We start from the raw sequence: 57,671 nt of genomic DNA on the forward strand, positions 1-57,671 counted from the left end.
TGCTTTTGCCGTTACGCACCACCCCGTCAGTAGCTGAACAGGAGGGACAGCTGATAGAAACAGAAGCCACTGGAGCACCTCAAAAACACCATCATACACTAAATCAGTAAGTTGGCAGCATCACCGGCCACGAGATCTTTCGGACGAGTATCCTAAATGGAATTCATTTCGTTCATTCAACGAGGCTAATAAATTTTGGGCTTCAGTATTTTTGCCATCCTTGATTAGTTTCAATACCTTCTCAAAAAAACTTTGCAGATGAGATGTCAGCTCTTGTCCCCAATTCGAATCCAGCGATTTAATAGCACCGGGATCTAGAAATACTGGTATATCAGTATCTAGAGGTATATCAACAAAATCCAAATAAGCCTGAGAACGATTCAGTTTGAAATATTCCGAAAAGCGCATAAAGACTCCTAAAATCCGAGTGATTTTTCCAAAAAATCATAATGCTAAAAAGAATCAGTTACAAATCAATGAAGTGGAGCATAGCAAAAACTGAAAGTTTTTATATTGAACGATTATGATCTTCACTCATCATCTCAAGTAAAGTTCAATGTGGCAAGCATGTATCGGAGAAAGACGATTGGTATTGATAGTCTCACTTACTACAAGAAATCATATTATTCTCGCCAATAAATAAGTTAAAAATCATATCATCAATTAAAATTTCGTTATTACCAAAATCGCACTACACCGCACCCGCCTGCGGTTTTCATATCACTAAAATTTTTCAGTTGTGATTTTTTACAAACGATATCGCCAGCCCGCGCCCGTTCTGGGGATGCTCTGCGAGACAGGAACTGAAAAGAATGAAAAAAAATTCAGCTTTTTTCAGTTTTACTATCCGTCGTGTCTGTGGTCTGAATACGCAACACTATGATATTAAATGGATAATTTATTTTAGGTGTGTGATTTTATGAAGGCTCGTGAAACACGAAAAACATAACCATATGAAAAATAATAACTTTATATCCTTATTAACTGAAATCCTGTGTTCAGGTTTCGGGAACGGATCGGCCATTCCCGACGCATACTTTACCCATTTTTTTGCGCAGCCAGCAGCAACTTTAAAGCCTTTTCCCGCTCCTCGGGTGGAATGGCATCAATTAGCTCTTTAACCCTCCCCTGCCCGTTCAGCGCGCTTGGACTAACGGAATGGGAGAAAGCAACATTCATCACAAACGAGTGACCGCACTCCACATTAGAGCAATAGCAATACACATCGTACAGTTGTGGGTGTTTCCTGTTTGTTTTACCTATCCGCGCTACTGCCTGACATGTGGGGCAGTACATTCTCATCATCTTCATCGTTCTGTGCCCTATACTGTTGCCCGCCAGAGGAAGGGATTTGGAACCCTACCTCTTGTTCTGAACGTGTAACACAGGTAACACGTGTAACATTATTGATTTAAAAGGGTTTAATCTGTTACCAGTTAGCAAAATCAAGAGGTAACGCGTGGTAACACACCATTTTTTGTTACCTCTGTTACCAGTCAGTATTTTTGACTGGTAACACTGAAGAGCCGTATCAGTAGCGGGTGTTACCTCTGTTACCTGTGTTACCTCATAAAAATAAGACTCACGCGATAATTACTCAGGTTCGGCGCTTCCCAGTACCTGTGTATTGAACTGGTACACACGTTTAAGCCCTATTTCTGGCAGGCGAATGCTGTTTTGCGTCCGGCCATCTTCACCGGGTTTCAACCAGCCCGCGTCCACACACAACCTGGCCACCTTACGCGAATCAAATCCCTTACAGATCTCCTTCCAGCCTGACGGAAGAACGTAGAACGTCACAACCGGCTCTGTCAGGTTGTCTCCTTTATCGACTTTTCTGAATCCCATCATTGAAACAGGCCGGTTCCTGTCGTCATTCCAGTCAGCAAACCGACTGAACTGATTACGCGTCATGAAGTCCCGTACCTGTTCAAGTGCCGCTTTATCTTCCTGATTAGCTGTATGGCCCCGGTCAGCCATCCATGCAGCTAGGCAACTTTGAGCGGCACGAAAGGCCTCTCCCTCCGGCCATCCTGTGATGCCCGCTTTTGTGGCCAGCTCCCCGGCCATCGCAACCAGAGCAAAACGGGTAACAGCCCGGCCAACCTGATTCCCGGCATTTTCCGGCGTCAGCCTTCGGGTGTACTCTTTCAATAAGGCTTTCGCCTGGCTGGTCAGTTCCGGCAGATCAGCGGTCAGGCAATGCAGCCAGTCGCGGAATGGTGCACCATGATAATGCGCTACGTGCTGCTCAAGATGCTCCGCCAGGGTTTTCCCGCTACTGAAGCCATGAAGTTCTTCAAACACGCCATATTTGCCCGAATCACTTGGGATCTGGATCATTCTGACCTCAACCCCGGCATACGTACGTTCCCCGGCGCTTGCCGCATGTTCCACCAGTGACAGTTCCCCTGTGGACAGAAACAACAGATTCCAGCGGTTGGTTTCCCTTACCGAACCATCTGTTCTGGCTCTGGCTTTGCCCTGCCCGTTAGCCAGCATATAAGCGATATTCCCCGCCTCCCTGCCGTCAACCTCCCGGATTTCATCCAGCATCAGCGTGGCATCATTGCGGCGGCTCGCCGTCCCTTCTAATGCATTCCCCGTCGCCCGCCACGTATGCCAGAAATCTGTTCCACCACATACCGATGCAGCCACTTTCATCGTCGTGGTTTTACCGTCTGTTGATTCCCCTTTGAGGTGATAACCTCCACCGCCGATACCAACCAGTTTCAGAAGGGGGGCAGCAAATGCCAGACTCACCGCAAAGGCAAGACGGGCATTATTTATGCAGTAACGACCTATATTTTCACGCCAGTCCTCTGATGTGCCGCTGACACGAAAATCACGCCCCTGCACGCTCGATGTTTGTAAGATGACTGACTGGGCCTCGCGCCCTATCACTTCATCCTGGAGAACGTAAACCCCGCCGTGCCAGCCCGTTTTATTCACACAGGTTACTTTTCTGTCCGGTTTACACAGCGAGATATATTCCATCAGGAATGCTCTGGCCATGCCGTTAATGTTGATGTAAGAAAGCCCGTTAACCAGCAGAACGCGGCGCAGCTCTTCCCCGCTGCCCCCCAGCATCTCCATCGGCATTGCCCATTTACGGCTGTTTCCGTTGGTATCTTCCCATTCCAGCAAACGCCCGTAATTACTCCCATCAGCATCACTGGTGATTGCCGTCACCCGCAACGGACTGGAAATTTTGATATTACGTATCTCCGTATCACCATCAGACTTATTAACCAGCTTGTCGTACCACAAATATTCTTTTGTCAGCCGGAACCCTTCTGGTAAACGGGTCTGCCCTTTGCCATGCAGCGTCATTTCTTCACGAAAGGCATCTCTCGCCCGTTCTTTCCCCACTTCCTGCCGATAATCATCCCAGTCAGCCTTATGGCGTACCGGAGGGAGCGTTACCCAGCCATCCACCGCTTTGGCGGCTTTCTCTGCCTGAATACGCCCGGTGTTTTCTTTCCCGTCAGCCAGATCATTATCTCCGGCCAGAATGATCCGGGTTTCCGGCCAGCGTTTTCGGATCTGCTCCGTCACCTTCAGTAAATTGGTGGCAGCTACAGCCGCCACGATCCATCCTTCAGTCAGCAGACTGACGGTGAGCGCCGTGGCAAAACCCTCAGTGATAATCACCTGTTCAGGTGTTTCAGCGGGTATATCGGTCAGGGCAATGAATGCGCCAGACAGGTGGCTACCTGGCAGCAGACTTTTATCCCCGTCAGGATTGATAAGCTGACCACCGGTAATATTCCCGGAGATATCCGTCAACGGCAGCAGTAATGAACCGGAGGAAAATGTTATTCCGGCCAGATTCAAAGGCTGTGACAGCAAGGGAAGTGAATACCCGTGTAAGCCCTTGTTTGTCAGATAGACCGGCTCACCATTGCAGGACTGCTGTCTGAGTCTGGTATATCGCTCCGCACCCGCTTCTTTTCCTGCGGCCTTTTTCCTGGCTGGCAAAGCGGGCTTCTCCTGTATTTCTGGTAATGCAAGCGCCTCAGATACCATCCCGGCGGCTTCTTTTATCTTTCTTCCTGTCACCAGACGAACCAGATCAAGACCATCGCCATGACCGCACTGATTACAAAACCACGTCCCACGCCCCGCTTTATCGTCCAGCCGAAAGCGATCTTTGCCACCACAGGCAGGGCAAGCCCCATGATGTCCTGCGGACGGTACTTTGATACCTAATGCTGACAGGATATAAGGCCAGCGCCCAATCGCAGCCCCGGAAATCGTGGATACAGACTGTGTTTTCACAGCAGCACCTCCTGACCTTCCGGCTTCACAAATTCAAAACCTTCGGGTAGTTCGCCATCAGGTGCACCGAAAATAATATCCCGGTAAACTTCACGCATCTCTGTGACACCAAAAACTGACAGGCGAATATTTTCTGACATAAAGCCTGGTTTAAGCATTTTTTCCAGTTTCTCTGCGGCCAGTATGCAACCAGCATCAGCCCCAAACTCATTCACCCACGGCATTTCAATATGATAAATAATATTGCTCACCACTTTTTCGTGGGTGAGTTCTATTCGTTCGCCATCTTCAATATAAACAGGTTCATTATGAACACGCGCCATTAAGGAAATGAATGCATCAGCAATGTAGTACCGTAAGACTGCTGTTCGTAAAGCATGCGCCTTTAAATTTTGATTATTATTCATCGCGCATCTCTCCCTTAATTGTGCTGGTTTCCTTAACAACGCCATCCAGTTGTTCGGCAATACAGGCCACTAAAGCCGCAGCGCCTTCCGCTGAAACCGTTCTCGCTCCATTAACTGTGGGAACGGACAGGACCTCTGCAAGAAACTCACTGGCCAGTGCCGCCCGTAACAGACGACTCTCACCCAGTTCGCTCAATATGCAGCCTTGCTTAAAATTCATGGATTTCATGCAACCACCTCCCCGGCACTTTTCACAGGGATACGGGCAGCAAAGCTCAGGATAAATTCAGTGGCAAGTTTAAGGCGTGCAGCATGCTCGCAGTCTGCGATTACACGCACAGGACGTGGACGGGCATCACGGTCTGTACGGCGAACAGCCAGAAAGACAAAGGTAAATTCAGGGTGAGATAAAGCAGGGACTGTAGCCATAATGGCAACCTCCTTCAGATAGCGGGTAACGCTACCACCGGAGTTCCTACGCTCATGGGTGGTAGCCCAGACGGGGGTAGGAATACCGGCTCTGAAGGATACCGGCCAGCCCGAAAGCTGCCCCGCCTGGACTACCATAATACTGATGATGTGGCGTAAAAAATAAAAAAATACAATCAGCCACCACACCATAAATTTTAGGTGAGTCAAAGCTGCGACACAAAAAAACACGCCTGGCGCGTGTAGTATCGCCTTCAGATAACACGGGTTCCTACGCCCGGCTGCCGATTTTGCGGCAACCTTTAAACTATATCCCGTGCATTCCTGGTGAGGCAAGAAATTTATAACCGAAAACTGATCATTGCCTGGATTAATTAACGCTGGCATGCTTAAGCCTCTGCTTAAAAATAGTTCTTCATTTTTTCCTGATGCTGTAAACGAGACCCGCCTCTGAGCGGGTCTTTCTGTCGCTAAGTCAATCCGCAAACGTCAGAGCGCTCTCATCGACAGCCGCGTACAGTTCTGGTTCACCGAGTGCATAGCCTTCATTGCGCAGGTAGGAATGTACGTATTCACTGTTTTCATCATCAAACTCAGCACGAAACCAGCGTGTTATCGCCTGGGTGTAAATATGCAGATTATCCAGCGTCGTTACTGCCAGACGCTTACCCGGCATAAACGGGGGAATAAACGCAAAGCGGCCAGCAACAGAACTTGTAGCCATCTGTGCAGCATTCACATCAGCCGGGCGGTCTGCGGCATTAAATAACTTCAGGCGTTGATGTGCTGCCAGCTCTGCCCCAACCAGTACAACCAGAAGGGGATCTTCACGAAACTGCTCAGCAATAAGCTCAGTAATCAGATGGTTGGCCAGAGAATCAATATTTTTCCAGGTGCCAGTCTCTCCCAGAGTGACAGGCTCAGAGATGATTTGCTTCCCGTTTCCGTAGGCTTTCGCCAGTGCATGCCAGCCAATATTGACATCCTCGCCTTTTTTATTGATTTCCGGGTTTGTAGTATTTGCAATCGACACACCATTGAAACCGACCCGCAGCATGTCCAGCGCATATGCCTGAGCAAAAAAGCTCTCAACCGTTTTCTCAAACTCATCCGGCACACCGGTATGGTAAATATGAGACATATCGGAATAGCTGATCCGGGCGCAGGTATCCGTCTCTGTCAGAAAGAACTCCGTACCATTGATTGCCATTTTTTTGTGGAAACGGCCACCATCCACACGTCTGGTATGCAGTTCACTGGCACCAATATTGACGGCATTACCTGACACGGCGTTAACATCACGTAGGGTGATATTTTTAATAAGCCACCCGGATTCCAGAATTGAGGTACGCAGTATATTTTCAGTGGTTTCGCTTAATGCAAAGCGTCTGTTTGATTCCTCCTGATAGTTAGTGCCAGTGACGAATTTATTATGATAACGACGTGCTGCGTCCGGCCTTTCAGTTTTGAAGGCATACATAGTTTTTCACCTTTAATAGTATTTAAGAAAAGATTTTATTTTTGTACTCAATAACCCGATTGTGTTTCATTACATGCTCAACGTAATCCCGATCACTTACGACTGAACGTAATACATGATTATCTGCTCGATAGTACTCCCTGTAAGCCATAGTTCTTGCCATTCCACCGTTATTTAATACATAACGATCAGTTGGAACGCTACAACGGCTAATAATTTCATTAACAGAATCAGACAAGGATTTGAGTGCATCTGTAATAAATTTAATATCACGAACAACGTCACCGTCATTAAACACAGAAATAAAATCAGCAGGGATCTGGCCGGATTGAGGAAATATGCTCAGTAAACGCTTCTCAACTCCCTTACCTATGTAGTTAACTTCATCGGCCAGTATGCCCGGTAAAAGCTTGATTGTGCTCAGTCGGTTATGTTGCTCATTCAGCCGGGAAACAGCCAGATGGTAACACCGTTCAGCATCCGCTCGTTCAGCATGCCCCGTTTTATTCGTTTTGGCTTCAGCAATGCTACTGACGACGTTTTTTGAGAATGTGCTTTTCCATGCAACTTCCGCATTTGTCACTTCACGCTGCCGGAAAGATAACTCTTCCTCTTCCTGACGACACAACTGGGCATAACGGCTTAGGAGCAGGTTGATCTCATTCGCCACAGCTTCCGTATCAGGTACTGTTAACCCCGTAAGTGAATACAGCTTTTCACCTTTAGCGCGCAGCTTATTCAATGAAAATATTTCAATAATTCGCACAATACATGCAGTGTCGCTATGAGTTTCTTTAAACGGACTTACTTTATAGTTTCCTAATACGGAAACATATTCATTCTTAATTGGAAGGGATATGTATTGACTCCCCACCGGTTGTAGACGGTAATTCATATAAACACCTCATAAATGCTTCTAATATTAATGTTTTTACTCTGAAGAATGACTATCACGCCAAGCATAGTAGTCACCAGCACGCCATCGGGACATACGACCTAACTTGATTGGTTTAGGAAAACGTCCCAGAGAAATCAGTTTATAAATCCATTTATCAGTAAAAAGACAATCAGATGTAATGAATTTCATATCAATGAGCGAGTCAGCAGAAGGACGATTATCAGTAAACCCCATAATGAGTTCCTCTCTATGTATCAATCTATATCAATGAAGAGGATTAAAACATCGTTCAAAAATATAAAAAAGGCGAGTAAGAAAAATATCCTTACTCGCCAAAATTGTTAATTTTTTGTAAATGATGGTTTCTTGAATATAGATGATATTAGTTTGCTAATAATTGGGTGTGATAGCGGAGGCTCTTTTTTATCAGGCCAAAATTCCTCAGCCCGACTAAAGATAAGGTCAGCAAGGGCTGCTGCATTTTCCTTTCGGTATGCCATATCCTCTTTGTAAAGATATAATGCTACACTTAGAATCTCATTTCTCTTGGTAGCATGTCTTTCTTGCTGTGCAATTGATAACGATTTATACTTATCATTAGAAACATCATCATTTAATATTAGATGCAATTTCTTTACATCTTCCCGCTCCAGATACGCATCTCCCTCATATCCAAACCCATCATCATTTTTCCAGTCAATTTGAATAAATTTGACCATTTCAGAATAGGTGGTACCAGCTGGAGATAACAATGATGGATACTCCGGGAACTGCCCCTCATAAAAAACGAAATCACTTTTAACTTTTGGTGGCATTTGGAAATAGCCTTTTGTACTCGCCAGCACTAGTTTTTTATCTTTTTTAACTTCATTAATCTTAATCAAACTAAACTCAGATATATAACTAAAACCATCTTTGTCTTTTTTCAAAGAGTTTATATTCTGAATAAAAGAGTCCACATCTCTTACTTTATGCTTTGAAAAAGACCATCGCCCACACATTCTTAGCGACAATGGAATGTCTTTTTCATCCGCAATATAAATAACATCTTGCTCATCGCAGCCCAATATTTTAGCGGTCTCACTAATGCTATAATGAGTTCGATGAAGCTTGAGAGTATTATTTGCCATTACTCAAGACTCCGTTCCACCAATAAAATCACTGTACCATTGCATCATTTCCCGACGCCCCTCAAGATACTGAGCATGATTGTATATCCCCCGAATAGCATTTTTATCCAAATGTGCAAGCTGGGTTTCAATCCATGCACTATTGAAGCCTTTTTCATGCAAAATAGTGCTCATTGTGTGTCTGAAGCCATGGCCAGTTACACGGCCAGCATATCCAATACGCTTAAAGACCTGATTAATGCTGGCCTCACTCATGCACTTACTTGGATCGTTACGCCCAGGAAACATCAAAGGATAGTCTCCAGTCAGTTCTTTTAAGGTTTCAAGATGGACTAATGCTTGATTTGAAAGCGGCACAATATGAGCACGTCGCATTTTCATACGTTCTTTGGGAATCTCCCACACCGCATTATCAAAATCCACCTCACGCCACTCACCTGCTCTTAGCTCTCCTGTTCTTAGACCCGTCAGGATAAGTAAATGTGCCCCCAGCAATACAATTGGGCTTCCTGAATAAGCGTTAAGGGCAGTAAAGAACTCCGGCAGCTCGTTGGCTTTGAGGAATGGATAGTGGACTGCTTCATGTCCTTGCATCGCACTGGCAAGATCCGGTGCAGGATTGTAGATTGCTCTACCCGTTACGATGGCATAGCGGAAAACTTCACCGCATCGCTGACGGACTTTCTTCGCTTTCTCCATAGCGCCTCGTGCTTCTATCAACCTCAGTACTTCAAGTAGTTCTAGGGGCTGAATATCGGCTATAGGTCTGTGTCCAATATGCGGGAAAACGTCTTTCTCAAACGCCTCAATGATGTCTGAAGCATAGCCCTCAGACCATTTGGGAGATTTCATTTTGTGCCACTCTAACGCCACTTCTCTGAATGGGTTAAGTGTCTCGATCGCTGCGTTTAAAGCCTTCTTCTTTGCTTTTTTCACTTCGCCAGGATCTTCACCTGCTGCGAGTAGTTTCTTTGCGTCTTCGCGTTTTTGTCTGGCATCTGCGAGGGTGACTGTTGGGTAGACACCAAAGGACAAGCGCTTCTCTTTACCAGCAAAACGGTACTTCATACGCCAGTAACGCGAGCCATTAGGTTCAACCTGAAGGTACAGGCCACCTCCATCAGATAGCTTATAGCTCTTCTCTTTTCCTTTAGCGGCTTCAACCTTGCGGGCATTCAGCATCATTGGGGGCACATTTCCTAGACCGAACAGAACATGCCCCCGATTGTGCCCCCAATTGTATGTTGATTTCAAGAGATAGGGGTTGACGTCAAATGACAAAAAATCGCGTAATATCTATGTTTTTAAAGGGTTTTGTTGATTTGAGATGACTTGGAAATACTAAGGGATGGTGCCGATAATAGGAGTCGAACCTACGACCTTCGATTCCAATGACGTGTTTCACAAGCCATTGATTCTTCGAACCGAATGCGCTGCTCCTGAAAGGCAAAACTAACACAACTGATCACAGTTGCCCCTGAATATTAGATCGGGGGAAAGATGAAATACAAGCCTAATGCGTATCTTGTTAAAGAAAACTCTTCGGTGTACTCCGTCAAGGTCACCATTCCACCTTATATGCGCTTCCTTTTTGGGAATCGAACAGCATTCATGCGTACAACTGGCACGGCAGATATCAGGGAAGCCCGGATCATCCGTGACAAAGTCATGCACGAATTTTTTGCCATCAGAGACATGCTCAAGCCCAAACCACAACGTAACAGTGTTGATCGCGTCCTGGTGGAACTGCGTTCTATCAACCAACATGTAAGCCAGAATGATGGGATAGACTTCGCCACGGCTCGTATGTGTCCCTCCCTTGTCCAACTGCGGGATGAATTTATTGTCCAACACAGTGACAGGCGCAAGCTGTCTACCCTGAGCAAGTACATTAAGGCGGTGGAAGTCTTCACGGCTCACTTTCGGCGTAAGGATTTTCAGTTGCAGGAAATCAACAGGACTATGGTCACCGATTGGTTAGACAGCGCCAAGCAGGAGAAAGCCAGCCAAACACTGGCTAATTATCTTGGTTGCCTGTCCCAACTGGTGGCACAAGCCCAAAACCGCTATCACGATGCACCTAAAGCCAATGTATTCACGGGCCACAAACTGGACGTGCGCCATGATCGGGAAAGCTACGAGCCGTTTACTGGTGATGAACTGGCTAAGGTGCTCGCGCTGCTGGATGATGAAATGAAAGCAGTTGCAACCGTCGCGATGTTTACAGGTTTAAGGCTGAACGAAATTTGTTCATTGCGAATCAGCAATATCAAAACCGTCGAGGGGGTTTGGTGCTTCGAAATAACGGAGGGAAAGACACGCAATGCGGCGCGGTTGGTTCCAATTCATAGCAAGCTAGTCGCTCTCGTCAAACAGCTTATCCAGCACAATCACAACGGCTTTTTATTCTACCATGCCAGCATTACGGAACGGGCAGACGGCAAGCGTTCAACGTGGCACACGCAGCGATTTACACGGGCTAAACGTAAGGCATTAGGTGAGAAAGGTACAGAGCGGAAGGTGTTTCATAGTCTGCGAGGAATGTTCATCAGCCAGCTTGATCGGGAAGGTGTACCAGAGGATAGGATCGCTTTGATTGTGGGCCATGAGAGGGGGAAAACGGAGAGTTTCAGGACGTACAGCAAGAGCGCGGGGATGAAAGAGCTATCGGAGTACGTGGAGCTAGTCAGTTACGTAATGTAAACAATGTGAAGATTGTCACTGACAACACGAAATTTAGGAAAACGCTGAATCTAAGCCACAATCATAAAAAGCCGGGTGGTTTCTCCATCCGGCTTAATAAATAGAAATCTCTGGTAAACGTCAATGTCGTTCTTTTTTCCTCGCAGCGACAGCCTGCTTGCAATATCGTTCATATTGTAAACAAAACCATGCTTTCTGTTCTCCCGACATGTTGCCAGTTATAGCTTTGATGTCTATTGGGAAGCCCTCTGAGTACATACGTGCAAAGCTCCTCGCCAGAAAATCAAAATTGCTCAGCGCATTTAGATTCGGTTCGTTCATCAGCATATCCCCCTTAACATTGAATCACTGTCACTTGGTTACATGCTTTCTATTCATAATATTAGGCTTCTTTCATTTCAAATAATTATATTATTCGTGCGCATCTCACGATCATTTCGTGATATCAGTCACATAGTTATCATTCTGCTTTAGATCTTTGCTATTAAGGGCGAGATTTTGGATTAGCGTCGATATTATCTACAAAAAAAACCGGACGGAAGCCGCCCGGTTAGTTAATCATTTTCTTTTGTTTCTCGTTGAGATAGTACCGGGTAGCGCTGTCGAATCCGTAGTTTGCAATCCGATCCAACAGGCTTGACCTGCTACACCCAAGCCGACGCGCCAGCGCTGACATGTTGATGATTGCGTCATCATTCGTACCGTCTAAAATCCACTGCATCAGCGGCAGATTGCCAGCGCCGATCAAAGCTAATTTCATATGTATCTCCTTTGGAGATTTGCCACAGGCAAACCCGGTAACGGGTATCCGTGTATCTCCTCTTCTTTGCCTCGCCCCTGTTGGGCTATTTTTCACGGTGGGGCAGAATGGTCAGCCCCAAAATCCGCTGTCTTACACTGCGTCGTTCGTCAGTTTGGTCACAAAGTCTGGACGGTACACCACAGGCAAAATTGAGCTTTCCGCGAATAGCTCAACGTTCTTAAACTTGTCCTGCACACTCCAGATACGGAAATCAACCGGATCAGCAAAGGCCAGATCAAGATTTCGGCTGGTTGCTGTTGCTACATAACCGAAAGGTAATGCGATTTCAGAAGATAGCGGCTTGCTGAAGCGCGGAACCAGGAAGGATTCATCCGGGCCAATTCCATAAAGTGCCTGATCAGTGACTTCCACTACGCGAACATTCTCGATGATGAATGTTGAGAATGCCGGAAGCACTTCTTTGTTAAACAGCACATCGCGATCAAGCACACCAAACTGAACATTCTGACGGATATCAGGGTGATATTTGATGCCACGAAAAACGTTGCTACCAGCGAACAGAATAAAACCATCAAGCTGACCAGCCAGACCACCCATCCGCACTTTAGCAGCGGTCACAGCGTCATCCAGGCTGCGAAGCGGGTCACCAGAGCTAACGTTGGTTTTGATAGTTCCGGTCGCCTGTTGGTAACCAAATTCATCTTCCCACGAAATAATCGGTTGCTGGGTGTAAGTTGCTTCAACAGTATTTCGGAAAAGTGCGTCAGCGAAAATCTTTTCCTTGGTACGCATGTACTTATCATGCATTGCGAGAGCAGAGGCTGTCACAGCGTCCATCACAGACATTTGCAGGTTTGAACCTGGTTTTCGGTAAGGTTGCACGTCAGCAGCAGTAATACGGTCCTGATAAGCATAAAGCGGCGCTTCAATCAGGTGATTGCTGGCACTACGCTTGGGAATAGCTGACCACTCGGAACCATAACGATTGACAGAACTTGCCACCTTCTGGGCAACTTCATCAATGATATCAAGGCTCACCTTTGGACTCATGGAAGTCTGTCGGTCACTGAAAACGTTAAGCGTTGAGAGCAGTGTATTCTTTGCTTCCACGTTTACAAAAGTGTTGGTGTAATCAGCAAAACTGAAATTGGTTGATAATCCCATTTGTTTTTCTCCTTATTATTCTGCGTCCGGTGCGCTGGTACGGATTGCGCCCGTTTTGGTCAGTGCTGCAACAGCATTCGCGCCAGCAGTCGCACCCATAACAGCAATGATGGTGTCCTGTTTGATGTACACACCACGATCAGCAACGATGACATGAGCATCATCTGCCGCCCTGTGGTGGATCAGAACCAGCAGGCAATCATCCCCAGAGACATATGCAGCCCCAGCACTGGTAATGCAGCTACCCGGCTGAACTTCTACTGCCAAATCAACTGTAATTGTCTTGCGGTCAAAGTTTGGATCGACTGCATACGCGATCACCGAATTGTAAGAACGTTCTGTTGTTCCCATTTTCATATAATTAACTCCCGTTAAATTTCACATAGCTATGTAAACAAAAGGCCAGCGCCTGCTTGAGCCGTAAACGGCGACAGGGCCAGCCTTTCGAATAGGGTTTTAGCACCCGCTAATTGCGGGCAGGAATGAGGAGGTGGCAACGCTCCAAAGATGGGCAAGGAGACCCAAAAACACTGCCACCTGATGTTGTTTAGTGTCCAACGTGACAGCCCGACGAGGAGGACGGGACTTTGGCAAACCCCGATCCGGGATCGGAGAAATCTGGATGCTGATACTTCTTGCTTTTCTGAATACAACCAGCGGCTGGCTAAAACCTTCCCGTGAGAGTCGATCATCCGGCGGTGAATCATGGATTCATCACATAGTGACCAGAGGTTGCGGATTATTGGCTGTATTTAGAAAAGGGCCGCGTGGTGAACTCAGCCACTTTGATATAACAAGGAGAGGGAAAACAATTGTCAGCAGTAATTTCCCTTATAAACTATTTTATCATGAACAATTTACTTTTGCAACAAAGACTTGGCGATATTGACGGAAAATCAGATGGTTACCGTTAAATCTGATAACGTTACTGAGGGACCCCGAGAATAAGGTTCGTATTGTAGACTTCATTCTCTCGGATTTTTGCATCAATAAGACCTTTCACAGCCCCGTCATTGATATTAATGTCAACATCCTGATGCAGGCTGAGGTCTGCTGTCCCTGTAACACTGACAGGGATCGGTCCTCGTGTTGCAGTATCCGCAATTGTGGGGATTGAGAATGTTGGTTTAAGCAATGGTTGCGGTTGCTGGCCCTGATAGTTCAGACCAGGAACATTCAACGCTAACCCGTCCCAGGCAGTACCTGTGCCAATATTGTTAGGCGAAGAGCTGTCAAGCCACGGGTAAATCTGCTTAAGGGTCTGGCCTATGGTGCGAGGGTCGAAACCCAGATTATCTTTTACCCACTCGGCGGCTGCATTGCCTCCCTCGTCTACTGTGGTGTTGTAAACAGCATCCGGTAACGTAGCCCCTTTGCGTAACTCAGCACCAATGCTGCTGGCCCAGGCTAAGATATTGGTGGTCAACTCACCTAACGACTGCCCAAGATGGTCAGCGATAGGGATAAGGCCCGTCATGCTCTGTCGTAGGGTGTCCGTGTTGGTAGCATATTGTCCCAGCCCCTCAACGAATGAGGCGCTGAAGTGGTCAGCGAGGCTGGTTTGCACTCGGTTGTACTCAGCACCTAATGCCGCCAGCTTATCCAGGTTGGCCTGCTGTGCATCAGACAGGGTCCAGCCCTCAGAGGCCAGTTGCCGCATGCGGTCAATAACCCCCCACCCTTCATCATCAAACACCCCGAGGAAAACGGAACCATCATTCACGGCTTCGGCCAGGTGACGAACCGCGTTATCAGTCCATTTGAAAGTCTTCTGCAACTGTTTCAGGTACAGTATGAATTCAGGAAAGTTCATGGTCTGAATCTCGCCAATCACTTTCTGGGCTACCTTCTGGTTCCCGTTAGCGGATTTCAGCACGTTATTAATGATATCGGCAAATTCACCACCGCCAGAGAAAGTTACTTCGCCAGTCTTCTTGTTGCGTTTGAAAGAACCAGTATTCAGCAATTCTCCGGCTTTTTCTGTCGTATCCTTGTTCAGATCAGCCAGTTTATCAGCGCTTAGCGAATAACCCGCCCTGCTCATAGCTAAATCCTGGATAGCTGCGAACTCTAATTGCCCCAGACCATATTGCTCTAGTTTTTTACTATCACGAGAGCGCTCAAGGCTTCCCTGAAGCGTCTGACCAACACGGGCAACCCCCATGCTGCCGATCAGTGTTGCTCCACCTATTGCACCTCCGGCAACAATCCCACCACCAATACCGCGCCCTGTCAGCCTCTCAGTACGAACACGACCAGCACGAACACCTGCGGCTTTCTGTTCACGGGTGATACGCTGTTGCAGTCGAGCCTGCTTGCGTAATTCTGAGGTTATACGGGCCATTTCGAAGCGGGTCTCTTCTACCGTGTAGCGCTCTTCTTTCTGGGCTTTTAGAGCTTCTTTTGCAGCACTGATCGCCTTATACCGTGTTGCTATATCAGCCCCGTTTACATTAGCCAGGGTTAAGGCCGATTTGCGAAGAGCATTGTAATAAACGACCTCCCGCTTTAATGCCGCTTCGCGTTTCTCTTCAACAGCAATAAGGCGTTTCGCGGCTACAATATCCTCGGAGATCCGTTTATGGCCCCGGTTCATGGCTGCTGTCTGTGCTGTTGCTAATCCCGGCTCTGGTGCTGTGCCTCCCATATTGGGGTTGTACATTACCGCACGACTGGCTGCTGCTGCCCGAATCCTCTCACTGATACGGCTCAGACGGAGGTCCTGACGTGCACGGGCCTCATCCTGAGTCAGCGCCTGTGCTGCATTCTTCGCAGACAATGCCGCCATTTTTTTATTGTGGGCCAGTTCCTGATTGACAATTTTTGCCTGCACTTGTGCCTGTTTTTGTTGCTCTGCAACCAGACGCTGTTGCTGCTTTATTCTTGTTGTATGGGCTTTAGCCGCTGCTAAAGCAGCCTTGCCTTCACTCTGGGCAGTGCGTTTCTTCGCCGCCTCCAGCGCTTTAGCGGGCTTCTCCTGGGCTGCTTTCAGGCTCTTAATGGCCTTGAGTGCCTTACCGTAGGATGTTTTATCTACGGACCATTCCACCATGTTGATGGTTTTCGTCACTATAATGTTAGCCATTCTTGCCTCCTTTGGAGGTTTGACGCTTGGTCAAAACACTTTGTGCCATTAAACCCCCTGCGGTTTGATAATATGCCCATAACGTTCCCGATCATCAGCGACCAGTCTTCGACAAGCGACCTTTGCTCTTTCGAGCGCATCAGGATCGATATCATGAGGTTTGAAAACTCCAGCATCAGCACCCAACATCTTGATAATTTTTGTTTTGTTGCTTTTTTTATCAGTCGTTTTATTAACTGATGAGTCTGTAGGAGCTTTGAGGCATTCCAACCCGTTAGCGGGTTTGCCTTCGGCAAATCGCCCTCGAAGATATTCGGGATGTTTCCTCAGAAATCCAGAGGTGACGCTTGCGAGGTTTTCCCGCGCCTTCTGTAGGGTGTACTCTTCCGGTGTCATACCGTGCATCGCTGCAAACAGAGCATTTTTAATGCTGTCCAGTGTCATTGGTGGTATCTCCAAAGCAAATTATGGAACAAGCCAATCCCGGACAACAGACAATGGGCGACCATTGCCAACACGGGGATCAGCGATAAGTATTCAAGATAGCGGCCTAATGCATCGCAGAGCGATTAACGGCAACCGTTAACCCACTGGTGTGGTGTCAGTGCAGGCGGGGCGCTTTCTGCTTGCGGTGTGCGTGACGGCTGAGAGTTTTTCTGTACTCAATAACCAACGGATCAGCTTCCTCCGGGAAACGAGCCATAATCTCAGCGAGTGGGATACCTTCATTAGACAGGTAGCGCACAACTGTAAACAGCGGCAATTGCAGATCAGCGCAGATGTTTTCGAGCATCGCGCTGGATTCGAAATACTGACGTACAGTGACCCCGGTTACGTGCTGGCTGGTATGTTTCACTCTTCGGAAACGTGGATTCCAGGTCTTAGCTAATTCAGCAACAAAATCAGGATCGAGTCTGAGGATTAGGGCAACTCTGCCAGAAGTCATGCCGTGCACAAGAAGAGTCTTTGCGGTTTTAAGGATCGATTCATCCCTGCGTCGATTTTTGAAAAGACGCTTTAGTTTATCGCTTTTCACGGTTTGAAAGCCGTGATCTGTCTGGCTGTCACCAGCTACTTGCTCACACAATTCAATCCTCCATCATCAAAAAGGAATTGATTCCATTGAGAAATCTTCCTCTGAATAATCAGACACAGGTTCAGATTTTGAAAATCCAGATCGCTGTTCAGCTACAGGTGCAGCAGGTTTCACCACGCCAGACTCCAACACATCAGGCTTTTGTTCATTCTTACCGCTTTTAACTTTCTGATTTTTTGCGATGGTAACAACAGCCTCACCTTGCTGTGATTTTCCCGCATTAAGTTCAGTCAAAATGACGTCAGGATCTTTTACGGTATAGTCAGTGTAAGAAATTTCTTTGCTTCCAGGTTTGCGGAATAAGGTTGCAGTAATCCACCCCATTTTCACCAAAAGTTTGACCTTCTTCTGAACGGTTGAAAGGCCCATGCAACAGCAATCCGCAATGTACTGTTGGGGAGGACGGATCTCCCCTGTCGTCTTCTTCCACCCAAGCAGATGACTGTAGACAGCCATGATCTCAGGGCTGTTTTGTACACCATTAAAGCGCTTGATACGGGCGACAGGTATCGACCAGTAAGAAAAAGTGTCGATGGTAATCGGTTTGTCTTCATTCGGCTGCGGTAAAGATTCGTAGAGCTTAGTTTTTACTGTCTCGGTCATTGTTCTCTCCCTGTGGGTTCGTCTGTTTTTCGTTACGTTTCTGAATGTGTTTCGCTAGGTTCTGGCACATGTTGCGGATCATCCTAGGAACAGGCATCCCCAAACGATCCGATTCTTCACGTAGAATTGCGTATGTTTCATCGTCTAGTGACAGTTTCATCTCAAAATTCCCTCCGAATGCATAAAAGTCATCGCTCCTGCTATCGCGGATGGCGATCAGGAGTAAGAAGCCGTGTTTGCGGCGATTTCGTTTGGTGGCGTTGCTGCCAACGGGGTAATGCAGAGAATGATTATTCGGTTGTGGTCAGTTCTGGAATGGGTTTTCCGGTAATGCCTTCGAGTTCGCCGCCAGACTCAATGATCTTAAGCAGGAGGATCTGCTTATTCATGAGCCCGATACCATGAGAGGCGTAATAGACACGCCAGGCAGACAGCACAGGTTCGATGATCTCCATTAGATCCCTTCCCTTTGCTAACTCTGCTGAGTAAGGCTTCAGGATATCCCGGATGATTTTTGCATTCTTAGCCTGCTGGCGCAGACTTTTGATGATATTCATAGCTTCACGAGTTGCCGGGTATAGTTTGTCTGCTTTCTTGGAGCCGCCAACGCGGGTTCTGAAACTGCGAAGATTTACTAACGAAGTGATTTTGTTGTCGATTGCAGAAACAATCTCTGAGGCGGTAGCGTTCGAAAAGTCGAACAGGACTGGTTTTGTCATCTAATCTCCTATGTTGTTTTAATGTTTCCTTTTCTCAAGGTATGAATATATTATGTCATAAATCACACTTTTGTCAAGCTTTTTGTTGCATCACAGATAAAAGTGTGCTAGCAACATTTTGACTGGGCCGCATAATTCCATAAAGCAACATACAATGTCATTAGCAATTCGTGCTTAATTTAATTATATATATTGCATTCTTATTTTAGGTAGGAAATAATTCAAAGTTACACAAATAGCCTATGACGCGTTCTAAGCGATTCCAAGCCGTAGGCAGTACCTATGGGTTACCTCTACCGTTTAAATGCCGTGTAGCGTGTCTGATGCGCTCTGTGAGCCTCCTGTTATCTAGTCTTGATTGTCCGTTGTCAATCAACGGTCACAACAATCAAGATGAATCGGGGATTCACCGCATAGCGGCTTTGTGAAGTCTGAGGGGGGGAGTTACGTCGCGTTTAAAGCTCCTCTGCGCCGTGCTCGATCCACATTTGACTGACGCGCTAGCGCTTGTCTCCCACACATGCTGGCGGAGCCTTTGGGTTACCCGAATCCATGATTGGGATATCCACACACAGAGACAGACCAAAGGTCTGTTGATGGGTGGGGTTATCACAGAATGGGTAATGAGGGTTATAAGGTGTGACTGTTCACAGGCATAGCTTATTACCACACACAGATCTGAAGTGGCATAGCCACAGATGTATCATGCAGGCTTGCCTGCTAATTCTTTAAACACACTAGTGAACACCAGTTCACCCGGCCTTTGACCTTAAATTCCTTTAAGATCTTATAGGTGTTTTTATTAATGTTTTTATGATGCTCTTATACTACGTCTCTCAGAAGACACCCCCCCCTCCAGTAGAAGACACCCCCCCTCCAGTAGAAGACCCCCCCCCTCTGACAGAAGACACCTTGACATGTTCGACCACTCAGCCCTGCACCAACCAAACCATAAAAAAGCCTTTTTACTAAGATCTTTTAAAGATCTAGATCTTAGGTTTTAATTATCTTTATTGTATTATTCTTTATTATATCGTTGGACACCCATGTCCAGGGTGTGTGGTCATCAGTGTCCAGGGTTGGTCAATCTTTAATCACATCGTCCTTTGGTATATACAGGCTGGTTTACCACCAAGGAATAATGAAAATAAATCCCCGGAAATAGGCCGTTAATCAACCGAATTTCGTCATTAATCTGACCTTGCATCATGGCTCCGCCTGTCGGATGTGGTGACAGTTATGGTATCGGATACATAACAGAGCCAGTAATGGCACGGCCTCGTCAAATCTGTCACTCAGGGTGTGGCTAAACACAATCACCGATCCACCCTTCCATACCGAAAAAATAAAGTTTCTTCGTAGAAACAACTGAAAACCCTCCATTTATAGGCATGGAGAGTCCTCAGCGAGGCGCTGTGCTATCAGTGAGTCAGTCACGATTGTGTGGAGATAACGCCGCTACAGGCTTCTGGTATCGCCTATGGCGATTAGCAACAAGGTTGCTAACCCGACAACGGGTAATGGTAGAGCATACGGGGCTATTGGCGGGACTGCTTGCGCTAATGTGGGAAAAGGTACGAACGGCGACGGCCTAGCCGGGAGAAAATCGCCCGTTGGTGGATGATGTTGTGGACTGGTGACGGATATGAGAACTCACCTATAACTTACACAATATGAAAGTGTAATATAGCAACCCATTGATTCTTATAGATTGCATTGTGGATGAACGTCAAAGAAGTGTCTAAACGCTGTCTTATGCATCCTTTATGCACGTTCTATGCATCTGTGGTGTGTGTGCAAAGAGTTACCTTGCGATATTTTGAAATAATGGTTCATTTTTATTGACACACTCTCAGCCACGCCTAGCACATCAGCCCATACGCTGAGATATTTTCCGACACTGGAACCTGAAGAGTAACCCCAACTTTCATTTCTTTCCGGGCGGGGGAGCGGGTTAAATCACATATAAAAAATCCTTTACAATGATCACTTTATGATCAATATTTACCTTGTAACTTACATAACGAGATAACAGCGAGGGACGAAATGAAGAGAGTCGAGCCAGTCAGGGACAAAGAGAAGATCGCAGAAGTTGAGTCTCTGCTACGTAAACACAATACAAGCCCGATTTACGGTGATTTGTGGGTATTCCTGAACCAGACAGCGGCGCGAGTTGGTGATGCCCTCAGGTTACGTTATGCCGATTTTAACCACATAGAGGGGAATGTGTTAAACCTGAAGGAGCAGAAGACAGGGAAAATCCGCTCGATCATGCTGACTGCCAAAGCGCTTGAACTGGTAGCACAACGTCGTGCTGACAATCCCGGTCATGAATATCTATTTGAAGTGGACAGCAACCGGGCTAAAGGAAAACCGATCAGCCGTGTGACGGTCTCAGCCAAGTTTAAAGAGGCCGGGGATATGCTCAACCTTCACATTGCCGCCCACAGCCCCCGCAAGAACTTAGGCTACCACGCTCTAAAACGTGGGGTAAGTCTGCCAACACTCACTAAGCTGTACGGGCATAGCTCACAGGCTGTTACGCTGGCATACTGCGGGATTATGGAAAAAGATATCGAAGACGTATTCCAGACTATCGACTACTGATGACCGTTTACGATTTTGCTTTGCAAATCGCAACGCGACTACTGAGGATACTACTTTGAAGAAGTTTTTACTTTGTGCTTTGGCCCAGCTGCCAACCCTGACAAACGCCGGACAGATCACTCTGGTATTGGGTGACGAACAGGAGACTGACAACGCGAAGATCTGCGTATACAGCAACGCTAATTACACCGAAACCGTAACGATCAGACTGTCCGAACAGTGCAAATACACTAGGACATTTGAGGAGGACTAACGATTGACTAAGGAAGAAGAGCCGATCACCACTTTCATGTGGTGTGGCACAGTGGTGAAAGTGTACAGGCAAACGGTGAAGTTTGCAGGGACGACGATACAACGGCATTTATTGCCGTCCAATCTTAGAAGAGCAGTTGACCAACAAGTAACGTGTGATCTACGTAATCAGGTGGCAGGGGCCGCCAACCACCAAGAAGCCAGCCCCCACCGTATTCAACAAACCCAACGGAGAGTTAGAGATGCCGAATCAGCACATTATGGCGTTAGCGCTCGCGCTGTGCAACGCAAGCAACGGTAGAACAGTCCGAATCCCTGCTATGACAGGCAGCCAGCTACATTTGCTTATGATGTGGTTACAGGCTTTGAAATAATCGAGGGGGCGCAATGCCCCTTTCTTTATTTCCCTAACGCCATTTGGCTGGTGATTAGTTGGCTTCGCAAGTCCCGTAGTATTGAGACGCTAAAATGCCATCAGGATAAACCATACTCCTGCTATGCACCGACTCGCCGTTAGCCATCACGGTTGTAACCGTAACATTACCTACAGGTGTAGTTTCTATGAAAGAGTTTCCACTTACCCCATTGGGGACAGGTGTCACCTCCACAGAGCTAACATTCCCAGTCATGTAGACTTTGTTTGTCTTAGTGTCGATGATAAACGAGAAGACCATAGGGTTCTTTGCTTCATGAAGCCCCTCGTGATCACTGTATTTCGGGTAAACACATTTGAGAGATTGAGTCTCTGCCTGAACTTCAAAAACAGCAGCCCCCAGAATAGACAAAGCCAAACACTGGCAAACCAGACGATTGATCGCCATTCATAACCTCACGAACATCATTAATTTAGTCCTGCCAAAATACTCTGTGCACCGATTTTAGACAATAGAAGCCATAAAGCCCCGTTAGTGGTAAGGAGGCAAGCGGAGCCGTTAGGCGACTACATCAATGTTCAGAAGGATCACACCTTATCAGGGTGCTCGTGTACCGTTAGGAGCGTGAGCGAAGCGCTGGCAGAGCCGGATCTGTAGCTACCGGGGCATTACCACTATTCACCTGTTTACGCAGCCGTAAGGCCGCACATCGGGCTTAAATGCGTGTGATCAATCTGTTTCGGGAGGATTTAGAGACGTTGGCAGCGTCATCAGCTTCGAGTTGATAGCGGTTCGTGTGGACTGTTCGCGCCTTGTACCTGTTCGAGCTTTACAACTACAGGCCGCTACGTGCTAACATCCCTGAATAGCCACTGTTAACCATAGCGGCAACTGTTGGTCATAGAATCCCTTAAAAAAAGATCGTAGCTTGAGAGCTAAATACTCTGCAAGTTGTTGTTTTTAATGGGATTTGTTGTGTTGGTGCCGATAATAGGAGTCGAACCTACGACCTTCGCATTACGAATGCGCTGCTCTACCAACTGAGCTATATCGGCCCTGATAAGGACATGCCCACGAATGTGAACACGGGGTAGAAGGTTAAAACTAACCGGGCGATGCGTCAATGGCCTTGCGAATCAAACGCCTATTTTTGCATCATCCGGATTCAATTACGCACGAATCGTGTCGTCACAGGCGTCCTTGTACGCGGCAAGGAAATTCTATAACCAGCGGCGAACACGCTGCTCATAGCGTATCCATTCCGGCCCGAAATGTTTTCGCAGTTGTTCCTCTTCAAAATCAATATGTAATCTGGCAACCACCAGCATAAACAGCAGTGCAGCCAATATTCCAATCAGGCTACCAACGTAAAGAGCAAAAGCTAACTGAAGTCCACTCATTCCAAGATAGATTGGATTGCGGCTCCAGGCATAACATCCGCCAGTAACAAGCGTGGTCGATTTCTCTGCATGCAGTGGGTTTAGCGTCGTACGTTTCTTCCGCATCTGCCACGCGGTATGCAGTATCATCGCCAGACTGACGCTAGCCAACAATGCACTTATTACGATAGTCACCGCGCCAAATGTGAAACGCGGGATCGCCGTCAACGCATCCGCGATGAGGAATAATAACAGGATGAGTGGTGGTGGAAGCCAGACTCTTAATTTTGTCAGGAAATGACGCATGGCTGCGGGCAAACCTCAGTACCTGTTTGATTAACGCTGATATCACTATAAATACCCCGTTTAAGATACATAAACAAATGGTGCGTACTTCACTGTAGGACTTTTTACTTAACCAGACAGAAAGGCAGCGATGCAAAGACGCCCATACCAGAGGCGTCTGCCCCTGGTGTTCAGGAAAAAATCATGCTGCAGGCCATGTCAGCTCAGAGCACATACTCGTTTAAAGGTTTTACCCTTCATATGTAAAAACCGTGTCAAAAATGAATTACGTAGATAAAGGTGAATCCGACGCTGATTCAAACAAATCTACAGACTGCTGGTAATACCGGATAAAATCATTAAATGTCACTGGCGGTAGAAACTGATACCCCTGCAGATAGTCAACATTATTTTTTCCCAGCCATTGTTGCTGATAGTCATTTTCAACGCCCTCAGCCACCGTACGTAACCCCATAAGTCCTGAAAGGTGAGTAATTGACTCGAGCATAGGGATATATTGATCAGCCTCTTTAATTTCCTTAATGAAGCTTTTATCAATTTTGATTACATCAAGGTCTAACTCATTGAGATAGCAGAGATTAGCGTATCCAGTACCAAAATCATCCAAAGCGAACAAAACACCTTTATTTCGTAACGAACGAATAAGTTCTTTGATTGCAGGAGTGATCGTGAACGTCTGGTTCTCTGTTATCTCTATCATCAATTTTATCGGCAGACCTTGCGTTATCTCCATAAAATTAAGGCATTCCCAATAGAATACGGGATTATTTAAACCTGACGGACTGACATTAAAAGAAACGAACAGAGTTTTATTAATGCTTGCGCCTCCAGAGACCAGATTGCGCGCAACAGCGGTCATTAAATAGCTAGTTAACTCATTGATTAAGCCACTTTTTTCAGCCAATGGAATAAACTCTCGCTGAGAAATAGCATAGTTATGTCCCTGTGGCCAACGAGCCAAGACCTCAACACCACAAACATCGCCCCTGATATTCACGATGGGTTGAAAATAAGGAATGATCTCCTCATTCCTTATTGCCATACTCAGTCTACTAGTATCCGAAACATCATATGCGTCAGTGTAAACTGTATCCCCATTCACATTATTATTGATTATAGAACCTTCATTTAATAAATTATTTCGGGTTAAAAAGATAACAGTTTCATTAAAATTGGAAAAGCCGAGGCGAGCAGTAATTTTATCCCGATATCGATACACTGACTTAATTGTTAGAGAATTAGCAATACAGAAATCATGCAGTTTTTCTTTTGTGAATGATGAATACAGCATTTCTTCTTCAAATTCAGTCAAGTTAAAAGTAAACATCGGTGAATATTTATTGACCTCCACAACTTTGTTAGGTGCCAATAAACTCTCTTTTAATTGAGCGATCAGCTGCTCCGACAATTCCCCCCCATTGATAAAGGAATATTCTTCATATCCCCGATTAACAGACAGGGTTTCGCACATCCGCAGAACAATACAGTGTATGTTGATGAACTGTGTACTGTTTCTCTGAAGCCATTTTTTGACCAATAATAATGGCAACCGGTTATCGATCACCAGCAAGCAGGACGGATATTGCGACATAACTGACTGCGTGCCAGAAATAAATGTCCGTGCATCGATCAATACCAGATTTGGAAACCATGCTTTTATTCCTGAAAAAAGGAAAGTATCATAACTGAGCAGAAAAATTTTTTTCGTATTCATAGTTATCACCAACTTAAATTTATGGCATAGCAGGTCCCTCGCTCTATTCACGAGAGAATATACAACACCTTCGACCTCCAATAATCATAAGGCGATTCGTGATATAACTTTATCCATATGCCATATCACGTAAATTCAGAATTTATAATCACAGTTATCCATATGAGTATTCTCATCACACCGTAAGTTCCATTTAAAAATTGAAAAAGAAAAAACACCATTTCTTAATCAGTACAAATCCCTTTACTCACTTTCACTTCATTACAAAACAAAAAGCTATAAATACAAAATTTACAAAACATATAACTACAATGACCAACAGAATAACATATTATCGTAGTTTATGCTGACCGACAAACTAAGAGAGGATGTCGTAGATCTTGTATTAATAAACATTTCCGGCAATTTGCACGACATATTGTTTCATCGACTCTAAACTTATTGCTACATTTTCCATAGCGAGTGACAGTATAGGTTCAATATATAATCAGTGCATATTGGTTCAGCCCCCCCTAATGATCAAGATTTAAGCAACCCTGACCAACGGGTAGGTATTTCTGCAACGCTACGATAAATTTCCGGTTTTTTGTTTTCAACTCACTACTATGCCAGGTTTCCCCCGGTAACACATAACGCATGGTGGCTTCATCATCAGTTGAGTGACACCCCTGGTGTACGATAATTTTGAAAAAAGTATTCCCTGTGTTTTTCAACGTCCCGTTTATCTCATCAATGGTGTAGGCCAGGTTCATTTTCCTCGGACGAACGACCAATATGGTATCCATAGCGATAACCGGGAGAGCTTGTCCGCCTTTCCCTTGATTACGCTCGGTAAACAGCGTTATCGGCATTTCACGAAACAGTATTCGGTAATAGCGTTCTTTATCATCCTGCGGGCCACGATAGAAAATCTTAAAAAACTCACTTGCCTGCGGTGCCAGTGAAAAACGGAGCGGAGTAAACAAAAGTTCGCCTTCGGCAATAGCACTTCTGTTTTCACCTCCCGGTCCCGGTTTATCTATTTTAACTGCGCTAATACTGTACACGTTCTGTTTCTGGCTATCGTTATAGATTCGTTTACTGATAAATGATTTATCCGATGGCATCTCATAAATAGTCGACTCCAGGTAGACGGCCTGTGCGGAGAACACCGCCAGCCCGGAAAGCAAGGCCAATATCCATCTTAGCGCCAAACGACAGTGGCTCATGGTGTCACTCCCACCCAGTTCGCCGTCACTTTTATCTCTCCGCTGGCACTGACAACACCTTCCCAATCCGCACCGGAAACGGTCAACATCGAACGCGAATCATTCATTGGGAAAAGCAATTTTAAATCAGTCGCAAAGTAGCTTCCATCATCTGTATTATTTGCGTCCCAGGGCGTCTGTTGCCATTGTGCATCTCTCATGCTGATTGCCGCTTCACTACAGCTATTTCGTTTCTGTACCACGCCACCCGACTGACTGTTGTACTGAAGGAAGGCGGGAATGGGGACAGATAACCCACCTTGCGTAGAGGTGAACAGGCAATAAGGCACATTGTTTATCGTCGTACTTTCCCCAATAACTTGTGCGGTAATGCTATCAGCCTGACGAGGCCCCGAGACCGTCACGGTGTAATCCATCTCAATCGGAGCGGTCTCGCCAATTGTGCCGCTGCCGCTTGCCGAGGTGCTGTTATCCGATGAGATAATACTGATCCCATATTCCTTAGGAACAATATTGAGCTGTAGCGAAGGAGTAAACTGGTAATACCCCGACTCTGGCGTCACGCTATTTGTAAAAGCAAATGTAAATGGTTGGCTGTTGGTGATACTGACGCCACGATCCACCATATTTTTCAGGAATGTTTTCGACAGAAAAACATAGACATACTCACCACTATTACTAAAAACATTATAATAAACCGACGTCGAGCTAAAGTTAGTCCAGGTTTGACCATCACCAGAATATTTTATTGTGGCAGCCGCAGGCGTAAAACCGAGCAAACCGCTATCCGCGTACATACGAATACGTAGTGAAGCCGTCAGATTGCTGGTTTGATTTAAATTATATGAAATCATCTTACAGATAACGCCATCTTCACGACTGACCACACCCAGCTCACAATAACCACTGTCTTTAGTGATGCTCGGGGTGCCATCACTGGCAACCCATAACTCCTGAAATGCATTGGTAGAAACCAAAGATAAATGACCTATTTTATTTAATGTATAAGGTCTGATATACCAATTACCGCTGCTCTGGTCTTTACAACGTTGCCCAGCCGCATAATCATAGTCAATCGTGGTTCGACAAAAATTAAGGTTATATGTCTCTGCGCTTCCGACCGACATATTGCGGAAGTATTCATACGCCGAGTCTGTCAGCGATGCAAAACCATAGTACCCACCGGCGATTCCGGATCCGGTTGCTTTAGTGTGATAAAAACCAAATTGATCGGTTAGCTCGGCAGCAATATAGCCAGAAGCTGGACAATTAGCGCCAGTGGTACAACGAATCCCCCGAAATGGTTCACTGATTGGCGAATTTTCAATCCACATATCCTTGTAATATGTGGTATTGGCTACCCAACCAACGATACCCATATATCCCAGGCTATCCTGGTCGTTTCCATATTTTACCCAGGTGTTCGACCCACTAATGCGAGGATCGAGGGAGGACGGGGTAATAAAGTATTCGTTATCAACATTGTTTTCTATAAACAAATAGTTGTTGTTGACCGCCGCCTGAGTGGAAGCCGAGAGTGCCCAGGCGGATGGAGATAACGCGGCAAAGACACAGCCGAGAATAAGGGAAAGAGATTTATTCATTATTAATACCTTATCGTTGTGCCATCGTGGTTTGCGTTGCACATTTCACATCGCCAACCCACGCAGCGCCGCGTGCTTTTTCCAGATCCAGATCGGCTTCACATACCCTGCCATTGGCAGAAATTAACGTAATAACTGGATACTTTTTATCAATATCGATAGCAAACTCACCTTTTGCATCCGTACGTGTTTTACCGATGTGGTTATGAATATCGGTATTTGCAGCCAACTGTCCATCGGGATAACGAATGCGACCGAATACGGTGACCATGCTTTTCACTTCAGGGTTGATAACTCCCACGTTACCCGGATATAGCGTCAGCTCCTGTTTGCGTCCTGAAACAATATCGAAGCTGTCCTCAGAATTTTTATCATTGAGGATTTCCAGCTTGTACTGAGCATAGGGCGGCAGTGCAATGAAATTTGATTTACCGCTGAGACGATAATTGCGGTTATTAATCTTCGCAGCCAGTTTTCCCTCGCCGGTCAAATCTGTTTTTACGATAACGCCAGAACGCTGTCTCTCTTTACTCAGACCAAAGTCTTTACCTGCCCATGCCAGAGAACCCTGGGAAGAGAAGTTCATATTGGTGGAGTTGTCAGCAGAACGCGTTACCGATACGGTGCCAGCGTTATATTTCGTGTCATAACTTAGATTGCCGTTTACCGAATAATTATTGTCGTAATACTGTTCACCACTCAGACGCGTTGATGCCGATAATCCGACCGATTTAATCGGCCCTTCAGCATACTGTTTTCGTGCACTGAGATTACCCTGGGTGCTGCCATAGCGATCTCGGGAGACGCCCATGCTCAACCAGGTCGCCAACGGCAACGATAAGTCCAGGCTGACATAACGTTCCTGTCGCCCATCGTCATTTCGGTTGTTGTAGTAATAACGCTGAATTCCTGCACGTAACCCAATCGTGGCATACCTTCCCGAATAGAGTGTCGTGTTGTAATCCAGATTACGGTATTTATTGCCTGAGTAACGATTCTCCGTCTGACTAACAGTGAGTGAACCACCATGAGGAATAAACTTTCCGAGGTTAAGAGTTCCGCCAATGGAATAGTTATCACGCTCCTGCATAGGCAAGCGATCGCCAATTTTACTGTCTTCACGAGATGCCCAAAGGGAACCATATCCCTCAGGGACATTGAGATTAATGTTACTGATGTTTCGCCATGATGAATCGTTCGCTACCAACATCTGATTGCCAATACTGACGTATTCATTCACATTCAGCGTGACATCCGTTTCATTAACCGCATTGTTATCAAAACCGTAGATCGTTGATTTCAGGCCCAGTCCCGACAATATCGCCAGCGTCACCGATGCGGCCCCCCCGGCAATCCAGGTCTGCTCATTACCCAAATCCTGATAGTGGTTACGCTTATAGCTCACCCGATCATAATCCAGCGAACCACCAAAAAACTGCCATGAGAGCTGATGAACTCCGGCAGCTTGTTGGCGAGCAAAGATCTTATTAACCCGGCTGACACGACTATTAATTGTCCGCCCATTGACCACGATATCTACCGTGACGTCGTACACACCATACGGAAAGCGACTGGTATCAATTTCATAGCTGCCCATATTAAAGTTCTGCACGCTGAGCAAACGTCCATCGCGGAAGACATGAACCTCACCAGCGGCTGGCAAAAATACGGTAATCGGCGTGAGTGAAAGCGCGGTATTCTCAACAACCGTACTTCCTTTGTTCCCGTAGCTCGCACCGTAAATTTTCCCACCATTCAGCGCATTCAGGCTGGCAATAGACTGGACATTCCATGTATCAAGCATCCCCAGCGCCAGTCGATACCCTTCATAATCGCGCTCATACATCGCACGATAAAGTTTACTGGTACCATTGCTGTCACCGATACCGTAAAACGAACCGTTAACATTAATGTGGTGCTCCCGCAGCGATGTTGTATTGTCCATCGTCAGATAGCTGCGGGTACTGCTGCCATTTCGGTAATCGTTGTAGTAGGTACCAAAGTTGTAGTTCAGGACGTTAGACAGAGTTTCAACGCTGGAAGGCCCAAGCAAGCTACTGCGCGCGACAATCGCTTCAGTTAACGCATCTTTGCTGACAATCATCTCCAGGTGAAATGATGAGACATTAAGTTGCAGTCGAGCATCATCTGACAGTTCAATATTCGTATTATCGTGAAACTTTACATCACGGATTTTTTCCACTAACGCGCGGGTTTTCTCGGATAACACAGCATTATTGGGCAATTCAGCAAGAGTCAGTGCTTTAACTGTAATATTGCCATCAACAAGCGAAATCACCGCATCGGCAATTTTTTGCTGACTTTTCTCATCAGTCTCGTTGTAACGGATATAAACCGGCACCGTCATTCCCTGCTCCAGTGAACGGGCGAAAGCGCTGGGAATAACGTAATTACCCACTTTTACTGGGGCTGCATGTGAAGTTCCTGGTGTCAGCGCAAGAAAAAGACAAATGCTACCGCCAACAATATATGTTGTTGTCATATGCATCCTTACAATCCGGTATTTTTATTTTTCCCGTACAGATGGCTGCTATTGACCATCACTTCACTGTAATAAACTGCTTACCGTGCCAGATACCGATGCGTGAGCGGCTATTACTAATGTCGGTGAACTGCAGTTTTATTTTTGTACCTGGCATAATGTAATAACGTTCACGACAGCCCCGCCCCTGATCGCGAGCATTATCTTTGCAAGCCCCATAGGCGATTACTCGAAATGAAACATTGCCAGTATTGCTAATAACATCACCATTACGGTTATATTCAAAACGCTCTTTTCGCGGCGCAACGACCAGGATTGTGCCAATTTCTGCTGACGCTGTCGCAACAGCTAATTTATTGGCCCGGGTTTCCGCGCTCTCGGTGACTGGCTCATCTATCCATTGCAGACGATAATAACGCTCGACATCATCAACTGGCCCTTTATAAAAGAAGCGAAAAACATCCTTTGCCTGACCAGGCAGAATTAGATTGGCAGGCGTAGAGAGTAATTCCCCGGAATTAACGGGTTTTATTTCGACTCCGCCCGCTAAAGGTGATGACAGTTGTTTTACCGATACGCTGACATAACGAGCCGAATCTGTCGTATTAGTGATTTCTTTCGATAATGAACTCTCAGTAGAAGTCATTATCGACGTGATATCACCGACGTTAATTGCCCAGCTGGAAAAAGATATTACCAACCCTACCAACATTGCTGCCGGTAAATATTTATTCATGACACCATTCCTGATAAGTTCGGGAGAAGTTCTCCTCCCGAACTTTTATTTCTTAGGCGGACGGAGTCGTCCAGGTTGCATTGAACTGTACTTTTACATCCCCAGTCCAATAGCCGTCTGGCAGTGCAGAGTAATCCGTTACCGGCGTGCTACCATCAGAAGTCGCAGACGCAATGGTGAATTTGAAGTTGGATTGATCGCTGACGCGGTCAGCACCGTTGTAAGCGCCATCAGCCATCAGGCTTTCAAGACCAGAAGTCGAGCTGGAATTTACCAGGACAGTATCTGATGAATTAGTCAACGCGGTGCCATTCCATGCCACCCCTACGTTCAGGGTAGACGCATCACCACTGGCGTTGGTCAGAGTATTGCTAATAATCTGAGCGGTCAGTTCAAAATCAGTTGCCGTTTCCTGGCCCTGAATAGTCACATCAAACGCGCCATCCTGGGAGTTGAAGCCATTCAGACCTTCCGCATACTGGAAAGTCAAAGAGTTCAGCGGAGTGACGACCAACATGCTGGTGGTATCTTTTGTTGCCGTCGCGTCCCACGAGGCCGTTGCAGAAGCAGTGACATCTGCCATTGCATTTGCCGCAACAAATACAGACGCCAGAGAGGTCACTAATAATAATTTTTTCATTTTTATCTTCTCCTAAGAACAAACTCACCACCGAGTCTTATTATTAAGTCACTCCAGCGGTTCCATTAATTGCGAGCCAGAATTGCCGCGCCCAAAAATTATCATTTGAATTAAGTAACATCTCAACAAACCCTGAAACGCAAAAATTACAAAAAGACTAAGAATTTTCCCACCAAAACGATAATCTAAGAAGTCTCCTAAGTTTAATTTACTTAAATAACACCATGAACCAGAACTATCACCCAAATAAATAAGACAAATCAAACAATTCATCTTTTTTATGTTTTTGATAAATATCAAAAAGATCATACAAATACCACGAGAGCAAAACCCTTACAAAACATAAAGATAATTAACACCTCCATAGTTTCTCTATAATGCTTATTATTTGTTGCAATTATGCTAAATTTTTAACGCCGCAAGAAAATTCTCATGATATATCCATTTGCGAGGGAATATTCTTATAAAAAAACATTCACCTACAGAAACTACATTCTAATTGATAATTATTTGACAAAATTAAAACCAGGAATTTTCCATATAAAATGAATATTCCTGGCTTATCAGGAGAGATAATGATTATCGTTAAATAGAAAATTAGATAAAACGTTTTAAACCAAGATAACTATTAATAGTTACGGTACGTACCCTATGTAAGGTAATCAAATTCTGCTGTTCAAGAGATTTTAATGAGCGGCTAACGGTTTCAATTTTAAGATCGAGATAACTGGCAATTTCCTCGCGAGAAAATGGCAAGCGAAGCGTCGTTTCTGGCCTGCCGATGCGCAAATGCATCTCGTAAAATTCCACCAGGAAAGCCGCGATCCTGGCCTCAGCATGTTTATTCGCATAGCGCCGCAGTTTTTCAACAATGAATCCATTATCCCTGCAGAGAAACTTGATGACTGCGGCAGCAACCGAAGGCTCCTTCTCTGCTACCTTGAACAACCGCGCAATATCAATGTGGCAAACTTCCGCAGCCGTTGCCGCCTGGATAGTTGTCAGGTACTTCCCCCCTTCGACAGCATCCAGCGCCATGATATCTCCCGGAACATAAAAGCGGCTGATAAAAACGTTATCGCCACATTCCACGCTGGACTTGCAGTACCCCTCATGGATAACAAAAAGCATATCCGCGGTTTCATCCTGCCGAGCGAGTATCTCCCCAGCTTTAAACCGCCTTCTTTTGTCTATTAATTTGTATTGATTATCACGATCAATCGCCGCTCCCTTTGGGCACAGCGAACAATGACGGGGAGGAAACGGGTTGCCAAGCGGCACAACAGGAATGCTAAGTTTGTGAATATCCGATTTCACGCAACAACTCCTCATAAAAATGAGATTGATTCTAATAGATCGGGCCATGGGAACAATACGTGAAACGAAGACCAGGAAAATTCATGCAGGCAGGGAAAATTCTGTGATACGCCGCCTTTCTGGCGTCAGAGAATGCATAGGTCAGATCCAGACTGGTGCGGATGATGTTAAAAACGCAGGATAAAAAATGCGGCAGCGGGGTGAAGGTTAGTATTAACTGGGTGAAGCCTTAATAGCCTTTTAAATCAGATGGCTATTATTGCATCACCCAGTTTCAATTACGCACGAATCGTGTCGTCACCAAAGCCAACCCACTTGTATGTGGTCAGTGCTTCCAGTCCCATTGGGCCACGAGCGTGCAGTTTTTGCGTGCTCACCGCCACTTCCGCACCCAGTCCGAACTGGCCGCCATCGGTAAAACGAGTAGAGGCGTTTACATACACGGCAGAAGAGTCCACTTCATTCACGAAACGGTTGGCGTTGCTGAGCGTGCGCGTCAGTATGGCGTCCGAGTGCTGGGTACCGTGTTCGCGAATATGGGCGATAGCACCATCCATATTTTCGACCACCACAACGTTCAGATCCAGAGACAGAAACTCGTTATCCAGCTCTTCCGGTTTTAGTGGCACCAGTTTGGCAGGGCCATGCAGAACCTGCATCACAATTTCATCACCGTGCAGCGTAACACCGCTATCCGCCATCTTTTGGCTTAACGCAGGCAGGAAACGCTCAGCAATATCCTGATGCACCAGCAGAGTTTCTACAGTGTTACAGGTGCTTGGACGCTGGGTTTTGGCGTTAACGATAATCTTCAGGGCCGGGGCGATCTCCGCGGTATCATCAACATAAATATGGCATACGCCAATACCGCCGGTGATGACCGGGATCGTCGACTGCTCACGGCACAGCTTATGCAGACCCGCGCCACCGCGAGGGATCAGCATATCGATGTACTTATCCATCCGCAGCATTTCAGCGACCAGCGCGCGGTCCGGGTTATCAATTGACTGTACGGCAGCCGCGGGTAAACCGCAGGCTTCCAGCGCCTTTTGGATAACAGCCACGGTGGCGGCGTTGGTCCGGTAGGTCTCTTTCCCACCGCGCAGAATCACAGCATTGCCGGTTTTCAGGCACAGGGAGGCAACGTCAACGGTGACGTTTGGACGCGCTTCATAAATCACGCCAATCACGCCCAGTGGGACGCGACGACGCTCCAGACGCAGACCGCTATCCAGCAGGCCGCCGTCAATCACCTGCCCTACCGGGTCGGCAAGATTACAGACCTGGCGCACATCGTCAGCAATCGCTTTCAGACGCGCCGGCGTCAGCGCCAGGCGGTCGAGCATCGCTTCGCTCAGGCCGTTGGCTCGCGCCTGCTCAACATCTTGTACGTTAGCGCTGAGGATGCTTTCCGTTTGCGCTTCCAGCTCATCAGCAATGGTTTCCAGTACGCGATTTTTTTCGCGACTGGAGAGCAGCGCCAGCTTGTATGACGCGGCTTTGGCAGCAATGCCCATTTGTTCCAGCATATGCCTGTTCCTTAACGGGTGATCATGTCGTCGCGATGGACAGCAACCGGACCGTATTCATAGCCCAGGATGGTGTCGATCTGTTGTGAGTGGTGTCCGGCAATACGGCGCAGCGCGTCGCTGTTATAGCGGGTGACGCCGTGGGCAATATCGCGCCCTTCGAGATTGCAGATGCGGATCACTTCACCACGAGAAAAGTTACCTGTCACGCTTTTAATGCCTTTTGGCAGTAATGAGCTGCCGCGTTCCAGAATTGCTGCGGTCGCGCCCTCATCGACGGTAATCTCTCCGGCAGGCGGAGCGCCGAAGATCCAGCGTTTACGGTTCTCCAGTGGAGAGGCTTGAGCATGAAAACGCGTCCCAACGGAAACGCCTTCCATCACGTCGCCAATCACGCCCGGCTTGCTGCCTGCGGCAATAATGGTGTCGATCCCGGCGCGGCACGCGACATCGGCTGCCTGCAGTTTTGTTCCCATGCCGCCGGTTCCCAGACCCGAGACGCTATCCCCGGCAATGGCGCGCAACGCATCATCAATGCCGTGCACGTCTTTAATCAGCTCAGCCTGCGGGTTGGTGCGTGGATCGGCGGTGAACAGCCCCTGCTGATCGGTCAACAGCAGCAGCTTATCGGCACCGGCCAGAATTGCCGCCAGCGCGGAGAGATTGTCGTTATCGCCGACTTTAATCTCAGCGGTCGCTACGGCGTCATTCTCATTAATGACAGGAACAATGTTGTTATCCAGCAGCGCGCGGAGCGTATCGCGGGCGTTGAGGAAGCGCTCTCTGTCTTCCATATCTGCACGCGTCAGCAGCATCTGCCCGATATGAATACCGTAAATCGAGAATAGCTGTTCCCACAGTTGAATCAGTCGGCTCTGCCCGACCGCCGCCAACAGCTGTTTCGAAGCTATCGTTGCCGGGAGCTCCGGGTAACCAAGATGCTCACGTCCGGCGGCAATCGCACCAGAGGTAACGATAACAATACGATGCCCTGCGGCATGGAGCTGCGCGCACTGGCGAACCAGTTCTACGATGTGGGCGCGGTTCAGGCGGCGGGATCCGCCCGTTAACACACTGGTGCCAAGTTTTACCACCAGCGTCTGGCTGTCACTCATGATTCTCTGCCATTCAAAATTGGGGAAAATGATATCAAACGAACGTTTTAGCAGGACTGGCCCCGGTTGCCAACAACCAGCGCACAAAGCATGAAATTTTATTGCGCAGGATCAGCAAGCGTAGCGGCAGATTTTGACGCATTTATTACAGAAACAAAAAAACATCCTTTTTTAAAAATATTCTTACTTTGTCATAAAACGTTCATTGCCAGACGTTAAAAACCCTCCTGTCTTTTAACGGGGATCACACCCAGTGAATATTAGCGCGTACTTTTAATCAGGAATGAAAATGAAAAAGAGCACTCTGGCATTAGTGATGATGGGAATTGTTGCGTCGGCATCCGTACAGGCAGCGGAAGTGTATAACAAGAACGGTAATAAGCTGGATTTGTACGGCAAAGTAAAAGCCATGCATTACATGACGGATTATGACAGCAAAGATGGTGACCAAAGCTATATCCGTTTAGGTTTTAAAGGTGAAACGCAAATTAACGATCAACTAACCGGTTATGGTCGTTGGGAAGCAGAGTTTGCCGGCAATAAAGCTGAAAGCGACTCTAACCAACAAAAAACACGTCTGGCCTTCGCCGGTGTGAAATTAAAAGATTTTGGCTCGTTTGATTATGGTCGTAACCTGGGCGCGCTGTATGATGTGGAAGCCTGGACCGATATGTTCCCGGAATTTGGTGGCGACTCCTCCGCACAGACCGATAACTTTATGACCAAACGCGCCAGCGGTCTGGCAACTTACCGTAACACCGACTTCTTCGGCGTCGTGGATGGCCTGGATCTGACCCTGCAATACCAGGGTAAAAACCAGGATCGCGATGTGAAAAAACAGAACGGCGACGGTTTTGGTACTTCTGTTACCTATGACTTTGGCGGCAGCGATTTCGCGGTGAGCGGCGCTTATACCAACTCCGATCGTACCAACCAGCAGAATCTGCAAACTCGCGGTACGGGTGATAAAGCTGAAGCCTGGGCAACCGGCTTAAAATATGATGCTAACGATATTTATATTGCGACGTTCTATTCTGAAACACGCAATATGACGCCAATTTCCGGCGGCTTCGCCAATAAAACACAGAACTTCGAAGCGGTTGTTCAGTACCAGTTTGACTTTGGTCTGCGTCCGTCACTGGGTTATGTGCTTTCTAAAGGGAAAGATATTGAAGGCGTCGGCAATGAAGACCTGGTGAATTATATCGACGTGGGCGCAACGTATTATTTCAACAAAAATATGTCCGCGTTTGTTGATTATAAAATCAACCAGTTGGATAGCGATAATAAACTGGGCATCAACGATGATGACATCGTTGCTGTCGGTATGGTCTACCAGTTCTGATATAGCATAAAAAATGCCGGATGGGGTTGCGCCGCCATCCGGCATTTTACTGTTCATTATGCCGTTAACTTAACCGGTTCATCCTTAAAGTCGTCAGCAGGTTCCAGCGCCAGATTCAGCGTCGTTAACAAGCCACGTAATTTTTCATGGAATTCACGTAAGGTGTATTCCAGTCGCTCTACCACTTCAGTCTCTTTCACCGGCACCGCCGTCCAGTTACCGTCTTTATCAAACAAACCAAACTGATAGCTGTACGTGAAACGTTTTTCCTGCGCCTCCAGTTCCATCCACCAGCCCCAGAACTCGCGTTTCTCAGGGGCGGGTTTCACGTTGACGCAAACAGCCAGACAATCGAAAAAAAATCGATTATCTTCGCACTGCCCTTCCCGGATGTACGGGCCAAGCGCGGTGAATTTCTTGATCAATCTACTTTTCGGATGCCCACTCGGTAACGTCATTACGATCTCCTTAGGTGAAGCACCTGTTTTACCAAATCGCTAAAATTTAGCAAACTTTTAACACAATCTCTGATTGATCCAACCGGTTATTTCCTGCAACCCTTTGTCAAAATTGCGATACACCGGGTTGAAGGGGATCTCCAGTAGCTTACCGTCTGAAGATGAAGATGTGATTAAACGTGACTCTTCTTCCGGGCTAAACGGATCGTTCTTCCAGAATCCCGAGAGCATTGGCGTCGGGCAGCGTCGCCCCAGCAGGCCCTGCACTTTTAATGAATAGCGATTAAGCTCAACGCGCAGCGCTTCATCGGAGGCGTCGTGCATCCCCAGGCGGCTAGCCAGTACATCAAGGTACATTTCCGGGACGCTCGCCTGACGCTGCGGGTCGCTAAGCAGCGCATGAACCACAGGCCCCAGACAGGCCACCGCCTTCAGACGCGATGATTCCAGATACGCCAGGCGTACCGCCACGTTAGCGCCAAAGCGGAAACCGAAGGCTGCCACGCGGGTGTGATCCACCCAGGGAACATTAGGCAGCGCTTTTAATACATGCTGATGCAGCAGGCTGGAATCCTGAGTCAGTTTCCATTTTGACGAGAACCCAACCGACGGCATATCCAGCGTCAGCATGGCTATACCCCGTGGGGCAAAATAGCGCTCATACAGGGTGTAGTAATCCGTTTGCATGGAATCGAGGCCACCACACATCAGCACCGTCGGGAACGGACCGTCACCTTTTGGCATATGTAAGAAGCCGGTGATCGGCGCACCGCCAGCGACGGGAAACTCCATCTCACGCAGCGTGCCCGGCAATCGCTGTGCGGCCTCTTCATAGGCACGATTCGCCAAAGCCTGTGCCTGCTCTGCCAGCTCATCGCCTTTCAGGTGTGGGTAAGCGGCAATGTTGTACAACGTAGACGCATGCAGCCAGTGGCGTCCGCTCACCTGCGGATCCTCTTCCATAGACGCTTTCTGTTGCCAGTCCATCGCCTGCTTCGCCCACTCATAGATCCAGTTCCCACCGCGATAGCCGATAACCGTATCGTAGAGTTCTTTATCTGTACGCTCGGCTTCGCTCATCACGATACGTGCCTGCACCTCAAGGATTTCGCGCGGGTCGACGCCGCGCCAGATCCACATCAGGCGATTCACCATGCGATACCAGTGCGGAATGGTTTTGCCATCCAGGGCAGATTGTACGGACGGCTGCGCGCCGTGATTAAAACGACGAACCAGTGTTGACGTTTCAGGGTGTTTGAAGCGGGGTTTAAACAGGACTTCGCTGAGGTTAGCCTGTGACATGATTGCAGCCTCCATGAGTACTCACTAAGGCATAGTGTAACCTGACACAGCACAAAAAGAACAACGCCCGGCAGTTGCCAGGCGTTGAAAACTTTTTAGATTAGCGACCAGAGATCGGCGGGACGAACACTACGCCCATATCCCACGGCTGCTCAATCCAGGTATCCTGAGGGATATCAACAACATAATCATTCACCAGCGGGCGACCAGCCGGCTTAGCGAAGATAGTGACGAAATGCGCTTTAGGATACATTTCGCGGATCGCAACGGCGGTACCACCGGTGTCAACCAGGTCATCGATTACGATGAAACCTTCACCGTCGCCTTCGGCACGCTTCAGCACTTTCAGTTCGCGCTGGTTGTCGTGATCGTAGCTGGAGATGCATACGGTATCGACATGACGAATACCCAATTCACGCGCCAGCAATGCGCCCGGCACCAGACCACCACGGCTAACGGCAATAATGCCTTTCCATTGTTCAGAAGGCATCAGGCGGCTTGCCAGTTTACGTGCATGGATCTGCAACATGTCCCAGGTGACGACGTATTTTTCGCTCATGTGAAGTGTCCCAGCCTGTTTATCTACGGCTTAAAAAGTGTTCGAGGGGGAAATAGGTTGCGCGAGATTATAGAGATCTGACGCACTAAAAACCAGTGTTTCGCGGAATCCGCGCCTCTTTTTGCATGCTTTATGCTAGCCGTCAGCGGAGAAAGTGGTATTCTCAATCGCATCGCGCAAGCCTGACTTGTGGTGTTTTTAATTCTGCTAACCCCGTGGCCTGCAAGCAAGTTTTGTAGGACATCGCCAAGGAGACTCAACGTGTCTGAACTGTCTCAATTATCCCCGCAACCGCTATGGGATATTTTTGCCAAAATCTGTTCTATTCCTCATCCGTCCTATCATGAAGAGCAGCTCGCTGAACACATTCTGAGCTGGGCCCAAGAGAAAGGTTTCCACGTCGAGCGCGATCAAGTCGGTAATATCCTGATTCGCAAACCCGCTACCGCAGGCATGGAAAACCGCAAGCCGGTCGTTCTGCAGGCGCACCTGGATATGGTCCCGCAGAAAAACAACGACACCGTGCATGACTTCACTAAAGATCCTATCCAGCCTTATATTGACGGCGAATGGGTGAAAGCCCGTGGCACCACGCTGGGTGCGGATAACGGCATCGGTATGGCGTCTGCGCTGGCCGTTCTGGCTGATGACAGCGTAGTACACGGTCCGCTGGAAGTGCTGCTGACCATGACCGAAGAAGCGGGTATGGATGGCGCGTTTGGTCTGCAGGCTAACTGGCTGCAGGCAGATATCCTGATCAACACCGACTCAGAAGAAGAAGGTGAGATCTACATGGGTTGCGCAGGCGGTATCGACTTTACCTCTAACCTGCCGCTGTCCCGTGAAGCAATCCCGGCTGGATTCCAGAGCTTTAAGCTGACGTTAAAAGGCCTGAAAGGCGGTCACTCCGGCGGCGAAATCCACGTGGGTCTCGGTAACGCGAACAAACTGCTGGTACGCTTCCTGGCGGGCCACGCTGAAGAGCTGGATCTGCGTCTGGTTGATTTCAACGGCGGTACGCTGCGTAACGCGATTCCGCGTGAAGCCTTTGCCACCCTCGCCGTGGCTGCAGATAAAGTTGATGCGTTAAAAGCGCTGGTCAACACCTATCAGGAAATCCTAAAAAACGAACTGGAAGCCAAAGAGAAGAACCTGGCTCTGCTGCTGGATGCCGTAACTCAAGACAAAGCCGCGCTGACCGCTCAGTCTCGCGACAGCTTTGTGCGTCTGCTGAACGCCACCCCGAACGGCGTAATCCGCAACTCTGACGTCGCCAAAGGCGTGGTTGAGACCTCTCTGAACGTCGGCGTTGTCACCATGACTGACGACAACGTTGAAATTCACTGCCTGATCCGTTCCCTGATCGACAGCGGTAAAGACTACGTGGTGAGCATGCTGGATTCACTGGGTAAACTGGCTGGCGCGAAAACCCAGGCAAAAGGCGGATACCCAGGCTGGCAGCCGGATGCTAACTCTCCGGTTATGCACCTGGTTCGTGAAACCTATCAGCGTCTGTTCAACAAAACGCCGAATATCCAGATCATCCACGCTGGTCTGGAATGTGGTCTGTTCAAGAAACCGTATCCGGATATGGACATGGTTTCCATCGGGCCAACTATCACCGGTCCGCACTCCCCGGATGAGCAGGTTCATATCGAAAGCGTCGGCCATTACTGGACGCTGCTGACTGAACTGCTGAAGTCTATTCCGGCGAAGTAAGATTCTGCGCTAATTGCCGGATGGCGCTGCGCTTATCCGGCCTACACGCTGGTTTGTAGGCTGGATAAAGTTTTTACGCTGCCATCCGGCATGCACGCTGATTTGAAGGCTGAATAAAGTTTTTACGCTGCCATCAGGCATGCTCGCTGGTTTGTAGGCCGGATAAGGCGTTTACGCCGACATCCGGCAATTGTTCTGAGTCACAGCCCCAACAGTAGCTGTCTTTCCATTTGTGGATCCAGCAGCGTGACGTGTAACCCCACCAGCCTGACACCTCGCCCTCCCCTACGCTCGTCCCAGGTCTTGCGCGCTGTCGTAATTAAGTCATCTTTATTTAAGCGCGGCCAGACGTGCTCCTGCGTAGTCTGCTGAAAATCATTAAACTTGAGTTTTATCCCCTGGCGAGCGATCAGCAGATCCGGCTTTACCTTTGCCAGACGCCGTTCCAGTTCGGGATAGAGCCGTTCAATTATCGCCTCACACTCCGACCACTCGTGAATATCTTCCGCCAGCGTACGCTCCACACCGACGGATTTACGCAGCCTGTCGTTGTTGACGTCCCGTTCGTCAATCCCTTGACTGCGCTCCCACAGCACGCGACCAAACTTGCCGAAGCGTTTGAGCAGCATTGCCAGGTCGTATTTTTGAACATCTTCGCAGGTACGTAATCCCATTGATTCCAGCTTAGCGGCGGAGACTTTGCCAACGCCGGGAATTTTGCCTAACGGCAATGTTCTGAGAAATTCAGGAACATCGGCAGGGGTAATCACATATTGCCCGTTGGGCTTGTTGAGATCGGAAGCTATTTTTGCCAGAAATTTTACCGGCGCAATCCCGGCGGAGGCGGTGAGCTGCAGCTCGTTAAAAATTGTCTGGCGGATTTCCTGAGCGATCAGCGTAGCTGAGCCGTGGCAGTGGGTGCTGTCGGTCACATCCAGATAGGCTTCATCCAGCGAAAGGGGTTCTATCAGCGAGGTATAGCGAGAGAAAATAGCCTGAATCTGGCGAGAGGCTTCTTTATAGGCCTCGTAACGACCAGGTAATAAAGTGAGATGCGGACACAGCTTTAATGCCATTCCCGTTGGCATTGCGCTACGCACGCCAAATTTGCGCGCCGGGTAATTGGCCGTGCTGATGACCCCCCGACGTTCACGACTGCCGCCAATAGCAATGGGAATGTCGCGCAGGGCGGGGTTGTCGCGCATTTCCACTGCCGCGAAAAAGCAGTCCATATCGACATGTATGATTTTACGCATCGTTTGTCTCCCACATTACTGTTTAAGTATACAGTATTTTTATGTTGTGAGAAGTCTGGTTGTACCTAATGCTGGGCCATTCCTGACCCATTATCCATCCAGCACGAATAAGACCCAATGAAGCGCAGTAACCAGCAAAATACGCCAGTGTCTGACTGCCTTTAAGCGCAATTTTCCGTATAAAGAAAAACTAAAGTGTAAACGCCGCACGAGAGACTTGCGAAAAACTCTCTTGGTGCTAATGTGAGCGCTCCAGATCCAGATTTATCCGATTTGGGGAATCTTTTTGCCGTCCTGGCGTGTGTGATCGTTTTATCAAGGAATAAGCAGTATGCGTAAAATCGCATTTTTTCTTGCGATGCTTTTATTGCCGTGCGTTTCATTTGCCGGTTTGCTGAGCAGCAGCAGCCCGACTACGCCTGTCAGCAAAGAATATAAGCAGCAATTAATGGGCTCCCCCGTTTATATCCAGATCTTCAAAGAAGAGCGAACCTTGGATCTGTACGTCAAGATGGGCGAACAGTATCAATTGCTCGACAGCTATAAGATCTGCAATTATTCCGGCGGCTTAGGGCCGAAACAGCGTCAGGGTGATTTCAAAAGTCCGGAAGGATTTTACAGCGTACAACGTGGACAGCTGAAACCGGATAGCCGCTTCTATAAAGCGATTAACATTGGTTTCCCTAACGCCTACGACCGCGCACACGGTTATGAAGGTAAGTACCTGATGATCCACGGTGCCTGTGTTTCCGTCGGCTGCTACGCAATGACCGACAACGGCATTGATGAGATTTTCCAGTTTGTGACAGGTGCTCTGGTGTTCGGGCAGTCCAGCGTACAGGTTAGCATTTACCCGTTCCGCATGACCGATGCCAACATGCAACGCCATAAGTTCTCGTATTACAAAGATTTCTGGGCCCAGTTAAAGCCGGGATACGATTACTTTGAACAAACACGTAAACCACCGACCGTTTCCGTCGTCGATGGTCGTTACGTCGTCAGCAAGCCGTTGAGTCACGAAGTGGTTCAGCCGCAACTGGCATCAAACTACACGCTCCCCGAGACAAAATAATGCCCACTCGCCTGGCATAATCTTTTGCCAGGTTTCATTGCCGGTTAACGGTTGAGTGGCAATCACGGTGACCACATCATTGGGTGTGGTCTCTGAGCTAAAATCGATTTCCACGTCCTGATCCAGCAATGTCGCCACGCCAAACGGCGCACGACGCGTGATCCAAAACAGGTTGGTCGAACAGAAGGCCATCACATAGCGTCCGTCAGACAACAGCATGTTGAAGACGCCTTTCTCCCGCAGCTCTCCTGCCAGCATTGCGATGTATTTAAACACTGCCGTCATATTGCCCGGCGTGCGCGGATAACGCTCCGTCAGCTTATGGAGCAGCCAGCAGAAAGCTTTTTCGCTGTCGGTTTCCCCGACCGGGCGGAAATTTCCGGTTTCCAGCGATTTATAGCCACTGAGCTGTCCATTATGAGCATAGGTCCAGTTGCGTCCCCACAATTCGCGGGTAAAGGGATGGGTATTTTCCAACGCCACTTCGCCACGGTTCGCCTGACGAATATGGGCAATCACGGAACAGGATTTGATGGGGTAGTCTTGTACCAATTTGGCAATAGGCGAATTAAAGCTGGGTTGCGGATCTTTAAACGTACGGCAGCCCTTACCTTCATAAAACGTAATACCCCAGCCGTCTTTGTGCGGCCCGGTCCCTCCGCCGCGCTGAACCAGTCCGGTGAAGCTAAAGCAGATATCGGTTGGCACATTGGCGCTCATCCCGAGCAGTTCGCACATACATCACCTACCTTAAAACCGTGAACTGCCTGATGGCGCTGCGCTTATCAGGCCTACGTGGCGCTCATGTAGGCCGGATAAGGCTTCAGCCACCATCCGGCAATCGTCTTCTTATGGTTTAACCATCTCTTTTTCGATCAGCTGGATCAGAATATGGATCACTTTGATATGAATTTCCTGAATACGGTCAGCGTAGCCAAAGTGCGGCACGCGAATTTCGATATCCGCGCTGCCCGCCATTTTTCCGCCATCTTTACCGGTCAGGGTGATCACTTTCATCCCTTTCTCACGCGCTGCGGCAATCGCTTTAATGACGTTACCGGAATTACCCGAAGTCGAAATGCCTAACAGGACATCACCTTCACGACCCACGGCTTCTACATAGCGAGAGAACACATAATCGTAACCAAAATCGTTGCTGACGCAGGAGATATGGCTAACGTCAGAGATTGCGATAGCAGGGTAACCAGGACGGTTTTCACGATAGCGTCCGGTCAGCTCTTCGGCAAAGTGCATCGCGTCGCAATGGGAACCGCCGTTACCGCAAGAAAGCACTTTACCGCCCGCTTTAAAGCTGTCTGCCAACAGAACCGCCGCGCGCTGAATGGCGTGAATATTGGCGTCATCTTTAAGAAAATTAGCCAGCGTTTCCGCCGCTTCGCTCAGTTCGTTACGAATAAGATCCTGGTACATGAGGATATCCTTCAGCATGAATGTAAATGACAAGATGCAGTGTACCGGATAGCGCTACCAGCGAGAAGTACAAGCCACAGGAATGGTCATAATGACTGCAAGTGAATCATGCAAGGAGAATATTTTATCTTTGAACAGGGTTACGTTCACCTTATGTTCATCGCTACTCTGATATCGCTATTTACGTGAACGTGCAAGGGTGGCTCACCGCCACCACCCTTGCAACCCGGGCTCCCGGCGGGAAAATCGTCGCTATGCGATTCATTCGTCTTATTCCGTCTGCCTTTCGGGTCGGGGCCGAGCCTGCATCCCTGCAGGCCATCCCCTCCGTCCGCATCCCTGCGGACGACCCCGGTCAGCCGTCAACGCCTCATCAATTTTCAGCCGGACCGAGGGTATCGCTTCAACTCTCTTAATTTCAGGTGTTTCTGTTTCGCTGTTTGAAAAAACGGCGGCGATGATCAGGTGTGGGCTGGTCCGGCTGAAAATTGCCGACGTGTTTCCGTAAGGCCGGGAGAGCCAGCATGGATGCTGGCTCAGGGCGCGTTTTGCAGGGACGCTACCTCGCGCCCGGCCCGGTAGCCTGAAGGAATAAGCGGAGGGTATTGCGCAGCAACAATTTTCCCGCCAGGAGCCGGGATTGTTAAGGGTGCAGCGATAGCACCCTTAACACGTTCACAAATATTGGTGCTGCAGAGTGGCGATAAACGCAAAGTGAACGGAACAATTTCTCAGAATTAACACGTTCATTACCTTAACAACGCATGTTGATATTTCCTACTACAGAAAATTATCCAGACAGGAATGGCTACGGCTTTTGATTTTTTGTGCCGGTTAAAACAGCAACAATGTGAGCTTTGTTGTAATTATTTTGTAAACACATTGCTAAAAGAATTTACATCCACTACAAACATATCATCACAAGTGGTCAGACCTCCTACAAGCAAGGGAGCTTTTCGTTATGATGATTTTGAGTATTATCGCTACGGTTGTTCTGCTCAGCGTTCTGTTTTATCACCGCGTGAGCTTATTCCTCAGCAGTTTAATTTTGCTCGCCTGGACGGCTGCGCTTGGCGTGGCTGGCCTGTGGTCAGTCTGGCTGCTGGTTCCTCTGGCCATTATCCTCGTGCCGTTTAACTTTACGCCGATGCGCAAATCCATGATCTCTGCGCCGGTGTTCCGCGGTTTCCGTAAAGTCATGCCACCGATGTCGCGTACTGAGAAAGAAGCGATTGATGCCGGTACAACCTGGTGGGAAGGTGACCTGTTCCAGGGCAAGCCTGACTGGAAAAAACTGCATAACTATCCTCAACCGCATCTGACCGCTGAAGAACAAGCGTTTATTGATGGTCCAGTGGAAGAAGCGTGCCGCATGGCGAACGACTTCCAGATCACTCACGAACTCGCGGATCTGCCGCCGGAACTGTGGGCATATCTGAAAGAACACCGCTTCTTCGCGATGATCATTAAGAAAGAGTACGGCGGGCTGGAATTCTCAGCATATGCTCAGGCTCGCGTTCTGCAGAAACTCTCCGGCGTTTCCGGGATCCTGGCGATCACCGTTGGCGTACCTAACTCATTAGGCCCAGGCGAACTGCTGCAACATTACGGCACCGAAGAGCAGAAAAATCATTACCTGCCGCGTCTGGCTCGCGGTCAGGAGATCCCATGCTTTGCTCTGACCAGCCCGGAAGCAGGCTCCGACGCAGGGGCGATCCCTGATACCGGCGTGGTTTGTATGGGCGACTGGCAGGGCCAGCAGGTGCTGGGTATGCGCCTGACCTGGAACAAACGTTATATTACGCTGGCGCCTATCGCCACGGTACTGGGTCTGGCATTTAAACTCTCTGACCCGGAAAAACTGCTGGGTGGTGAAGAAGATCTCGGCATTACCTGTGCGCTGATCCCAACCTCAACGCCGGGTGTACAAATTGGGCGTCGTCACTTCCCGCTGAACGTGCCGTTCCAGAACGGTCCTACCCTCGGTAAAGATGTGTTTGTACCGATTGATTACATCATCGGTGGTCCGAAAATGGCCGGTCAGGGCTGGCGCATGCTGGTGGAATGTCTGTCTGTAGGACGTGGTATTACCCTGCCGTCTAACTCGACGGGCGGCGTGAAATCGGTCGCAATGGCCACCGGCGCGTATGCGCACATTCGTCGCCAGTTCAAAATCTCCATCGGCAAGATGGAAGGTATTGAAGAGCCCTTGGCACGTATTGCCGGTAACGCATACGTGATGGACGCTGCGGCATCACTGATTACCTACGGCATTATGCTGGGTGAAAAACCGGCGGTGCTGTCGGCTATCGTGAAATATCACTGTACCCACCGCGGGCAGCAGTCAATCATCGATGCTATGGATATCACTGGCGGTAAAGGCATTATGCTTGGCGAAAGCAACTTCCTCGCCCGCGCTTATCAAGGTGCGCCAATCGCCATTACCGTTGAAGGTGCCAACATTCTGACCCGTAGCATGATGATCTTCGGTCAGGGTGCGATTCGCTGCCATCCGTATGTTCTGGAAGAGATGGCTGCGGCACAGAGTAACGATGTGAATGCGTTCGACAAGCTGCTGTTCAAACACATCGGTCACGTTGGCAGTAACAAAGTGCGCAGCTTCTGGCTTGGTCTGACGCGTGGCTTAACCAGCAGCACGCCAACCGGCGATGCGACCAAACGTTACTACCAGCACCTGAACCGCTTGAGCGCCAACCTGGCCCTGCTTTCAGATGTGTCCATGGCCGTACTGGGCGGTAGCCTGAAGCGCCGCGAACGTATCTCCGCGCGTCTGGGCGATGTGTTAAGTCAGCTGTATCTGGCCTCTGCGGTACTGAAACGTTATGACGATGAAGGCCGTAATGAAGCGGACCTGCCGTTGGTTCACTGGGGAGTTCAGGATGCGTTGTACAAAGCGGAACAGGCGATGGACGATCTGCTGAAAAACTTCCCGAACCGTCTGGTCGCGGGCTTGCTGAACGTGGTTATCTTCCCGACCGGTCGCCACTACGACGCACCGTCTGACAAGCTGGACCATAAAGTCGCGAAGATTTTGCAGGTTCCAAGTGCTACTCGTTCTCGTATTGGTCGCGGTCAATATCTGACGCCAAGCGAGCATAACCCGGTTGGTTTGCTGGAAGAGGCGCTGCTGGATGTCATTGCAGCCGACCCTATCCACCAGCGGATCTGTAAAGAGTTGGGTAAAAACCTGCCATTTACCCGTCTCGACGAACTGGCGCACAATGCGCTGGCGAAAGGGCTGATTGATAAAGATGAAGCCGCGATTCTGGTGAAAGCCGAAGCGAGCCGCCTGCGCAGTATCAACGTGGATGACTTTGAACCCGAGGAGCTGGCGACTCAGCCGGTAAAGCTGCCAGAGAAAGTGCGTAAAGTCGAAGCCGCATAACGATATACGCACAACGTTTAGCCCCGCTTAATGCGGGGCTTTTTATTGCCACATTTTCATTAATGCTCATGCTACAGTGTCAAAATGTTGTTCAACGAGGAGCCTCGATCGTGCCTGGTTTGAAAATTACTCTGCTGCAACAACCCTTGATCTGGATGGATGGCCCGGCCAACCTGCGCCATTTTGACCGACAACTGGAAACCGTCGCCGGACGTGATGTCATCGTGTTGCCCGAGATGTTTACCAGCGGATTTGCCATGGAAGCGGCAAATAAATCGTTGCCGCAAGAAGAAGTCGTAAGCTGGATGCGCGTCAAGGCGCAACAGACCAACGCCCTGATCGCGGGCAGCGCTGCTATCCAGTCTGAACGCGGCCCGGTAAACCGCTTTTTTCTGGTTGAGCCAGAAGGTAATGTGCATTTCTACGACAAGCGCCATCTGTTCCGCATGGCGGATGAGCATCAGCATTACCAGGCGGGTGACGCGCGCGTTATTGTTGAATGGCGCGGCTGGCGCATTCTGCCGTTGGTCTGTTATGACCTGCGTTTTCCGGTATGGTCGCGCAATCGCAACGATTACGACCTGGCGTTGTATGTTGCCAATTGGCCTGCGCCGCGTTCGCTGCACTGGCAGCTTCTGCTTGCCGCACGGGCGATTGAGAACCAGGCTTATGTAGCAGGATGTAACCGCGTGGGCACAGACGGTAACGGGCATCATTATCGCGGTGACAGCCGGGTGATTAATCCGCAGGGTGAGATTATTGCCACCGCCGAGCCGCATCAGGCCACACGCATTGACGCCGAACTGTCACTCTCAGCGCTGCGCGAGTATCGCGAGAAGTTTCCCGCCTGGCAGGACGCCGACCCGTTCACGCTATAACTATCGCCTTCACTCCCGCTGCACTACGTTTCTTGTGGCGGGATTGTTTCACTCCGTAACCAACCGCAAAACAAATTCGCGTGGCGACATGCGGTGAGCATCGTATTCTGCAAAGGATAATCACTCGTAACCAGCGAGTGGCAGACAATGTCGATAATTTCCTTATCAGGATTTCAATAATGAAGAACTTCTTACGCATGACTTTGCTGGCGGCTACCTTAGCGGGCGCTTCTTTTAGTACGCTTGCAGCAAACGTATCCAATGTTCCTGCTCCAGCTCAGGACCCGGTCGTTCAGCATCTTAAGCTGACCAACGACCAGGTGGCGCAGATTAAAAAACTGCACCAGCAGCTTGAAACCAACGTAAGCCAGATTTCGGTGAAAGATGTTAAAGACGGCGCGTTGATTGACGTCATCAAGTCCGGGAAATGGGATGAAGCTGCCGTTCAGAAACAGCTTTCTGCGTTCAGCAACATCGAACAGCAGGCGCGTTATTATCGCGTAAAATACTATTTTGACCTGAACAAAGTGCTGACCCCAGAACAGCGCCAGCAGGTGCAAAAAGATATCGCACAGACGCTGAGCGAGTAATTGTCAGAGCCTGAGTCAGCAATGATTCAGGCTTTTCGGTAAAATTTCCTGCTCAAATAGAAAGCCCTGTACAGCATCTGCGCCGCTCATACGGCAAATGGCATAATCCTGTGGCGTTTCAACTCCCTCAATGACAACCCGTTCACCCAGCCCACGAAATTGATTGACCAGAACCCTCAACTGCCACTCCGATGTTCTGAACTGATGAAACATTCCGCTTTCAATTTTGATGGCATCGAAACGGATGCCCGACAGCCGCCAGACAAAAAATAGCTCAGGAGAAACATCATCCAGCCACACGCGAAACCCGTGACGCACCAGCGTTTTTACGGCAATGCATACGGCCTGCTGCTCTGCCTTATCCAGGCGCATCATGGAGCCCGGATCCTGAATTTCAATAACAATCCGCCCCTGATGCACCTGCTTTGTGAGACGCGTGATCCATGACAGACTAGTCAGCATCCTGACGGATAAATTCAGCGAATAGCTTCCAGAGAGGGCCAGCACCCGCTGCATTTGCCATAGAAAAAGCTGCTGTTTTGCCGCAATGGAAAGGTGCTTGAAAAACAGATCCAGTGGGAGCGGTGTGCGTACCTGGCTTAACACCTCACAGACATCCAGCGATGCGTCATCAAAAAAATGAATGCGCTGCAAACGGATCCCGGTGATCCGCAGCAATTCGGCGTTGCGGGGAAGTTCTGGCACATAACGGGCCTGTTCACTGAATCTGTTCATATCATTCCATTATTTTATTAAAAGGACGTCGTGCATTCTGCAGCCACGGGATACGGCGATCGTTCGGGTATATCAGGCAAAAGCGCGTCGCCAGACGATGCGCCTCGACCAGGTCGCGCTGTTGCAACGCCAGTAAGATTTGCGTGAAGGAGACATTAGGGTCTGGGTGAACGCGCACATAATCAGGTGCCCAGCGGCGAACCGCTTCCAGCCAACGTGCGTCCCGGGTACGCTGATACCGTTGTAGATATCCCATCTGGACATCAAACCGATAGCGACTTGTAAGAAGCCAGCCTCCGACAGGGAGCGGTTCGGCAAGTTGCCACTGCGTTGACTGCCTCTCCGCCAGCGTCAATTGCTGTTGCGTGTGCAGCGTGAGAAGCAGCAATGGCGCGACGGTCAGTAACGAGATAAACCCTGCCGCGCGAATCAGCGACGTCGACGTAAGCGCCAGGCGTATTCCCGTTCGCGCGTTGTCTGCACATCGAAGCAGCAGGATCAACAGCAGCCAGTGTGGCGTTGACTGCCTGACGGGGTATTCCGTCAACATATGAATAACCACCGGCAGTGCCGCCACCAGGCAGGCGCGACGCCAGCAATTACCGTGCAGCCAGAGCCATAAACCACCCGCTATAAAACAGAGTGCCCCTGCCAGCCCAACCAGACCGCCCTCCACCAACCACAGCACAAGTTCGTTGTGCGGATGCGAAATGCTGCCCAGCCCCAATGGCCCCGCGCGTTCGAGAAACACGGCAGCAAAACTGCCCACGCCCCACCCCATCCACGGACGTTCGGCAAATAATGCCAGCGACGTTTTCAACACCGTCCAGCGCACTTGAGAAGTCGTCAGATGATCGACCGTGACCACAGACAAAAAATGGCGGGCCGTGGCCCCTATCGCTACGCCTAACGCCAGCGGCAGTAGAAGCAGCAGCAGCGTGCGCCGTTGCGCCGGGAAAACCGCCAGCAGCAGCACTTCACCGATTACCAGAGACAGGTAGCCGGTTTGCGACTGAGATTCATGCAGCACAAATCCCATCATTACCAGGCCTATCCCAATGGCAATTCGATACCCGCGGTGCAGACGTAAAAAGAGCGGTGCTGACAGCAGCACACCGCATGCCGTGAAGCTGGCTATCAGGTTGACCTGCTGAAATATCCCGTAGGGTCGCGTACCGCGCCGCCAGGCAAACTCCCAGTATTCAACGCCCGGCAAATGCCAGTACTGATAGACAAACGCCAGACATTCAATGACGCACGCTCCCCATAGCAGAGCCAGCAGTGCCGTTAAGGTGTTTGCCGTGAGCGGAATTTGTAATGTGACCAGATAGACGCTCACACCGCCCAGTAACGCCCCCGCCACCAGCAGTGCCTCGGCCTGCCAGACATCAGGCGTTAGCAGGCAAAGCAACGTCAGGATAAACGCCCCGACTGTAAAACCCGCAGCGGGCACAGTGATGCGCCAGCGTTGACGAGGCACCAGCATCAATACGCTTGCAGCCAGTACAACAGCGTAGATCCAGCTCGTAATATTAAGCGGCAACGACAGACCGCTGCCGCCGTTGTTCGGCCAGTAGAGATGCATGGCCCCACACCAGAAAAACAGACTAATACCGAGCAATAATTTCTGCGCAGGCAGCGGCGCAATGCGATTCAGTACGTTCATCATGCTACTGGTAGTTCAACGTCCAGGTCCCGCTGGCGCTGAACGGACCGTATTCGAGAGACTGATTTTTTATCGCCGATGGCTCCGCTGCGACCCACGCCAAGAAATTCAGCGTCATCGAGCCTTCTGTTATCTCTTTAACTGACGTGCTCTCATCAAGGCGGATTGCCGTGCCGTCTTCTTCGCTCATCCCAATCCCGATCCCTGACGCGCCGCCTTGTTCACTGCTATCCAGCGCCAGATGATCGGTCAGCTCCGCATCCTCACGACCGCTGAAGGTAACCGAGATCCCACGGAAAACCTCAGGGTTGCAGTCGCGTAACTGGATGCTGAATTTTTCCGGCTTACTGCGCCCCGAGAGATAGAGATCCTGTGTCGCGATTTGCTTGAAATCGACCTCGATTTTGTCGCCTCCCGGTGCAAGGCTGCAGGCCAGGGCTCTGATGGTGCCGTGAAAATACATATCGCCGCCGACCAGTTTGGTGTCGGCCTGCGCCATGCCACCTAGCAGTAACATACTGGTCGCGAATAACGCCGAGAATCTCATGACATCCCCCTACTGAAACTGCGCGACAACGGTGGCAGAGGCTTCAAATTCACCTTCTTTCACGCTTCCCACGCCCGGCTTTGCCACCGGCGCGGCGGTAAGATTCCAGTCGCCCTGATTCTGGTAAAACCCCTTCACGTTGTAGAATTGATTGGGCACAACGGTGCCACCACTTTCGTCTTTAAGCATAATGCCGAGATCGTCGCGCTTTTGTCCGCCGCTCAGCGTGCCAAGGAGATTACCGTTAAACCCCGCCGTGCCTGACGCCGTGGTCGTTTGTATACCAAGATTAATGTTCAGCGCGCCCTGATCGAAGCTCCCGCCTTCACAGACCACATGTATAGGGACTGACTTGCTGTAGTTAGTGCCGTTGAGCCGGGCAGCGGATCCAGGCAGATCGCCAAACTCAATGCTGATTTTGTCTCCCCGGTTGAAGGTGCATTTGTCCGGGACGGTAATTAGCCCGGATTTAATCACCACGCGAGAAATCGCCGTGGTTGGCGTAGGTCCCGCGCTTCCCATGCGCCCGGCCACCTCCACCAGCGACTGGGAAGTGATATTGATGCCATTGATAATGGGTTTAGTGACAATAAACGTCACTTTCCCTTTTGAACCACTTTCAACGTTAGTCGCTCGCGTGTAGCCCTTACGCTTTTTACAGCTGTTGTTGCTGTTGCGGTTTGAAACGTTGGTAAAAGGCGCCTGCACATATTTTTTATAGCCCCCGGCAACCCACACCTGAACTTCCACATCCAGATACTCGTTTAGCCGAAAACGGTTCGCCCCCTGATTTGAAGGCGGCATCGTGGTTGTGGTGGTGTAGTAAATTGGTGCTCGGGAGATGTCAGCCTGTTCGCAATAGAAATTCACCACATACCAACCGCCCAGATTCCATGGGAACGGCTCCGTTCTGCCACCCACGTGGTTTTTGCTGACATCCAGCGAGCTCAGTTCAATATCGTACTGATGCGGCGACCCACCTTCCGGCTCACCTTCTCCCTGTGTAAATGCCTGCCCGGCCAACGGACAGCCTGCCAGCACCACCCACAACAGCGTTTTACGTAATACGCTCATAGATACTCCAGCTTAAGTCTGACCAGACCGTTAAATTCTCCGGCGGTCACCTCTCGCCCAAAAGATTCCAGCGCGGCAAGAAAATGAATGGCGTTATCGCCCGGTTTGAGGATCCACATGCGTTGCGGTTGGTTCAGGTGGATTAACTGATTACGTTCAGTCAGTAGCCGGATGCCCGCGCCGCGAACATCACCACGAATGCGCCCCAAATCGCTGTTTTCCGGTGCGCCTTCAGCCATTAGCGTCATCGAAACACCACGCTCCACCGTGCTGTGCGCCAGCTCAGGCATCTCACTGGTCTGCCCGGGGAAATCCCTTAAGGTATGACCGGAGCCCTTTAAACAGCCATTCAGATACAGCGTGACCAATACCGGATCGCTGCGATCGCCGCCCTGGCGAAATCGGCCGGCGGAAATATCACCAAGATCGATAGTCTGATCGCGGGAGGCCATATCCAGCACGCACGGCGAAACGAACACCCGACCATGAAAGCGGACGTTGCCATACTCGCCGGACACATTGCTCATATCCTGGCGACCGCTTGTGGCCTGAACCGAGCAGGCCATGCCCGCCATCAGCAGAGCGCAAAGCATCTTTTTCATTTACGAATCCTGTTACCGGGGCTGTTGCTCCATCGGCAATGCTTTACACACATTGCCTGTGCAGCTGAATTTCAATTCGGGATGACCGCCAAAATCGTTCACATACATCATGCTGAACTGGCTAACGCTGCCGTCGGCCACGCTGAAATCGAGAGAGGACTTTGGTGAAACCATAATCCCAGGGAAGTCAGTCAGCCTGTCGCCGCCCTGCGCTTCAGGCTTGCGGCTTAAGCCGATTAAGGTAACGAAGTACGGCGTTGGGTTATCCACACTCCAGCGCTGCCCCTGCTTATGAAAGACCAGTTGGTTTTGCCACACGGCGCCCGGTGTTTCCGGCACGATGGCGGTCGGACGGTAGAACAGTTTGATGCGCGACTGCATCGCCAGTTGCAGTACGTTCGGCTTATCCGGCTTGGGCGGAATTTCACGCACATTCAGGTAGAACAGACTTTCGCGATCCTGCGGCAGAGCGTTAATACCGCTGGTTTTTGTCACTCGCGCAATGCCCTTTTGCCCGCCGTTAATCCGTTGCAGCGGCGGTAAAACCATCAACGGCGAGGTAATTTTTGTTCCATTAGCGTCTTCCACCCACGACTGAGCCAGAAACGGAATGCTCGGACTGGTGTTGGTTAAGTTCGCGCTGACAGATCGCGCATCACCAGTGATGATCAGACGGGTACGGTCAAGTGCAATACCCGCCCATGAGGCGTTGATCTCTGCAATAAAAAGCAGACCGCAGACCACGGGTTTGAGCCAACGCTGCACGGAGTAAAATGCTTGATTTTTCATGACAAAATTCATTCAGGTTATTGATATTATTCACAAGGCAACAGCACGTTACCTTCCGGGTTGATTTGTTGCGGCACCTGTAAGTGACACTGCGCGCGACCGCCCCAGGCAACAGAAAGACGCTCGGCTGGATTCACACCCGCAATCCAGGCCATGCCGTTTTCCATCACCATGGCGACGTTGACACCGTTGGCGTTAAACACTTCGGCACCAAACGGCGGTACCGAACCATCTTTCAGGCGCAGCAGCGCCATCATTTTTTGCCCCTGCGCCACGGCGAAGCGCTGATAACCAATCGCGCCTTCCGTCAGAGTGTTGGTGACAATGGCTTTAGTCGCGGAAATGTCCTCGTCCATTGCGTCCACATCGATACGGGTATCAAAGCTGTGATAGCTGACGACGTCCGGTACGACGGCAATACCGAAGCGGTTTGAGTGCGCCTGTTCGCCGTTCAGCGGTACATTCGCCACACCGTCGGTATCAACCATCACCCTGGCGGTATTCATCGACGCCTGGCTGTTGTGTAGTGCCGCACCATGACGCGTTGCGGTAAAGCCGCCGCGCATCGTGCCGCCAACGGATAAATAACGTGATTGCTGCCAGCTGACGTTAGATTCCAGTTCCGCCATCATGCTGCGATGCTTGTAGTAGCCATCAAACGCGGTGTGCCCTTCACCGGAAACCCCTGCGCGCAGTCGCCATGGATTGTTACGGTCGCGGTTATCGGAATACGAAACCATCTGACTGGTCTGGCTGCCGCTGTTTTGCACTTCATAATCCATTGAGCGGCCATCGCTCCATGGCACCGAAATGGACAGCGAAAGGCTGTCGTCCCGTTTGCCCTGATACTCAGAGCGGTAAGCGGCAAGGTTGGCGCTGATCCCCTGAATGCCTGCGAACGAAAAGCTGTGTCCCATCGACACCCCGTAACGATCCTGAGAGCCACGATCCCAGTAATTCTGGTGGGTATAGGTCAGGTACAGCGTGGTCGCTAATTGCGGGTCGTCAGCAAAAAAGGTCTTGTTACCGGTGATGGTGTACATCTCTTTTTCGTTGCCGGCGCTGTTGTTATTTTCATACTGCTCGTCGAGGAACTGCGAGAAGGTGCGGAAGTTACGCTGTGAAAAACGGTAACCGGCAAAGGTGATGGCGCTGTTGTATTCATCAAAGGTTTTGGCATAGCTGAGCTTAAAGGACATCCCTTTTTGTTCAGCCTGATGCTTCACTCGGCTCACGGATTGCGTCGCATCAGCCGACAGCGCGCCCAGCCAGCTCAAATCCCGCCCAATCCCCATCGACCAGGCGTTATAGCGATCGCCAGTGAGCAACGCGCCACCGTACAGTGACCACGCATTGCTGACCCCCCATGAAAAATCACCGCTATAAAATGCAGGTCCCTGGACGTCGTGGTTATAACGCGATGGCTTACCGACAGCGGCGTTGTAACGAACATAGCCCGGGCGCGTCAGGTAAGGGATATCTGCCGTATTGACCTGAAAGGTTTGTACGCTGCCATCCTGCTCTTCGACGCGAACATCCAGCGTGCCGCGTACCGAACCGTGTAGATCCTGAATATTAAATGGCCCTGCTGGAACAGTGGTTTGATAGATAACACGCCCCTGCTGACTGACGGTGACCTTCGCATTACTGCGGGCGATGCCGTGCACTTCGGGCGCGTAGCCCTGCAAATTCGGTGGTAGCATGCGCTCGTCGCTGGCAAGGTTAGCCCCCGTAAATCGCACTGAATCAAACACCTGGGAATTCAGATATATTTCACCGACCGTCAGTTTTGCAGCCTGCATAGGTAACGGGCGATAGACATAGATCTGATCCCAGTCGATACGCCCACGATTTTCATCCGAAGCATAATTGGCCTGATACTGACCACGAAAGCGCCACGCGCCGAGGTTAAAGCCCGTCTGTCCATAACCAGACAGTGAGCGGTAATGATCGCCACCTTGTTCGTAATGTGTGGCCTGGCCCGAAACGCTGTAGTCGAAAATCAGTCCCGCGACGCCGTTATCCCAGCGCTCCGGCGGCGTCCAGTCTGGATCGGTATATTTCATCCATGCCTGAGGCACGGTAATGTCCAGTACGCCTGCGCTATTATTCAGCACCACACCCGGCAGGCGGGAAATGTCATAGCAGGTCGCGCTAATCGGATGAATATAGGTCAGCGCCTCTTCTTTGAGCGCCAGTA

At 49.0% G+C, this 57,671-nt stretch carries 53 protein-coding genes and 1 tRNA gene (1 of these 54 running past the window's edge); 8 read left to right on the forward strand and 46 right to left on the reverse strand.

Going from position 1 to position 57,671, the window contains the following annotated elements; genetic code table 11:
* The 12 genes from ACHHZ7_RS19685 to ACHHZ7_RS19740 form a co-directional block, all read right to left on the reverse strand.
* Window positions 1-70 (reverse strand): IS1 family transposase (locus tag ACHHZ7_RS19685; RefSeq protein ID WP_001680836.1); only part of this gene is annotated, 70 nt, incomplete at its 3' end.
* A gap of 50 nt (window positions 71-120) precedes the next feature.
* Window positions 121-408, reverse strand: a complete 288-nt coding sequence (locus ACHHZ7_RS19690) for a hypothetical protein (RefSeq protein WP_225623052.1) — start codon at window positions 406-408, stop codon at window positions 121-123.
* Between the two features lie 630 nt (window positions 409-1,038).
* Window positions 1,039-1,311 carry an ogr/Delta-like zinc finger family protein gene (locus ACHHZ7_RS19695; protein ID WP_000783295.1) on the reverse strand — a complete coding sequence of 91 codons (273 nt, stop codon included), beginning with the start codon at window positions 1,309-1,311 and terminating at the stop codon, window positions 1,039-1,041.
* Between the two features lie 282 nt (window positions 1,312-1,593).
* Window positions 1,594-4,281 (reverse strand): DUF927 domain-containing protein, encoded by a 2,688-nt coding sequence (locus tag ACHHZ7_RS19700; RefSeq protein ID WP_060682698.1) that lies wholly within the window; start codon window positions 4,279-4,281, stop codon window positions 1,594-1,596.
* The gene (locus tag ACHHZ7_RS19705) at window positions 4,278-4,688 is read right to left on the reverse strand and encodes a hypothetical protein (protein ID WP_001063902.1); all 411 of its coding nucleotides are present in this window, start codon (window positions 4,686-4,688) and stop codon (window positions 4,278-4,280) included. Before ACHHZ7_RS19705 ends, ACHHZ7_RS19700 begins: the two co-directional genes overlap by 4 nt.
* Window positions 4,681-4,917: a hypothetical protein gene (locus tag ACHHZ7_RS19710; RefSeq protein ID WP_000839712.1), complete on the reverse strand. Its 237-nt coding sequence runs from the start codon at window positions 4,915-4,917 to the stop codon at window positions 4,681-4,683. Before ACHHZ7_RS19710 ends, ACHHZ7_RS19705 begins: the two co-directional genes overlap by 8 nt.
* Complete coding sequence (locus tag ACHHZ7_RS19715; RefSeq protein WP_001111087.1) at window positions 4,914-5,504, reverse strand: host cell division inhibitor Icd-like protein; 591 nt, start codon at window positions 5,502-5,504, stop codon at window positions 4,914-4,916. Before ACHHZ7_RS19715 ends, ACHHZ7_RS19710 begins: the two co-directional genes overlap by 4 nt.
* A gap of 88 nt (window positions 5,505-5,592) precedes the next feature.
* Window positions 5,593-6,597, reverse strand: coding sequence for a P2 family phage major capsid protein (locus ACHHZ7_RS19720; protein WP_395149163.1), 1,005 nt, complete (start codon window positions 6,595-6,597; stop codon window positions 5,593-5,595).
* 22 nt (window positions 6,598-6,619) lie between these two features.
* Window positions 6,620-7,492 (reverse strand): hypothetical protein, encoded by an 873-nt coding sequence (locus ACHHZ7_RS19725; RefSeq protein ID WP_395149164.1) that lies wholly within the window; start codon window positions 7,490-7,492, stop codon window positions 6,620-6,622.
* A 36-nt stretch (window positions 7,493-7,528) separates the two neighbouring features.
* Entirely contained in the window at window positions 7,529-7,729 is a 201-nt protein-coding gene (locus tag ACHHZ7_RS19730; protein ID WP_000507057.1) for an AlpA family transcriptional regulator, read from the reverse strand.
* A 107-nt stretch (window positions 7,730-7,836) separates the two neighbouring features.
* The gene (locus ACHHZ7_RS19735) at window positions 7,837-8,625 is read right to left on the reverse strand and encodes a hypothetical protein (RefSeq protein WP_060682701.1); all 789 of its coding nucleotides are present in this window, start codon (window positions 8,623-8,625) and stop codon (window positions 7,837-7,839) included.
* A gap of 3 nt (window positions 8,626-8,628) precedes the next feature.
* Window positions 8,629-9,810 (reverse strand): integrase arm-type DNA-binding domain-containing protein, encoded by a 1,182-nt coding sequence (locus tag ACHHZ7_RS19740; protein ID WP_060682702.1) that lies wholly within the window; start codon window positions 9,808-9,810, stop codon window positions 8,629-8,631.
* A gap of 315 nt (window positions 9,811-10,125) precedes the next feature.
* On the opposite strand from ACHHZ7_RS19740, the gene ACHHZ7_RS19745 reads away from it, so the two are divergent.
* Entirely contained in the window at window positions 10,126-11,328 is a 1,203-nt protein-coding gene (locus ACHHZ7_RS19745) for a site-specific integrase (RefSeq protein WP_008321033.1), read from the forward strand.
* Between the two features lie 120 nt (window positions 11,329-11,448).
* On the opposite strand, the gene ACHHZ7_RS19750 is transcribed toward ACHHZ7_RS19745, so the two are convergent.
* From ACHHZ7_RS19750 to ACHHZ7_RS19790, 9 genes are all read right to left on the reverse strand, one after another.
* The gene (locus ACHHZ7_RS19750; protein ID WP_231865294.1) at window positions 11,449-11,655 is read right to left on the reverse strand and encodes a glycogen synthesis protein GlgS; all 207 of its coding nucleotides are present in this window, start codon (window positions 11,653-11,655) and stop codon (window positions 11,449-11,451) included.
* Between the two features lie 223 nt (window positions 11,656-11,878).
* On the reverse strand, window positions 11,879-12,088 hold the full coding sequence (locus ACHHZ7_RS19755) for a hypothetical protein (RefSeq protein ID WP_008321037.1): 210 nt from the start codon (window positions 12,086-12,088) through the stop codon (window positions 11,879-11,881).
* A gap of 132 nt (window positions 12,089-12,220) precedes the next feature.
* Complete coding sequence (locus ACHHZ7_RS19760) at window positions 12,221-13,255, reverse strand: major capsid protein (RefSeq protein ID WP_008321040.1); 1,035 nt, start codon at window positions 13,253-13,255, stop codon at window positions 12,221-12,223.
* Between the two features lie 15 nt (window positions 13,256-13,270).
* Window positions 13,271-13,612, reverse strand: coding sequence for a hypothetical protein (locus tag ACHHZ7_RS19765; RefSeq protein ID WP_008321041.1), 342 nt, complete (start codon window positions 13,610-13,612; stop codon window positions 13,271-13,273).
* Between the two features lie 568 nt (window positions 13,613-14,180).
* A complete protein-coding gene (locus ACHHZ7_RS19770; protein ID WP_220708675.1) occupies window positions 14,181-16,340 on the reverse strand; it encodes a chemotaxis protein in 2,160 nt (719 codons plus the stop codon).
* Window positions 16,341-16,388: 48 nt separating this feature from the next.
* On the reverse strand, window positions 16,389-16,784 hold the full coding sequence (locus tag ACHHZ7_RS19775) for a hypothetical protein (protein ID WP_220708676.1): 396 nt from the start codon (window positions 16,782-16,784) through the stop codon (window positions 16,389-16,391).
* A 157-nt stretch (window positions 16,785-16,941) separates the two neighbouring features.
* On the reverse strand, window positions 16,942-17,427 hold the full coding sequence (locus ACHHZ7_RS19780; protein ID WP_220708677.1) for a hypothetical protein: 486 nt from the start codon (window positions 17,425-17,427) through the stop codon (window positions 16,942-16,944).
* 15 nt (window positions 17,428-17,442) lie between these two features.
* Window positions 17,443-18,039 carry a hypothetical protein gene (locus tag ACHHZ7_RS19785; protein WP_199986155.1) on the reverse strand — a complete coding sequence of 199 codons (597 nt, stop codon included), beginning with the start codon at window positions 18,037-18,039 and terminating at the stop codon, window positions 17,443-17,445.
* A gap of 290 nt (window positions 18,040-18,329) precedes the next feature.
* Complete coding sequence (locus tag ACHHZ7_RS19790; RefSeq protein WP_199986154.1) at window positions 18,330-18,758, reverse strand: hypothetical protein; 429 nt, start codon at window positions 18,756-18,758, stop codon at window positions 18,330-18,332.
* Between the two features lie 2,046 nt (window positions 18,759-20,804).
* Between ACHHZ7_RS19790 and ACHHZ7_RS19795 the strand changes: the two genes are divergently transcribed.
* Entirely contained in the window at window positions 20,805-21,365 is a 561-nt protein-coding gene (locus ACHHZ7_RS19795) for a tyrosine-type recombinase/integrase (protein WP_201442723.1), read from the forward strand.
* A 680-nt stretch (window positions 21,366-22,045) separates the two neighbouring features.
* Here ACHHZ7_RS19795 and ACHHZ7_RS19800 read toward each other — a convergent pair.
* The 12 genes from ACHHZ7_RS19800 to proB form a co-directional block, all read right to left on the reverse strand.
* The gene (locus tag ACHHZ7_RS19800; protein ID WP_008321059.1) at window positions 22,046-22,438 is read right to left on the reverse strand and encodes a hypothetical protein; all 393 of its coding nucleotides are present in this window, start codon (window positions 22,436-22,438) and stop codon (window positions 22,046-22,048) included.
* 532 nt (window positions 22,439-22,970) lie between these two features.
* Window positions 22,971-23,046, reverse strand: a tRNA-Thr gene (locus ACHHZ7_RS19805).
* Between the two features lie 165 nt (window positions 23,047-23,211).
* Window positions 23,212-23,676, reverse strand: coding sequence for an isoprenylcysteine carboxylmethyltransferase family protein (locus tag ACHHZ7_RS19810; protein WP_060682703.1), 465 nt, complete (start codon window positions 23,674-23,676; stop codon window positions 23,212-23,214).
* Window positions 23,677-23,941: 265 nt separating this feature from the next.
* Entirely contained in the window at window positions 23,942-25,390 is a 1,449-nt protein-coding gene (locus ACHHZ7_RS19815; protein ID WP_060682704.1) for an EAL domain-containing protein, read from the reverse strand.
* Between the two features lie 512 nt (window positions 25,391-25,902).
* Complete coding sequence (locus tag ACHHZ7_RS19820; protein ID WP_060682705.1) at window positions 25,903-26,598, reverse strand: fimbria/pilus periplasmic chaperone; 696 nt, start codon at window positions 26,596-26,598, stop codon at window positions 25,903-25,905.
* Window positions 26,595-28,202 carry a fimbrial protein gene (locus ACHHZ7_RS19825; RefSeq protein ID WP_060682706.1) on the reverse strand — a complete coding sequence of 536 codons (1,608 nt, stop codon included), beginning with the start codon at window positions 28,200-28,202 and terminating at the stop codon, window positions 26,595-26,597. The genes ACHHZ7_RS19820 and ACHHZ7_RS19825 overlap by 4 nt, the downstream gene beginning before the upstream one ends.
* A gap of 10 nt (window positions 28,203-28,212) precedes the next feature.
* A complete protein-coding gene (locus ACHHZ7_RS19830; protein WP_060682707.1) occupies window positions 28,213-30,705 on the reverse strand; it encodes a CS1-pili formation C-terminal domain-containing protein in 2,493 nt (830 codons plus the stop codon).
* Window positions 30,706-30,763: 58 nt separating this feature from the next.
* A complete protein-coding gene (locus ACHHZ7_RS19835; protein ID WP_060682708.1) occupies window positions 30,764-31,441 on the reverse strand; it encodes a hypothetical protein in 678 nt (225 codons plus the stop codon).
* A 52-nt stretch (window positions 31,442-31,493) separates the two neighbouring features.
* Window positions 31,494-32,081, reverse strand: coding sequence for a common pilus major fimbrillin subunit EcpA (locus ACHHZ7_RS19840; protein WP_003830835.1), 588 nt, complete (start codon window positions 32,079-32,081; stop codon window positions 31,494-31,496).
* 597 nt (window positions 32,082-32,678) lie between these two features.
* A complete protein-coding gene (locus ACHHZ7_RS19845) occupies window positions 32,679-33,398 on the reverse strand; it encodes a Crp/Fnr family transcriptional regulator (RefSeq protein WP_048226431.1) in 720 nt (239 codons plus the stop codon).
* A 278-nt stretch (window positions 33,399-33,676) separates the two neighbouring features.
* On the reverse strand, window positions 33,677-34,927 hold the full coding sequence (gene proA / locus ACHHZ7_RS19850) for a glutamate-5-semialdehyde dehydrogenase (RefSeq protein ID WP_048236044.1): 1,251 nt from the start codon (window positions 34,925-34,927) through the stop codon (window positions 33,677-33,679).
* A gap of 11 nt (window positions 34,928-34,938) precedes the next feature.
* Window positions 34,939-36,042, reverse strand: a complete 1,104-nt coding sequence (proB, locus tag ACHHZ7_RS19855) for a glutamate 5-kinase (protein WP_003031373.1) — start codon at window positions 36,040-36,042, stop codon at window positions 34,939-34,941.
* A 289-nt stretch (window positions 36,043-36,331) separates the two neighbouring features.
* Here proB and phoE point away from each other — a divergent pair, with 289 nt between their 5' ends.
* The gene (gene phoE, locus ACHHZ7_RS19860) at window positions 36,332-37,387 is read left to right on the forward strand and encodes a phosphoporin PhoE (protein WP_060682710.1); all 1,056 of its coding nucleotides are present in this window, start codon (window positions 36,332-36,334) and stop codon (window positions 37,385-37,387) included.
* Between the two features lie 56 nt (window positions 37,388-37,443).
* On the opposite strand, the gene crl is transcribed toward phoE, so the two are convergent.
* The 3 genes from crl to gpt all read right to left on the reverse strand — a co-directional run bounded on the left by crl (window position 37,444) and on the right by gpt (window position 39,706).
* Window positions 37,444-37,845, reverse strand: coding sequence for a sigma factor-binding protein Crl (crl, locus tag ACHHZ7_RS19865; protein WP_008783790.1), 402 nt, complete (start codon window positions 37,843-37,845; stop codon window positions 37,444-37,446).
* A gap of 57 nt (window positions 37,846-37,902) precedes the next feature.
* Window positions 37,903-39,147: an esterase FrsA gene (frsA, locus tag ACHHZ7_RS19870; protein ID WP_048214870.1), complete on the reverse strand. Its 1,245-nt coding sequence runs from the start codon at window positions 39,145-39,147 to the stop codon at window positions 37,903-37,905.
* 100 nt (window positions 39,148-39,247) lie between these two features.
* Window positions 39,248-39,706, reverse strand: a complete 459-nt coding sequence (gene gpt, locus ACHHZ7_RS19875; protein WP_003031380.1) for a xanthine phosphoribosyltransferase — start codon at window positions 39,704-39,706, stop codon at window positions 39,248-39,250.
* A 261-nt stretch (window positions 39,707-39,967) separates the two neighbouring features.
* Here gpt and pepD point away from each other — a divergent pair, with 261 nt between their 5' ends.
* Complete coding sequence (gene pepD, locus ACHHZ7_RS19880; RefSeq protein WP_008783788.1) at window positions 39,968-41,425, forward strand: cytosol nonspecific dipeptidase; 1,458 nt, start codon at window positions 39,968-39,970, stop codon at window positions 41,423-41,425.
* A 200-nt stretch (window positions 41,426-41,625) separates the two neighbouring features.
* Here pepD and dinB read toward each other — a convergent pair whose 3' ends face one another.
* Window positions 41,626-42,681 carry a DNA polymerase IV gene (dinB, locus tag ACHHZ7_RS19885; RefSeq protein WP_003830824.1) on the reverse strand — a complete coding sequence of 352 codons (1,056 nt, stop codon included), beginning with the start codon at window positions 42,679-42,681 and terminating at the stop codon, window positions 41,626-41,628.
* 331 nt (window positions 42,682-43,012) lie between these two features.
* On the opposite strand from dinB, the gene dpaA reads away from it, so the two are divergent.
* A complete protein-coding gene (gene dpaA / locus ACHHZ7_RS19890) occupies window positions 43,013-43,753 on the forward strand; it encodes a peptidoglycan meso-diaminopimelic acid protein amidase (RefSeq protein ID WP_003830823.1) in 741 nt (246 codons plus the stop codon).
* On the opposite strand, the gene ACHHZ7_RS19895 is transcribed toward dpaA, so the two are convergent.
* Entirely contained in the window at window positions 43,724-44,491 is a 768-nt protein-coding gene (locus tag ACHHZ7_RS19895; protein WP_003031388.1) for a class II glutamine amidotransferase, read from the reverse strand. The two genes, dpaA and ACHHZ7_RS19895, sit on opposite strands and share 30 nt — an antisense overlap.
* A gap of 111 nt (window positions 44,492-44,602) precedes the next feature.
* The gene (lpcA, locus tag ACHHZ7_RS19900) at window positions 44,603-45,184 is read right to left on the reverse strand and encodes a D-sedoheptulose 7-phosphate isomerase (protein WP_003031390.1); all 582 of its coding nucleotides are present in this window, start codon (window positions 45,182-45,184) and stop codon (window positions 44,603-44,605) included.
* Window positions 45,185-46,145: 961 nt separating this feature from the next.
* On the opposite strand from lpcA, the gene fadE reads away from it, so the two are divergent.
* The 3 genes from fadE (at window position 46,146) to ACHHZ7_RS19915 (ending at window position 50,058) form a co-directional block, all read left to right on the forward strand.
* Window positions 46,146-48,590 (forward strand): acyl-CoA dehydrogenase FadE, encoded by a 2,445-nt coding sequence (gene fadE / locus ACHHZ7_RS19905; protein WP_003830821.1) that lies wholly within the window; start codon window positions 46,146-46,148, stop codon window positions 48,588-48,590.
* Window positions 48,591-48,700: 110 nt separating this feature from the next.
* Entirely contained in the window at window positions 48,701-49,468 is a 768-nt protein-coding gene (locus ACHHZ7_RS19910; protein WP_032942424.1) for an amidohydrolase, read from the forward strand.
* A 179-nt stretch (window positions 49,469-49,647) separates the two neighbouring features.
* Window positions 49,648-50,058, forward strand: a complete 411-nt coding sequence (locus tag ACHHZ7_RS19915) for a Spy/CpxP family protein refolding chaperone (RefSeq protein WP_003830819.1) — start codon at window positions 49,648-49,650, stop codon at window positions 50,056-50,058.
* 15 nt (window positions 50,059-50,073) lie between these two features.
* Here ACHHZ7_RS19915 and ACHHZ7_RS19920 read toward each other — a convergent pair whose 3' ends face one another.
* The 7 genes in view from ACHHZ7_RS19920 to ACHHZ7_RS19950 are tightly spaced (at most 26 nt apart) and all read right to left on the reverse strand, a layout consistent with a single transcriptional unit that may run on beyond the window.
* Window positions 50,074-50,793, reverse strand: a complete 720-nt coding sequence (locus tag ACHHZ7_RS19920) for an EAL domain-containing protein (RefSeq protein ID WP_032942423.1) — start codon at window positions 50,791-50,793, stop codon at window positions 50,074-50,076.
* A gap of 1 nt (window position 50,794) precedes the next feature.
* Window positions 50,795-52,462, reverse strand: coding sequence for an O-antigen ligase (locus ACHHZ7_RS19925; protein WP_060682711.1), 1,668 nt, complete (start codon window positions 52,460-52,462; stop codon window positions 50,795-50,797).
* Window position 52,463: 1 nt separating this feature from the next.
* Window positions 52,464-53,006 carry a fimbrial protein gene (locus ACHHZ7_RS19930; RefSeq protein ID WP_003830815.1) on the reverse strand — a complete coding sequence of 181 codons (543 nt, stop codon included), beginning with the start codon at window positions 53,004-53,006 and terminating at the stop codon, window positions 52,464-52,466.
* A 9-nt stretch (window positions 53,007-53,015) separates the two neighbouring features.
* Window positions 53,016-54,080: a fimbrial protein gene (locus ACHHZ7_RS19935; RefSeq protein ID WP_020996610.1), complete on the reverse strand. Its 1,065-nt coding sequence runs from the start codon at window positions 54,078-54,080 to the stop codon at window positions 53,016-53,018.
* Window positions 54,077-54,682: a fimbrial protein gene (locus ACHHZ7_RS19940; protein ID WP_032942421.1), complete on the reverse strand. Its 606-nt coding sequence runs from the start codon at window positions 54,680-54,682 to the stop codon at window positions 54,077-54,079. The genes ACHHZ7_RS19935 and ACHHZ7_RS19940 overlap by 4 nt, the downstream gene beginning before the upstream one ends.
* A gap of 12 nt (window positions 54,683-54,694) precedes the next feature.
* Window positions 54,695-55,471, reverse strand: coding sequence for a molecular chaperone (locus ACHHZ7_RS19945; RefSeq protein WP_100247262.1), 777 nt, complete (start codon window positions 55,469-55,471; stop codon window positions 54,695-54,697).
* 26 nt (window positions 55,472-55,497) lie between these two features.
* A protein-coding gene (locus ACHHZ7_RS19950; RefSeq protein WP_060682712.1) for a fimbria/pilus outer membrane usher protein crosses the window boundary here: on the reverse strand, window positions 55,498-57,671 show its 3' portion. The gene runs 298 nt beyond the window's last position; only the last 2,174 of its 2,472 coding nucleotides appear in the window; the start codon falls outside the window, past its right edge; its stop codon occupies window positions 55,498-55,500.

Source organism: Citrobacter freundii complex sp. 2024EL-00216 (assembly GCF_043945515.1).
Lineage (GTDB): Bacteria > Pseudomonadota > Gammaproteobacteria > Enterobacterales > Enterobacteriaceae > Citrobacter > Citrobacter portucalensis.

Excerpts from the sequence above, each read along its gene's own strand:
- ACHHZ7_RS19825 (WP_060682706.1), bottom strand. The coding sequence starts at position 28,202 with ATGAATAAATCTCTTTCCCTTATTCTCGGCTGTGTCTTTGCCGCGTTA.
- ACHHZ7_RS19770 (WP_220708675.1), bottom strand. The coding sequence starts at position 16,340 with ATGGCTAACATTATAGTGACGAAAACCATCAACATGGTGGAATGGTCC.
- ACHHZ7_RS19920 (WP_032942423.1), bottom strand. The coding sequence starts at position 50,793 with ATGAACAGATTCAGTGAACAGGCCCGTTATGTGCCAGAACTTCCCCGC.
- proA (WP_048236044.1), bottom strand. The coding sequence starts at position 34,927 with ATGCTGGAACAAATGGGCATTGCTGCCAAAGCCGCGTCATACAAGCTG.
- ACHHZ7_RS19730 (WP_000507057.1), bottom strand. The coding sequence starts at position 7,729 with ATGGGGTTTACTGATAATCGTCCTTCTGCTGACTCGCTCATTGATATG.
- ACHHZ7_RS19710 (WP_000839712.1), bottom strand. The coding sequence starts at position 4,917 with ATGAAATCCATGAATTTTAAGCAAGGCTGCATATTGAGCGAACTGGGT.
- ACHHZ7_RS19810 (WP_060682703.1), bottom strand. The coding sequence starts at position 23,676 with ATGCGTCATTTCCTGACAAAATTAAGAGTCTGGCTTCCACCACCACTC.
- phoE (WP_060682710.1), top strand. The coding sequence starts at position 36,332 with ATGAAAAAGAGCACTCTGGCATTAGTGATGATGGGAATTGTTGCGTCG.
- ACHHZ7_RS19750 (WP_231865294.1), bottom strand. The coding sequence starts at position 11,655 with ATGCTGATGAACGAACCGAATCTAAATGCGCTGAGCAATTTTGATTTT.
- ACHHZ7_RS19785 (WP_199986155.1), bottom strand. The coding sequence starts at position 18,039 with ATGACCGAGACAGTAAAAACTAAGCTCTACGAATCTTTACCGCAGCCG.
- ACHHZ7_RS19930 (WP_003830815.1), bottom strand. The coding sequence starts at position 53,006 with ATGAGATTCTCGGCGTTATTCGCGACCAGTATGTTACTGCTAGGTGGC.
- ACHHZ7_RS19835 (WP_060682708.1), bottom strand. The coding sequence starts at position 31,441 with ATGAATAAATATTTACCGGCAGCAATGTTGGTAGGGTTGGTAATATCT.
- dpaA (WP_003830823.1), top strand. The coding sequence starts at position 43,013 with ATGCGTAAAATCGCATTTTTTCTTGCGATGCTTTTATTGCCGTGCGTT.
- ACHHZ7_RS19705 (WP_001063902.1), bottom strand. The coding sequence starts at position 4,688 with ATGAATAATAATCAAAATTTAAAGGCGCATGCTTTACGAACAGCAGTC.
- ACHHZ7_RS19725 (WP_395149164.1), bottom strand. The coding sequence starts at position 7,492 with ATGAATTACCGTCTACAACCGGTGGGGAGTCAATACATATCCCTTCCA.
- ACHHZ7_RS19745 (WP_008321033.1), top strand. The coding sequence starts at position 10,126 with ATGAAATACAAGCCTAATGCGTATCTTGTTAAAGAAAACTCTTCGGTG.
- frsA (WP_048214870.1), bottom strand. The coding sequence starts at position 39,147 with ATGTCACAGGCTAACCTCAGCGAAGTCCTGTTTAAACCCCGCTTCAAA.
- ACHHZ7_RS19840 (WP_003830835.1), bottom strand. The coding sequence starts at position 32,081 with ATGAAAAAATTATTATTAGTGACCTCTCTGGCGTCTGTATTTGTTGCG.
- ACHHZ7_RS19695 (WP_000783295.1), bottom strand. The coding sequence starts at position 1,311 with ATGAAGATGATGAGAATGTACTGCCCCACATGTCAGGCAGTAGCGCGG.
- crl (WP_008783790.1), bottom strand. The coding sequence starts at position 37,845 with ATGACGTTACCGAGTGGGCATCCGAAAAGTAGATTGATCAAGAAATTC.
- ACHHZ7_RS19800 (WP_008321059.1), bottom strand. The coding sequence starts at position 22,438 with ATGGCGATCAATCGTCTGGTTTGCCAGTGTTTGGCTTTGTCTATTCTG.
- ACHHZ7_RS19925 (WP_060682711.1), bottom strand. The coding sequence starts at position 52,462 with ATGATGAACGTACTGAATCGCATTGCGCCGCTGCCTGCGCAGAAATTA.
- gpt (WP_003031380.1), bottom strand. The coding sequence starts at position 39,706 with ATGAGCGAAAAATACGTCGTCACCTGGGACATGTTGCAGATCCATGCA.
- dinB (WP_003830824.1), bottom strand. The coding sequence starts at position 42,681 with ATGCGTAAAATCATACATGTCGATATGGACTGCTTTTTCGCGGCAGTG.
- ACHHZ7_RS19940 (WP_032942421.1), bottom strand. The coding sequence starts at position 54,682 with ATGAAAAAGATGCTTTGCGCTCTGCTGATGGCGGGCATGGCCTGCTCG.
- ACHHZ7_RS19735 (WP_060682701.1), bottom strand. The coding sequence starts at position 8,625 with ATGGCAAATAATACTCTCAAGCTTCATCGAACTCATTATAGCATTAGT.
- ACHHZ7_RS19935 (WP_020996610.1), bottom strand. The coding sequence starts at position 54,080 with ATGAGCGTATTACGTAAAACGCTGTTGTGGGTGGTGCTGGCAGGCTGT.
- ACHHZ7_RS19760 (WP_008321040.1), bottom strand. The coding sequence starts at position 13,255 with ATGGGATTATCAACCAATTTCAGTTTTGCTGATTACACCAACACTTTT.
- ACHHZ7_RS19820 (WP_060682705.1), bottom strand. The coding sequence starts at position 26,598 with ATGAGCCACTGTCGTTTGGCGCTAAGATGGATATTGGCCTTGCTTTCC.
- lpcA (WP_003031390.1), bottom strand. The coding sequence starts at position 45,184 with ATGTACCAGGATCTTATTCGTAACGAACTGAGCGAAGCGGCGGAAACG.
- ACHHZ7_RS19755 (WP_008321037.1), bottom strand. The coding sequence starts at position 12,088 with ATGAAATTAGCTTTGATCGGCGCTGGCAATCTGCCGCTGATGCAGTGG.
- ACHHZ7_RS19740 (WP_060682702.1), bottom strand. The coding sequence starts at position 9,810 with ATGATGCTGAATGCCCGCAAGGTTGAAGCCGCTAAAGGAAAAGAGAAG.
- ACHHZ7_RS19720 (WP_395149163.1), bottom strand. The coding sequence starts at position 6,597 with ATGTATGCCTTCAAAACTGAAAGGCCGGACGCAGCACGTCGTTATCAT.
- ACHHZ7_RS19895 (WP_003031388.1), bottom strand. The coding sequence starts at position 44,491 with ATGTGCGAACTGCTCGGGATGAGCGCCAATGTGCCAACCGATATCTGC.
- ACHHZ7_RS19690 (WP_225623052.1), bottom strand. The coding sequence starts at position 408 with ATGCGCTTTTCGGAATATTTCAAACTGAATCGTTCTCAGGCTTATTTG.
- proB (WP_003031373.1), bottom strand. The coding sequence starts at position 36,042 with ATGAGTGACAGCCAGACGCTGGTGGTAAAACTTGGCACCAGTGTGTTA.
- ACHHZ7_RS19815 (WP_060682704.1), bottom strand. The coding sequence starts at position 25,390 with ATGAATACGAAAAAAATTTTTCTGCTCAGTTATGATACTTTCCTTTTT.
- ACHHZ7_RS19945 (WP_100247262.1), bottom strand. The coding sequence starts at position 55,471 with ATGAAAAATCAAGCATTTTACTCCGTGCAGCGTTGGCTCAAACCCGTG.
- ACHHZ7_RS19915 (WP_003830819.1), top strand. The coding sequence starts at position 49,648 with ATGAAGAACTTCTTACGCATGACTTTGCTGGCGGCTACCTTAGCGGGC.
- ACHHZ7_RS19715 (WP_001111087.1), bottom strand. The coding sequence starts at position 5,504 with ATGCCAGCGTTAATTAATCCAGGCAATGATCAGTTTTCGGTTATAAAT.
- ACHHZ7_RS19765 (WP_008321041.1), bottom strand. The coding sequence starts at position 13,612 with ATGAAAATGGGAACAACAGAACGTTCTTACAATTCGGTGATCGCGTAT.
- ACHHZ7_RS19830 (WP_060682707.1), bottom strand. The coding sequence starts at position 30,705 with ATGACAACAACATATATTGTTGGCGGTAGCATTTGTCTTTTTCTTGCG.
- fadE (WP_003830821.1), top strand. The coding sequence starts at position 46,146 with ATGATGATTTTGAGTATTATCGCTACGGTTGTTCTGCTCAGCGTTCTG.
- ACHHZ7_RS19795 (WP_201442723.1), top strand. The coding sequence starts at position 20,805 with ATGAAGAGAGTCGAGCCAGTCAGGGACAAAGAGAAGATCGCAGAAGTT.
- ACHHZ7_RS19790 (WP_199986154.1), bottom strand. The coding sequence starts at position 18,758 with ATGACAAAACCAGTCCTGTTCGACTTTTCGAACGCTACCGCCTCAGAG.
- ACHHZ7_RS19775 (WP_220708676.1), bottom strand. The coding sequence starts at position 16,784 with ATGACACTGGACAGCATTAAAAATGCTCTGTTTGCAGCGATGCACGGT.